This window comes from Streptomyces sp. NEAU-YJ-81, assembly GCF_017592595.1.
GTDB lineage: Bacteria > Actinomycetota > Actinomycetes > Streptomycetales > Streptomycetaceae > Streptomyces > Streptomyces hygroscopicus_B.
Genome location: NZ_JAGFNO010000009.1, coordinates 268,448 through 326,118, shown reverse-complemented (window position 1 = coordinate 326,118; position 57,671 = coordinate 268,448). Strand labels below are relative to the sequence as shown.

At 72.0% G+C, this 57,671-nt stretch carries 39 protein-coding genes (2 of these 39 running past the window's edge); 25 read left to right on the top strand and 14 right to left on the bottom strand.

Features of this window, described 5'->3' with window-relative positions:
* Nucleotides 1–9,147, bottom strand: partial view of a type I polyketide synthase gene (locus tag J5X86_RS22420; protein WP_208518513.1) — the 5' portion only. It extends 1,875 nt beyond the left edge of the window; only the first 9,147 of its 11,022 coding nucleotides appear in the window; the start codon lies at nucleotides 9,145–9,147; its stop codon lies off the left edge, out of view.
* 483 nt (nucleotides 9,148–9,630) lie between these two features.
* Between J5X86_RS22420 and rsgA the strand changes: the two genes are divergently transcribed.
* A complete protein-coding gene (gene rsgA, locus J5X86_RS22415) occupies nucleotides 9,631–10,740 on the top strand; it encodes a ribosome small subunit-dependent GTPase A (RefSeq protein ID WP_208518512.1) in 1,110 nt (369 codons plus the stop codon).
* Between the two features lie 165 nt (nucleotides 10,741–10,905).
* Here rsgA and J5X86_RS22410 read toward each other — a convergent pair whose 3' ends face one another.
* Nucleotides 10,906–11,304 carry a PPOX class F420-dependent oxidoreductase gene (locus J5X86_RS22410; protein WP_208518511.1) on the bottom strand — a complete coding sequence of 133 codons (399 nt, stop codon included), beginning with the start codon at nucleotides 11,302–11,304 and terminating at the stop codon, nucleotides 10,906–10,908.
* A gap of 175 nt (nucleotides 11,305–11,479) precedes the next feature.
* On the opposite strand from J5X86_RS22410, the gene J5X86_RS22405 reads away from it, so the two are divergent.
* The 3 genes from J5X86_RS22405 to J5X86_RS22395 all read left to right on the top strand — a co-directional run bounded on the left by J5X86_RS22405 (nucleotide 11,480) and on the right by J5X86_RS22395 (nucleotide 17,019).
* Nucleotides 11,480–12,931: an NAD(P)/FAD-dependent oxidoreductase gene (locus J5X86_RS22405; RefSeq protein ID WP_208518510.1), complete on the top strand. Its 1,452-nt coding sequence runs from the start codon at nucleotides 11,480–11,482 to the stop codon at nucleotides 12,929–12,931.
* Between the two features lie 1,356 nt (nucleotides 12,932–14,287).
* Complete coding sequence (locus J5X86_RS52500; protein ID WP_308124686.1) at nucleotides 14,288–15,187, top strand: protein phosphatase 2C domain-containing protein; 900 nt, start codon at nucleotides 14,288–14,290, stop codon at nucleotides 15,185–15,187.
* Nucleotides 15,188–15,276: 89 nt separating this feature from the next.
* On the top strand, nucleotides 15,277–17,019 hold the full coding sequence (locus J5X86_RS22395) for a pyruvate dehydrogenase (protein WP_208518508.1): 1,743 nt from the start codon (nucleotides 15,277–15,279) through the stop codon (nucleotides 17,017–17,019).
* Nucleotides 17,020–17,042: 23 nt separating this feature from the next.
* Here the strand turns inward: J5X86_RS22395 and J5X86_RS22390 are convergent, their stop codons facing one another.
* Nucleotides 17,043–18,368, bottom strand: a complete 1,326-nt coding sequence (locus J5X86_RS22390; protein WP_308124685.1) for a tetratricopeptide repeat protein — start codon at nucleotides 18,366–18,368, stop codon at nucleotides 17,043–17,045.
* Nucleotides 18,369–18,695: 327 nt separating this feature from the next.
* Here J5X86_RS22390 and J5X86_RS22385 point away from each other — a divergent pair, with 327 nt between their 5' ends.
* The 5 genes from J5X86_RS22385 (at nucleotide 18,696) to J5X86_RS22365 (ending at nucleotide 23,983) form a co-directional block, all read left to right on the top strand.
* Entirely contained in the window at nucleotides 18,696–19,190 is a 495-nt protein-coding gene (locus J5X86_RS22385; protein WP_208518507.1) for an RpiB/LacA/LacB family sugar-phosphate isomerase, read from the top strand.
* 19 nt (nucleotides 19,191–19,209) lie between these two features.
* The gene (locus tag J5X86_RS22380; RefSeq protein ID WP_208518506.1) at nucleotides 19,210–20,418 is read left to right on the top strand and encodes a DegT/DnrJ/EryC1/StrS family aminotransferase; all 1,209 of its coding nucleotides are present in this window, start codon (nucleotides 19,210–19,212) and stop codon (nucleotides 20,416–20,418) included.
* A 12-nt stretch (nucleotides 20,419–20,430) separates the two neighbouring features.
* Nucleotides 20,431–22,230, top strand: a complete 1,800-nt coding sequence (locus J5X86_RS22375; RefSeq protein WP_208518505.1) for a radical SAM protein — start codon at nucleotides 20,431–20,433, stop codon at nucleotides 22,228–22,230.
* A complete protein-coding gene (locus J5X86_RS22370; RefSeq protein WP_208518504.1) occupies nucleotides 22,227–23,021 on the top strand; it encodes a nucleoside phosphorylase in 795 nt (264 codons plus the stop codon). The genes J5X86_RS22375 and J5X86_RS22370 overlap by 4 nt, the downstream gene beginning before the upstream one ends.
* Nucleotides 23,022–23,098: 77 nt before the next feature.
* On the top strand, nucleotides 23,099–23,983 hold the full coding sequence (locus tag J5X86_RS22365; protein WP_208518503.1) for a glycosyltransferase family 2 protein: 885 nt from the start codon (nucleotides 23,099–23,101) through the stop codon (nucleotides 23,981–23,983).
* A 22-nt stretch (nucleotides 23,984–24,005) separates the two neighbouring features.
* Here J5X86_RS22365 and J5X86_RS22360 read toward each other — a convergent pair whose 3' ends face one another.
* Complete coding sequence (locus J5X86_RS22360) at nucleotides 24,006–27,167, bottom strand: glycoside hydrolase family 38 C-terminal domain-containing protein (RefSeq protein WP_208518502.1); 3,162 nt, start codon at nucleotides 27,165–27,167, stop codon at nucleotides 24,006–24,008.
* A 250-nt stretch (nucleotides 27,168–27,417) separates the two neighbouring features.
* Between J5X86_RS22360 and J5X86_RS22355 the strand changes: the two genes are divergently transcribed.
* The gene (locus J5X86_RS22355; RefSeq protein ID WP_107439166.1) at nucleotides 27,418–27,834 is read left to right on the top strand and encodes an ATP-binding protein; all 417 of its coding nucleotides are present in this window, start codon (nucleotides 27,418–27,420) and stop codon (nucleotides 27,832–27,834) included.
* A gap of 132 nt (nucleotides 27,835–27,966) precedes the next feature.
* Here J5X86_RS22355 and J5X86_RS22350 read toward each other — a convergent pair whose 3' ends face one another.
* Nucleotides 27,967–29,124 carry a DUF2637 domain-containing protein gene (locus J5X86_RS22350; protein WP_208518501.1) on the bottom strand — a complete coding sequence of 386 codons (1,158 nt, stop codon included), beginning with the start codon at nucleotides 29,122–29,124 and terminating at the stop codon, nucleotides 27,967–27,969.
* Nucleotides 29,125–29,496: 372 nt separating this feature from the next.
* On the opposite strand from J5X86_RS22350, the gene J5X86_RS22345 reads away from it, so the two are divergent.
* Complete coding sequence (locus J5X86_RS22345) at nucleotides 29,497–30,159, top strand: GntR family transcriptional regulator (RefSeq protein WP_243981095.1); 663 nt, start codon at nucleotides 29,497–29,499, stop codon at nucleotides 30,157–30,159.
* Between the two features lie 103 nt (nucleotides 30,160–30,262).
* On the opposite strand, the gene J5X86_RS22340 is transcribed toward J5X86_RS22345, so the two are convergent.
* Together J5X86_RS22340 and J5X86_RS22335 are read right to left on the bottom strand one after the other, a co-directional pair.
* The gene (locus J5X86_RS22340) at nucleotides 30,263–31,144 is read right to left on the bottom strand and encodes a hypothetical protein (protein WP_208518500.1); all 882 of its coding nucleotides are present in this window, start codon (nucleotides 31,142–31,144) and stop codon (nucleotides 30,263–30,265) included.
* 120 nt (nucleotides 31,145–31,264) lie between these two features.
* On the bottom strand, nucleotides 31,265–33,073 hold the full coding sequence (locus J5X86_RS22335) for a PucR family transcriptional regulator ligand-binding domain-containing protein (protein ID WP_208518499.1): 1,809 nt from the start codon (nucleotides 33,071–33,073) through the stop codon (nucleotides 31,265–31,267).
* Between the two features lie 234 nt (nucleotides 33,074–33,307).
* Here J5X86_RS22335 and J5X86_RS22330 point away from each other — a divergent pair, with 234 nt between their 5' ends.
* The 5 genes from J5X86_RS22330 to J5X86_RS52925 all read left to right on the top strand — a co-directional run bounded on the left by J5X86_RS22330 (nucleotide 33,308) and on the right by J5X86_RS52925 (nucleotide 40,551).
* Nucleotides 33,308–34,198: a xanthine dehydrogenase family protein subunit M gene (locus tag J5X86_RS22330; protein WP_208518498.1), complete on the top strand. Its 891-nt coding sequence runs from the start codon at nucleotides 33,308–33,310 to the stop codon at nucleotides 34,196–34,198.
* The gene (locus J5X86_RS52930; RefSeq protein ID WP_374229280.1) at nucleotides 34,189–35,082 is read left to right on the top strand and encodes a 2Fe-2S iron-sulfur cluster-binding protein; all 894 of its coding nucleotides are present in this window, start codon (nucleotides 34,189–34,191) and stop codon (nucleotides 35,080–35,082) included. The genes J5X86_RS22330 and J5X86_RS52930 overlap by 10 nt, the downstream gene beginning before the upstream one ends.
* Nucleotides 35,083–35,084: 2 nt before the next feature.
* Nucleotides 35,085–37,481 (top strand): xanthine dehydrogenase subunit D, encoded by a 2,397-nt coding sequence (gene pucD / locus J5X86_RS22315; RefSeq protein ID WP_208518497.1) that lies wholly within the window; start codon nucleotides 35,085–35,087, stop codon nucleotides 37,479–37,481.
* A gap of 81 nt (nucleotides 37,482–37,562) precedes the next feature.
* Entirely contained in the window at nucleotides 37,563–38,714 is a 1,152-nt protein-coding gene (locus J5X86_RS22310; RefSeq protein WP_208518542.1) for an XdhC/CoxI family protein, read from the top strand.
* 166 nt (nucleotides 38,715–38,880) lie between these two features.
* Nucleotides 38,881–40,551 carry a glycoside hydrolase family 6 protein gene (locus J5X86_RS52925; RefSeq protein ID WP_374229279.1) on the top strand — a complete coding sequence of 557 codons (1,671 nt, stop codon included), beginning with the start codon at nucleotides 38,881–38,883 and terminating at the stop codon, nucleotides 40,549–40,551.
* Nucleotides 40,552–40,561: 10 nt separating this feature from the next.
* Here the strand turns inward: J5X86_RS52925 and J5X86_RS22295 are convergent, their stop codons facing one another.
* From J5X86_RS22295 to J5X86_RS22285, 3 genes are all read right to left on the bottom strand, one after another.
* Complete coding sequence (locus J5X86_RS22295; RefSeq protein WP_078644543.1) at nucleotides 40,562–41,455, bottom strand: phosphatidylinositol-specific phospholipase C; 894 nt, start codon at nucleotides 41,453–41,455, stop codon at nucleotides 40,562–40,564.
* Nucleotides 41,456–41,603: 148 nt separating this feature from the next.
* The gene (locus tag J5X86_RS22290; RefSeq protein ID WP_208518496.1) at nucleotides 41,604–42,791 is read right to left on the bottom strand and encodes a magnesium and cobalt transport protein CorA; all 1,188 of its coding nucleotides are present in this window, start codon (nucleotides 42,789–42,791) and stop codon (nucleotides 41,604–41,606) included.
* Between the two features lie 307 nt (nucleotides 42,792–43,098).
* Entirely contained in the window at nucleotides 43,099–44,028 is a 930-nt protein-coding gene (locus tag J5X86_RS22285) for a helix-turn-helix transcriptional regulator (protein WP_208518495.1), read from the bottom strand.
* Nucleotides 44,029–44,122: 94 nt separating this feature from the next.
* Between J5X86_RS22285 and J5X86_RS22280 the strand changes: the two genes are divergently transcribed.
* The gene (locus J5X86_RS22280) at nucleotides 44,123–45,832 is read left to right on the top strand and encodes an AMP-binding protein (protein WP_208518540.1); all 1,710 of its coding nucleotides are present in this window, start codon (nucleotides 44,123–44,125) and stop codon (nucleotides 45,830–45,832) included.
* A gap of 91 nt (nucleotides 45,833–45,923) precedes the next feature.
* The gene (locus tag J5X86_RS22275; protein WP_208518494.1) at nucleotides 45,924–47,648 is read left to right on the top strand and encodes an AMP-binding protein; all 1,725 of its coding nucleotides are present in this window, start codon (nucleotides 45,924–45,926) and stop codon (nucleotides 47,646–47,648) included.
* Between the two features lie 70 nt (nucleotides 47,649–47,718).
* Here the strand turns inward: J5X86_RS22275 and J5X86_RS22270 are convergent, their stop codons facing one another.
* Together J5X86_RS22270 and J5X86_RS22265 are read right to left on the bottom strand one after the other, a co-directional pair.
* Nucleotides 47,719–48,480, bottom strand: a complete 762-nt coding sequence (locus J5X86_RS22270; protein ID WP_208518493.1) for a neutral zinc metallopeptidase — start codon at nucleotides 48,478–48,480, stop codon at nucleotides 47,719–47,721.
* Between the two features lie 103 nt (nucleotides 48,481–48,583).
* Nucleotides 48,584–49,288 carry a hypothetical protein gene (locus J5X86_RS22265; RefSeq protein WP_208518492.1) on the bottom strand — a complete coding sequence of 235 codons (705 nt, stop codon included), beginning with the start codon at nucleotides 49,286–49,288 and terminating at the stop codon, nucleotides 48,584–48,586.
* A gap of 136 nt (nucleotides 49,289–49,424) precedes the next feature.
* Here J5X86_RS22265 and J5X86_RS22260 point away from each other — a divergent pair, with 136 nt between their 5' ends.
* The 7 genes from J5X86_RS22260 to J5X86_RS22230 all read left to right on the top strand — a co-directional run bounded on the left by J5X86_RS22260 (nucleotide 49,425) and on the right by J5X86_RS22230 (nucleotide 55,300).
* The gene (locus tag J5X86_RS22260) at nucleotides 49,425–49,676 is read left to right on the top strand and encodes a hypothetical protein (protein ID WP_208518491.1); all 252 of its coding nucleotides are present in this window, start codon (nucleotides 49,425–49,427) and stop codon (nucleotides 49,674–49,676) included.
* Nucleotides 49,673–50,044 (top strand): helix-turn-helix domain-containing protein, encoded by a 372-nt coding sequence (locus J5X86_RS22255; protein WP_119991890.1) that lies wholly within the window; start codon nucleotides 49,673–49,675, stop codon nucleotides 50,042–50,044. The genes J5X86_RS22260 and J5X86_RS22255 overlap by 4 nt, the downstream gene beginning before the upstream one ends.
* A 72-nt stretch (nucleotides 50,045–50,116) precedes the next feature.
* A complete protein-coding gene (gene uraD / locus J5X86_RS22250) occupies nucleotides 50,117–50,647 on the top strand; it encodes a 2-oxo-4-hydroxy-4-carboxy-5-ureidoimidazoline decarboxylase (protein ID WP_208518490.1) in 531 nt (176 codons plus the stop codon).
* Nucleotides 50,647–50,985, top strand: coding sequence for a hydroxyisourate hydrolase (gene uraH, locus J5X86_RS22245; RefSeq protein ID WP_059141798.1), 339 nt, complete (start codon nucleotides 50,647–50,649; stop codon nucleotides 50,983–50,985). The genes uraD and uraH overlap by 1 nt, the downstream gene beginning before the upstream one ends.
* A gap of 5 nt (nucleotides 50,986–50,990) precedes the next feature.
* Complete coding sequence (pucL, locus tag J5X86_RS22240) at nucleotides 50,991–51,872, top strand: factor-independent urate hydroxylase (protein ID WP_208518489.1); 882 nt, start codon at nucleotides 50,991–50,993, stop codon at nucleotides 51,870–51,872.
* A gap of 40 nt (nucleotides 51,873–51,912) precedes the next feature.
* Nucleotides 51,913–53,283 carry an 8-oxoguanine deaminase gene (locus tag J5X86_RS22235; RefSeq protein WP_208518488.1) on the top strand — a complete coding sequence of 457 codons (1,371 nt, stop codon included), beginning with the start codon at nucleotides 51,913–51,915 and terminating at the stop codon, nucleotides 53,281–53,283.
* Nucleotides 53,284–53,452: 169 nt separating this feature from the next.
* Nucleotides 53,453–55,300, top strand: coding sequence for an alpha-L-fucosidase (locus J5X86_RS22230; protein WP_208518487.1), 1,848 nt, complete (start codon nucleotides 53,453–53,455; stop codon nucleotides 55,298–55,300).
* A 63-nt stretch (nucleotides 55,301–55,363) separates the two neighbouring features.
* Here J5X86_RS22230 and aceB read toward each other — a convergent pair whose 3' ends face one another.
* Nucleotides 55,364–56,983 carry a malate synthase A gene (gene aceB, locus J5X86_RS22225; protein WP_208518486.1) on the bottom strand — a complete coding sequence of 540 codons (1,620 nt, stop codon included), beginning with the start codon at nucleotides 56,981–56,983 and terminating at the stop codon, nucleotides 55,364–55,366.
* Nucleotides 56,984–57,110: 127 nt separating this feature from the next.
* Nucleotides 57,111–57,671 carry the 3' portion of an NTP transferase domain-containing protein gene (locus J5X86_RS22220; RefSeq protein WP_078644568.1) on the bottom strand. It continues 48 nt past the right edge of the window, so 561 of the gene's 609 nt are visible here — the last part of the coding sequence; its start codon lies off the right edge, out of view — the gene reads right to left on this strand; its stop codon occupies nucleotides 57,111–57,113.

Here is a 57,671-nt window from a genome sequence, read left to right as displayed (position 1 = left end):
GTTCAGGGCCGTGGCGACCGCCTCATGCAGCGCCCCGCCCTTCTGCTCGGGCGCGAGGACCACGAGCCACGTGCCGGACAGCGCGGGCGCGGTGGTGTCGGGCAGCGGCCTCCAGTCCTCGCGATACCGCCACGCATCCATCGTGGACGCCGCGCTCTGCCGTCGACGCCACGCCGACAGCGCGGGGAGCAGGGTCGTCAACTCCGCCTGTGACTCCTCCAACCGCAGGGTCCGCGCCAGCCCCTCCAGGTCCTCGCGCTCCACGACCTCCCAGAAACCCGCGTGCGCATCCGGGCCCGCGGTGTCGCGGTGCCGGTGCGGGGCCGCGGTGTCCAGCCAGTAGTGGTGGCGTTGGAAGGGGTAGGTGGGGAGGTTGGTGGGGGTGTGGGGGGTGAGCACCGTTCGCCAGTTGGGTGTGAGGCCGTGGGTCCAGAGGGTGGCGAGGGTGGTGAGGAGTTGCTGGACGCCACCGTGGTTGCGGCGGAGGGTGCCGGTGGCGTGGGTGCCGGTTTCCTGGATGGCGGTGGTGAGGACGGGGTGGGGGCTGGTTTCGAGGTAGAGGGTGTGTCCGTCGGTGGCGAGGGTGTGGACGGTGTCGTGGAAGCGGACGGGTTGGCGGAGGTTGCGGTACCAGTACTCGGCGTTGAGGGTTGCGCCGTCGATGGGGGTGGCGGTGACGGTGGAGTACATGGGGATGTCGCCGGTGCGGGGGGTGATGGGTGCGGCGAGCCGGAGGAGCTGCTCCCGGATGCGTTCGATGTGAGGGGTGTGGGAGGCGTAGTCGACGGCGATCGCTCGGGCCCGGATCCCGGTGGCTTCCGCTTGTGCCATGACGTCGGTGAGTGCGGTGGGGGTTCCGGCGATGACGGTGGAGGTGGGTCCGTTGACGGTGGCGATCCATACGTCGTCGTGGCCGGTCAGTAGCTCGTGTGCCTGGTCGGCGGGGGTGGTCAGGGAGACCATGCCGCCGTGTCCGGCGAGTTCCTCCGCGATGAGGCGGCTGCGGAGGGCGATGAGTCGGGCGCCGTCGTCGAGGGTGAGGGCACCGGCTACGCATGCGGCGGCGATCTCGCCTTGTGAGTGGCCGATGACGGCGGAGGGCTCGATGCCGAGTGAACGCCACACCTGGGCGAGGGAGACCATGACGGCCCAGAGGGCGGGCTGGACCACGTCCACCCGTTCCAGCGCGGTGTCGTCGGAGGTCTCGCGTAGGACGTCGAGGAGGTCCCAGTCGATGTGCGGGGCGAGGGCCTGGGCGCACTGGTCGATGGTTTCGGCGAACGCCGGTGTGGTGGTGAGGAGTTCGGCGGCCATGCCGACCCACTGCGAACCCTGCCCCGGAAAGACGAAGACCGCGCCGGAGGGCGGTTCTGCCGGGGCCACGCCGCTGACTACGTGGGGGGCGGGTTCGCCGGTGGCGATGGCGTCCAGTCCGGCCAGGAAGGTGTCCCGGTCGGCGGCCACGACCACCGCCCGGTGTTCGAGCGCGGCGCGGTGTTGGGCGAGGGTCCAGCCGATGTCGGCGGGATGCCGGTCGCTGGTGGTGGCGAAGGCGCGCAGTTGTGCTGCCTGTGCTCGTAGCGCGGGCTCGGAGCGTGCGGAGATCACCCACGGCAGCGCGCCCTCGGTGGGTGCGGATTCGGTCGTGGTCTCTGCGTGTGGTGCCGCTTCGAGGATGACGTGTGCGTTGGTGCCGCTGACTCCGAACGAGGACACCGCCGCGCGGCGTGCTCGTTCGGCCTCGGGCCAGGGCGTGTTCGCGGTCACCAGCGTCACCGCGCCGGAGGCCCAGTCCACATGCGGGGTCGGCTCGTCCACATGCAGGGTGCGTGGAACGACGCCGTGGCGCAGGGCCAGCACCATCTTGATGATGCCCGCGACCCCGGCCGCCGCGCCGGCGTGGCCGACATGGGCCTTCATCGAGCCCAGCAGCGCGGGCCGGTCGGCGGATCGGGCCTGGCCGTAGGTGGCGAGCAGGGCCTGGGCCTCGATGGGGTCGCCCAGCGCCGTACCGGTCCCGTGTGCCTCGATCACATCCACGTCGGAGGGCGTCAGGCGTGCGTTCGCCAACGCCTGCTGGATGACCGCCTGTTGGGCGGGGCCGTTGGGTGCGGTGAGGCCGTTGGAGGCGCCGTCCTGGTTGACCGCCGAGCCACGGATGACGGCCAGCACCTGGTGGCCGTTGCGGCGGGCCTCCGACAGCCGTTCGACCAGCAGTACGCCCGCGCCCTCCGCCCACGCGGTGCCGTCCGCCGCCGCCGCGAAGGGCTTGCAGCGGCCGTCGGGGGCGAGCCCGCGCTGATGGCTGAACTCGGAGAACACACCCGGTGTGGAGATCACCGAGACGCCGCCCACGAGCGCCATCCCGCAGTCGCCGTTGCGCAGCGCCTGCACGGCCAGATGCAGCGCCACCAGCGAGGACGAACACGCCGTGTCCACCGTGACGGCCGGGCCGGTCAGCCCGAGGCTGTAGGCGACCCGGCCGGATGCCACGCTTCCCGCGGCCCCGGTGAAGAGATAGCCCTCGGCGCCCTTGGTGTCGGCGCCCTCACCGCCATAGCCGTGCGGTACGAGGCCGATGAACACCCCGGTGTGACTGCCGCGCAGCGACAGCGGGTCGATGCCCGCGTGCTCCAGAGCTTCCCAGGAGGTCTCCAGCAGCAGCCGCTGCTGAGGGTCCATCGCCATCGCCTCGCGCGGTGAGATGCCGAAGAAGGCGGCGTCGAAGTCGGCGGCGTCCGGGAGGAATCCGCCCTGGTGGACATAGCTGCTGCCGGGGCGTTCGGGGTCGGGGTGATACAGCGCGTCGAGATCCCAGCCGCGGTCCGCCGGGAAGGGGGAGAGCGTGTCCTGGTCGGACATCAGCAGCCGCCACAGGTCCTCGGGCGACCGTACGCCCGCGGGGAAACGGCAGCTCGTCGCCACGATCGCGATCGGCTCGTCCATGGCGGCGGCCCCCGGCACCACGGCGCCCGTCGCGTACGGGTCCGCTCCGGCGGTGTCCCGGCCCGTGATCCGGTCCAGCACATGTTCGGCCAGCGCCAGGGGCGTCGGATGGTCGAAGACGACGGATGGGGCGAGTGCCGCACCCGTCGCCGTGGCCAGCCGGTTCCGTAGTTCCACGGCGGTCAGTGAGTCGAAGCCGAGCTCCCGGAAGACCTTCCGCGTCTCCACCTCACCCACCGACGACAGCCCCAGCACGGCGGCCGCGTGGCGGCGCACCTCGTCGAGCGCCACCCGCAGCCGCGGCGCGCCCTCGGCCGCGTCGGCCACCCGGCGTGCGAAGCCGTCGAGCGCCTCGGGTCCTTCGGCCGCCTCGGGCCCCTCGGTCCCCACGGCGGACGGCAGATCGACCCGCACGGTGGAGGCGGGGCCGATGGGCGCGAGCCAGTAGCGCTCGCGCTGGAAGGCGTAGGTGGGCAGATCGACGGGTGCGGCGGCGCCGGATGCGAACACCGCCGTCCAGTCGGGGTCCACACCATGGGCCCACAGGGTGGCGAGCGCGCCGAGGAGTTGCCGGACGCCCCCGTGGTCACGGCGCAGGGTGCCGGTGGCGAGGACGGGCCGGTCGGCGGCGTGGCCGGTTTCCTCGACGGCGGTGGTCAGGACCGGATGCGCGCTGGACTCCAGGAAGAGGGTGTGGCCGTCTCCCAGCAGGGCTTGGAGGGTGTGGTGGAGACGGACGGGTTGGCGGAGGTTGAGGTACCAGTACTCGGCGTCGAGGGTTGTGCCGTTGACGGGGGTGGCGGTGACGGTGGAGTACATGGGGATGTCGCCGGTGCGGGGGGTGATGGGTGCGGCGAGCTGGAGGAGCTGTTCCCGGATGCGTTCGACGTGGGGCGTGTGGGAGGCGTAGTCGACGGCGACCGCTCGGGCCCGGACCCCGGTGGCTTCTGCTTGTGCCATGACGTCGGCGAGCCCGGTGGGGCTTCCGGCGACGACGGTGGAGGTGGGCCCGTTGACGGCGGCGATCCATACGTCATCGCGGCCGGTCAGCAGCTCATGCGCCTGGTCGGTGGAGGTGGCGAGGGAGACCATGCCGCCGAGCCCGGCCAGTTCCCGGGCGATGAGGCGGCTGCGCAACGCCACGAGCCGTGCGCCGTCCTCCAGGGAAAGCACACCGGCCACGCACGCGGCCGCGATCTCGCCCTGAGAGTGGCCCACGACGGCGGAGGGCCCGACGCCGAGCGAACGCCACACCTGGGCGAGGGACACCATCACGGCCCAGAGGGCGGGCTGGACCACATCCACCCGTTCCAGCGCCGCGCCATCCCCGGTCTCCCGCAGCACATCGAGCAGATCCCAGCCGATATGCGGGGCCAGGGCCTGAGCACAGCGGTCGATGGATTCGGCGAACACCGGTGAGGCATCCAGCAGTTCAGCGGCCATGCCGACCCACTGCGACCCCTGCCCCGGAAAGACGAACACCGGACCAGCAGCGCCCTCCGACGCACCCTGCACCGCGCCGCCGATCACCTGACCCGCGGGCTCACCGGAGGCGATCGCGTCCAGCCCGGCCAGGAAGTCGTCCCGGTCTCCGGCCACCACCACCGCACGGTGTTCCAGGGCCGCCCGCTGTGTCGCCAGCGCCCACCCGACGTCCGACGGCATGGCGTCGGAGGCGGCGGCAAACTCCCGTAGCCGGGCCGCCTGCGCCCGCAACGCGGCGGGCGTCCGGCCCGACACCACCCATGGCAGCACACCATCCGTCCGCATGGCCGCCGCCGAAGTGGCGGGACGGGCAGCGGGGGAGGGGACGGGGGCCGGTGGGGGCTCTTCCAGGACCACATGGGCGTTGGTCCCGCTGATGCCGAACGACGAGACCCCGGCCCGCCGTGCCCGTCCGGCTTCCGGCCACGGACGCCCCTCGGTCACCAGCTCCACACCGCCGGAGGCCCAGTCGACATGCGGGGTCGGCTCGTCCACATGCAGCGTGGCGGGGACGACCCCGTGCCGCATCGCCATGACCGACTTGATGACGCCCGCGACCCCGGCCGCCGCCTGCGTATGGCCGATGTTGGACTTCACCGAGCCCAGCAGTACGGGCCGATCGGCGGGCCGGTTCTGGCCGTACGTGGCGAGCAGCGCCTGTGCCTCGATCGGATCGCCGAGCGCCGTGCCCGTGCCGTGTGCCTCGATCAGATCCACATCGGAGGGCGACAGGCCCGCGTCCGCCAGCGCCTGCCGGACCACCTGCTCCTGTGAGAGGCCGTTGGGCGCGGTGAGGCCGTTGGAGGCGCCGTCCTGGTTGACCGCCGTGCCACGGATCACCCCGAGCACCCGATGGCCGTTGCGGCGGGCGTCGGACAGCCGCTCCACCAGCAGCATGCCGACGCCCTCCGCCATTCCGGTGCCATCGGCCCCGGCCGCGAACGCCTTGCACCGGCCGTCGCGGGACAGCCCGCCCTGGCGGCTGAACTCGGTGAAGATTCCCGGGGTGTTGAGGACCGTCACCCCGCCGGCCAGGGCCAGTGAGGATTCGCCCCGCCGCAGCGATTGCACCGCGAGATGCAGGGCCACCAGCGAGGACGAGCAGGCGGTGTCCAGGGTGATGGCGGGCCCGGTGAGCCCGAGCAGATAGGCGATGCGGCCTGAGGCGACACTCGCGGTCTTGCCGGTGAGGAGATAGCCGTCCACCGCCTCCGGCGCCTCGTGCAGCCGTGGCCCGTACTCCTGGTCCATGGCGCCGACGAACACACCGGTACGGCTGGCGCGCAGCGCGCCCGGGGTGATGCCCGCGCGCTCCAGCAGCTCCCAGGAGGTCTCCAGCAGCAGCCGTTGCTGAGGGTCCATCGCCAGGGCTTCGCGCGGGGAGATGCCGAAGAAGCGGGCGTCGAAGTCGGTGGCCCCGTCGATGAATCCACCGCTGCGGGCGAAGCTGCTGCCGGCGCCCTCGGTGGCGTGCAGCCGTTCGAGGTCCCAGCCCCGGTCGTCCGGGAACGGCGAGATGGCGTCCCGTCCGTCCGCCACCAGCCGCCACAGGTCCTCCGGGGACCGCACACCACCGGGGAGGCGGCAGCTCATCGCGATGATGGCGATCGGCTCGTCCTCGCCGGTGGCCGCGGCCGGTTCGGAGCGTTCGGAGGGTGCCCCGGAGGGCGCGGGCCCGGCGGCGGACGTGGACGTGGTGGCGGCGAGGTGTTCCGCGAGTCTGGCCGGGGTCGGGTGGCTGAAGAGCGCGGCGGGGGAGAGGCGGGTGCCCAGTGCGGTGTTGATGCGGTTGCACAGATCGCTGAGCGAGATCGAGTCGAAGCCGAGGTCCTTGAAGGTCCGCCCGGTGTCGAGCTCGGCCGCCGTCGTATGTCCGAGGACGGCGGTGGCCTGGGCCCGCACCTGATGGGCCACATCGAGGCCCTGGGCGAGGTCCGGGGCAAGTTCCTGGGCCAGGTCCGTGGCCGCCGTGGCGGCCACGGTGTCGAACCAGTGGCGGCGCCGCTGGAAGGCCCGGCCGGGCAGCTCGGCCCGGCGGGCGCCGGTCCCGGCGAACACCGTCGCCCAGTCGGGGGCGGCCCCGTGCACCCAGAGCTGGGCCAGCGAGAGGAGCAGTCGCCGGGTGTCGCCCTCGCCCCGGCGCAGGGTGCCGACGGCGAGGCCGCCCGTGTCCTGGACGGCGGTGGCGAGGACCGGGTGCGAACTGCTCTCCAGGAAGAGGGAGTTGCCGTCGGTGATCAGGTGCTGGACGGTGTCGTGGAAGCGGACCTGTTCGCGGAGGTTGCGGTACCAGTACGCGGCGTCCAGCGCCTCGCCCGCGATGGGGGCGGCGGTGACGGTCGAGTACATCGGCACGTCCCCGGCGCGCGGGGCGATCGGCGCCGCGAGCCGCAGGAACTCCTCGCGGATCGCCTCGACATGCGGGGTGTGCGAGGCATACGCCGTGGCCACCGCGCGGTGGCGCAGCCCGGCGGCCTCCGCGCTGGCCATGACCTCGGCCAGCCCCTCCAGGCTGCCCCCGACCACCGTCGCGCCGGGGCCGTTGACCGCGGCGATCCATACGTCGTCCCGGCCCGCGAACAGCTCGGCCGCCCGCTCCGCCGACGCGCCGATGGACGCGAGACCGCCCCCGCCGATCAGCGCCCCGGCGAGTCGGCTGCGCACGGCGATCAGCCGGGCGCCGTCCTCCAGCGACAGCGCTCCGGCCGCGCAGGCGGCCGCGATCTCGCCCTGTGAGTGGCCCACCACCGCCGACGGGACGACGCCGAGCGAACGCCACACCCGCGTCAGCGAGACCATCACGGCCCAGAGCGCGGGCTGCAGCACTTCCGCCCGCTCCAGCGCGGCGCCGTCCTCGGTCTCCCGCAGAACGTCGAGGAGGTCCCAGTCGGTGTGCGGGGCCATTGCCCGGGCGCACCGGTCGATGGATGCGGCGAACACGGGCGAGACGTCGAGCAGTTCGGCGGCCATGCCCACCCACTGCGATCCTTGACCCGGAAAGACGAACACCGGACCCGCGGTCGACTCGCTCGCAGCCACCCCATTGACCACATGGGCGGAGGGCTCACCGGAAGCCAGCGCGTCCAGCCCGGCCAGGAACCCGTCGCGGTCCCCGGCCACCACCACGGCACGGTGTTCCAGCGCCGTTCGGTGCTCCGCGAGCGACCAAGCGATGTCGACGGGGGAGACCTCACCGTCCGCCGCGAACTCCCGTAGCCGCGCCGCCTGCGCCCGTACTCCGGCAGCCGACCGACCCGAGACCACCCACGGCAGCACCGCACCGGCCAGGGCACCCGGGACCCGGCCGCGGGCGCCCCCGTCACCGCCCCGCACACCCGGGACACCGCCCCGGACGCCCGCGCCCCCGGCCTCGCCACCCTCCGCGAGCCGCCCCACCGGGGCCCGCTCCACGATCACATGGGCGTTGGTCCCGCCGACGCCGAAGGACGACACCCCGGCGATCAGCGGCGCATCCGGGCGCGGCCACGCCGACAGCGCGGTCTGCACCCGCAGATTCCACTCCTCCAGCGGAATCGCGGGGTTGGGGGTGCGGAAGTTGAGGCTGGGCGGGAGATGCGCCGCCTTGAGGCAGAGCAGGACCTTGATCAGGCCGGTGATCCCCGCGGCCCCTTCCAGATGGCCCACGTTCGTCTTGGCGGACCCCACCAGCAGCGGGCGGTCCTTCGTGCGTGCGGCGCCGACCACCTCGGCCAGCGCCGCCGCCTCGATGGGGTCGCCGACGGCCGTGCCGGTGCCGTGCAGTTCGACGTACTGCACCTCGTCGGGGCCGACCCCGGCCGCGGCGTACGCCCGGCGCAGCACCTCCTCCTGGGCGGTCCGGCTGGGGGTGGTGAGACTGTCCCCGCCGCCGTCGTTGTTGACCGCGCCGCCGCGCAGCACCCCATGGATCCGGTCGCCGTCGGCGAGCGCGCGGGCGAGGGGTTTGAGCAGCACCAGACCGCCGCCCTCGCCTCGGACGAAGCCGTTGGCCCGGGCGTCGAAGGTGAAACACCGGCCGTCCGGGGAGAGCCCACCGAAGCGTGCGGCGCTGAGCGCGCCGTCGTACGCGAGATTGAGGTGGACACCGCCCGCGAGAGCGGTGTCGCATTCGCCGTTGCGCAGGCTCTGGCAGGCCGTGTGCACCGCGACCAGCGAGGACGACTGGCCCGAGTCCACCACCATGCTGGGGCCGCGGGTGCGCAGCAGATAGGAGAGCCGGTTGGCGATCATGCCGCGCTGGAGACCGGTCAGGGTGTGATGGGTGACCGCGGAATCGCCGTGCCGCCGCAGCAACGTGGCGTAGTCGTCGTTGATGGCGCCGACGAACACCCCTGTCCGCCCTTGCGCGATCCGGGCCGGGGTGAGGCCCGCGTCTTCCAGGGTTTCCCAGCCGAGTTCGAGCATCAGCCGCTGCTGGGGGTCCATGGCGGCGGCCTCGCGCGGCGATATACCGAAGAAGTCGGCGTCGAAGTGGTCCGCCCGGTCCAGGAAGGCGCCGAATTCCATCCCCGCTTCGGCTTCGGGCCCGGACCCGCCGCCGGATTGATGTGGCGTCCATCGATCTTCCGGTACGGAAGTCACCGTGTCCGCGCCGTCGCTGAGCAGCCGCCAGAATTCCTCGGGCGTCCGGGCTCCGGGTAAACGACAAGAGAAACCGATGACCGCTACCGAATCATGGACATGGTGATGCCATGGCGAATCGGCGACTGTGGACAACTAGGTACACTCCCCCGTGACCTGGTGACCTGACGTATTTATCGCACCGTGCAATCCGGCCTTGATCGATGACGTGATGACTCGATGGAACGGCGGAACGCGAATAATCCATTGACATGACGGCTGGATGGTGGTCATGGCACGACAAAGATCAACTGTCGTGAAGGTACCTCAGCGTCCGAGAGACGCGCAAGCATGTTCGGGAACCCTGTTGAGGAGCCATGTTCCGCTGCCGATAGGGCCGTTGGTGGCGACCGTTCGCTTTCAACGAAAGAAAATGGATGGCGCCCTCGCGCGGGGATGGGCTACGGTTTCCCCGTTCCGTGTTGGCCCGTGTTGCTACGCGTTGAGGAAAGCAGGAGGTGAGGACATTGATGACGGTCACGGTGGCGAGCGCCGCTCGCGTTCAGGAGTTCCTCGTTTCCACCCCTGCGGCCTCCGGCTGACACCTCTTCGGAGGCCGCTCTTCGAAGGGTTTCCTCCGTGTTCAACACTTCCCCTGACTCCGCGTCTTCGCACGCTCTCACCGCCTATGGCTGGGACGACGGCTGGGCGGACGCGTTCGCCCCGTACGCCGCGCAGGACCTGATGCCCGGGCGGGTGCTCCGCGTGGACCGTGGCCTGTGCGATCTCGTCACGCCCCTGGGCACCGTACGGGCGGACACCGAGCTGGTGACGCCGCGCGATCCGATGCGGATCGTGTGCACCGGCGACTGGGCCGCCGTGGACGCCGAGGGCGATCCGCGCTACGTCCGGACGCTGCTGACGCGCCGTACCGCCCTCGTACGGTCCACCTCGTCGAAGCGCTCGGACGGCCAGGTGCTGGCGGCCAACGCCGACCACGCCGTCATCGCCGTCTCCCTCGCCGCCGAACTCGACCTGGGCCGGGTGGAGCGGTTCACCGCGCTGGCCTGGGAGAGCGGCGCCCAGCCGCTGCTCGTCCTCACCAAGGCCGATCTGGTGCCCGACCCGGACACCCTGGGCCATCTGGTGTCCGACACCGAGACGGCGGCGCCCGGTGTGCGGGTGCTGCCGGTCAGCTCCGCCACGGGGGAGGGGCTGGAGGAGCTCGGCGCCCTGCTCGCCCCCGGCACCTCGGTACTGCTCGGCCAGTCCGGCGCGGGCAAGTCCACGCTGGCGAACGCGCTGGTGGGCGCGGTCGTCCAGGACGTACGCGCCATCCGCGACAGCGACGGCAAGGGGCGGCACACCACGACCACCCGCGATCTGCTGCCCCTGCCCTCGGGCGGGGTGCTGATCGACACCCCGGGGCTGCGCGGGGTGGGGATGTGGGACGCCGAGGGCGGTGTCGCACAGGCGTTCGCCGAGATCGCGGAGCTCGCCGAGCGGTGCCGCTTCCCCGACTGCGCACACGAGGTCGAGCCGGGGTGCGCGGTGCTCGCCGCGATCGACGACGGATCGCTGCCGGAGCGGCGGCTGGAGAGCTACCGCAAGCTGCTGCGGGAGAACGAGCGGCTCGCGGCCCGTACGGACGCGCGGCTGCGAGCCGAGATGCGGCGGGACTGGAAGCAGCGGCAGGCGCTCGGCCGCCACATGATGGAGCGCAAGCGCGGACCGATGCGCAAGCCGTAGCGGTACGCCCTGGGGCGCGCCCCGGGGGGGCCGGGGGCAGGTGCCGTCGGGTTACGTCGGTGGGGTGACGCCGGTCGGGTTACCCCATCTGGTCGGCCCGGGCGTCCGGACGCCCAGGCCGGGCGGCTCATCGGCACCGGTCAGCTCACGGCCCGGGTCGTGGGGTCAGCTCACGGTCCGGCTCGTGGCCCCCGGCACGTCCTCCAGCCCCCAGCTGTACACCCAGCGCGGATGGATCCGGATGACCTCGTCGCTCGCATAGGCGCCGAGGTCATGCGGCCCCACGCGCCGCTCCGCCTCCCCGCGGATCTCCACCCCGCACACCATCCACGGCTGCTCGCTCACCAGGCTGTCGACGACCAGCGCCACCTTCGGATGCGTGCCGGTGTTGCGCCACTTCTTCGTCCTGCCCATGGCGAAGCCGCCGATGTCGACCGTGCCGTCCTCGTTGAGGAAGAACGCCACCGGGTTCGCCTGCGGCTGGCCGTCCGCGTCCACGGTGGCCAACCGGCCGATCCGCTGCGATCTGAGGTAGCCGGCCTCGGGTTCCGTGAAAACAGTCATGCGATCACTGTCACGTGCACTGTCGCGCGTCCGCGACCGGTGCGCATGAGCCGCGGGACCCGCACCACCTGCGCCAAGAGCGCTCGACCGAAACGCCGATTCGGGTGGCTGTGCGCGGTAACTCGACGCCACGATGACCCTGAGACGGTGATACGGAACGAGAGAGCGAGCTGCGATGAACCAGGCCAGGGACGAGTACGACGTCATCGTGCTGGGCGCGGGCCCGGTCGGCGAGAATGTGGCCGACCGGACCCGCGCGGCCGGGCTCTCCACGGCGATCGTGGAGCGTGAGCTGGTCGGCGGTGAGTGTTCGTACTGGGCCTGCGTCCCCAGTAAGGCGCTGCTGCGCCCGGTGCTCGCGCGGGCCGAGGCGCGCCAGGTGCCGGGGCTGCGGCAGGCGGTCGGCGGAGCGCTGGCCGCGGCCGATGTCTTCGCGTACCGCGACAAGCAGGTCGGCAACTGGAAGGACGACGGTGCGCTCCCCTGGCTGGAGTCGGCCGGAATCGACTTGGTGCGCGGCCACGGGCGGCTGGTCGGGCCGCAGCGGGTCGCGGTGATGCCGCCGGACGGATCCGGCGGCGATGAGCGGATCCTCACCGCCCGGCACGCCGTGGCCGTCTGCACCGGAACCCGGGCCTCGCTGCCCGACCTGCCCGGGATCGCCGACGTCCAGCCCTGGACCAGCCGGGAGGCCACCAGCTCCTCCTCGGTGCCGGAGAGGCTGATCATCGTGGGCGGCGGTGTGGTGGCCTGCGAGATGGCCACGGCCTGGAACGGCCTCGGCTCGCGCGTCACCGTGCTGGTGCGCGGCTCCGGGCTGCTGGAGCGGATCGAGCCGTTCGCGGGCGAGCTGGTGGCCGAGACGCTGAGGCAGGCCGGGGCCGAGATCCGCACCGGTACGTCGGTGAAGGGCCTCGCCCGGCCGGGTGGGACGGACGGACCGGTCACGGTGACCCTGGAGAGCGGGGAACGGCTCGAGGCGGACGAGGTGCTGTTCGCCACCGGGCGCACCCCGCACACCGATGACCTGGGCCTGGAGACGGTGGGCCTCGAACCGGGCGGCTGGCTGACGGTCGACGAGACCTGCCGGGTGCGGGACGTACCGGGCGGCTGGCTGTACGGGGTGGGCGACGTCAACCACCAGGCGCTCCTCACCCACCAGGGTAAATACCAGGCGCGGATCGCGGGCGCGGCGATCGGGGCACGCGCGCGGGGCGTCGCGCGGCTGGACACGGACCGCTGGGGCGAGTACGCGACCACCGCGGACGAGGCGGCCGTTCCGCAGGTCGTCTTCACCGACCCGGAGGTCGCCGCGGTCGGGCTGACCGCCGAGCAGGCCGAGGCCGAGGGCCGCAGCATCCGTGTCGTCGACGTCGACATGGGTCAGGTCGAGGGCGCGGTGCTGTACGCGGACGGTTACCGCGGCCAGGCCCGTATGGTCGTCGACCTGGACCGGGGCCATCCGATCGGCATCACGTTCGTCGGGCCCGGGGTCAGCGAACTGCTCCACTCGGCGACGATCGCCATTGCGGGCGAGGTCCCCATCGAGCGGCTGTGGCATGCGGTGCCGTCGTTCCCCACGATCAGCGAGGTCTGGCTGCGGCTCCTGGAGGCGTACCGGGGCTGAGGGCTGAGGGCTGAGGCGTGGGCCGCTTTGGGCCCACTGGGGCCCAGGGCAGGGCACGTGGGCCCGGGTCACACGGGGGTCTCCTTGGGCCTGGGGCGCGAGGGGCCGCATCGCGTTCGGGGTGCGTGGGATCGCCGTGGGCCCGGCCCCTCGCGGGCCGGGCGCGCGGATTGCGTTCCGCCTCCCGCCCCTTCCTGGTCTGTTTTTTGGGCTCCGCCCGATGTCCCCGAGGGCGTGTCCAGCGGGCTTGAGCGGCTCTTGGGCGGGCCTCGTGCCGGTCATCGCGTGGTGTTCCCGTGGAGCCTCCCTGTGGACAATGTGGGGATGAGCCAGCAGGGCGACCGACGCCGTCATGAGGACGACTGGTGGGGCGAGTTGTACGACCCACGGCGTGCCGACGCGGGGCCCGCCGCGGCCTCGGACTCCGTGGACGACCGGTTCGATTCGGCCTCCCGCACGCTCGCCGGCGCCGAGGACGCCGGTAACCAGAGACCGGCCGCGGGCGCCCCCTGGGGCCCGCGGACGGGGGAACCGGGCGACGCCGCCCCGGGCTCCGACGCCGACACGGGAGGTGGCCCGCAGGGGTGGCGATCTCCCGCCGACGAGGAGCCCGGTGCCGCATCGCCTTTCCGGGAAGGGGCGGGGCCTGGCCCCGCGCGCGGGGACGACGCGGGCTCCGGAGCGGCCCCGCCCTCTCGGGGCGGCCCGGGTTCCGGTGACGCAACGCAGGGTGGCAACGCGGGTTCCGGTGCGGTGCCGGGGCGTACGGGCTCGGGTGCCGCTTGGGGTGGCGAGGGCTCGGGTGCGGCATGGGGCGGCGCGGGTTCGGGGTCCGCGCAGGGCGACGAGGGCCCCGGCGCCGCATTGCCCTCCCAGGGCCGTGCTGGGTCCGGTGCAGCAGAGGGCCGCGCGGGAGCCGGTGACCCACAGGGTGACGCGGGTTCAGGGGGCGTACCGGGACGCACCGGTTCAGGGGACGGACCCGGACGCGCGGGCCCGGGGAAGGTACCCGACCGCACGGGCTCAGGGAGCGCACCCGGACGCTCCGGCCCCGGAGCCGCACCCGGCCGCATCGGTTCAGGGGACGCGGCCGGACGCTCCGGTCCGGGGAGTGCACCCGGACGTGCGGGGGCTTCCGTCCCGCCGCCGCCATCGCCGCCATCGCCGCCTCCACCGCCTGCACGTGGCGCCCGGGCGTCCGTTCCGCCCCGGCCCGACATTCACCCCGACCCCTCCCGGCCCTGGCGGTCCGCGGCGGCGTCGTACGTCGGCGACGAGCCGCCCACGTACGAGGCCGAGCCGACCACGCTTCCCGTCGTCGACCCCGAGGAGCTCCGGGACCTGGTCCCCGACACCGTGCTGGAGGGCGCCCGCTACGGCACGCTGACGCTCCGGGCGGCCTCGCTGCGCGGCGACTCGGCCCGTTACCGGGGCGAGCCGCGGCGGGACGCGCTGCTCGCGGTGCGGTTCGGGATCGGGGACAGCGCCCTCGTCCTGGTGGCCATGGCGAGCGGGCAGCCCGCGGCGCCGGGGGCGCACCGGGTGGCACGCGAGCTGTGCGAGTGGATCGCCGCGGCGGTCGGCCGCAATCAGGCCCGGCTGACGGAGGACATCCACACCGCCAACCGCGGCGCCCTCAGCTCCGGGCTGCACCGGCTCACCGACCGTGCCTACGGGCGGCTGCGCGCCGGCGCGACCGTACGCGGCCTCGCTCCCGCCGACCACACCGCGTCGGTGCGCTGTCTGCTGCTTCCGGCGCATCCGGCCTGCCGTACCCGGGTGTTCTTCGGCGTCGGCGACGGCGGGCTGTTCCGGCTGCGGGACGGCGTCTGGCAGGACCTGGAACCGGCCGGGGGCGAGCGGGACACCGTGGACGGCCCCGTCCTCGGCTACGGCAGCGGTCGCCCCACCGCCCAGCAACCGCCCCAACCGCCCCTCCCGCCCCAACCGCCTTATGCGCAGGCCGATCCCTCATCCGCCAACCCCAGCCCCGAGCCCGACCCCAACCCCAACCCCGATCCCGCCCACGAACCCTTCCGTTTCCGCGCCTCCGTCGCCCGACCGGGCGACACCCTTCTGGTGTGCAGCGCGGGCCTCGCCGAACCCCTGCGCGGCGAGGCAGCCCTCGCCGACCGCTTGGCCGAACGCTGGGACACCGCGGAGGCGCCGGGCCTCGCCGCGTTCCTCGCCGACGCCCAGACCGGGGTGAAGGGTTACGCCGACGACCGTACGGCGGCCGCCGTCTGGGAGGCGTAAGCGCGCCGTCCATGGGTTGATGGACGAAAGGTGACCGGACGAGCGTCACCGATCCCGCCGACCCGGGACGAAAGGGATGAGGGCGTGCGATGGCCAAGCAGACCGTGGCGGAGCAATACGTGGACATCCTGGTGCGCGCCGGCGTGCGGCGGATGTACGGGGTGGTCGGCGACAGCCTCAACCCCGTGGTGGACGCGATCCGCCGCAACGCCGCGATCGAGTGGATCCAGGTGCGGCACGAGGAGACCGCCGCCTTCGCCGCCGGTGCCGAGGCGCAGCTCACCGGGTCCCTCGCCGCCTGCGCGGGCTCCTGCGGCCCCGGGCATGTCCATCTGCTCAACGGGCTCTACGACGCCCACCGCTCCATGGCCCCGGTCATCGCCCTCGCCTCGCACATCCCCAGCAGCGAGATCGGCACCAGCTACTTCCAGGAGACCCACCCCGAGCGGCTGTTCCAGGAGTGCAGCCACTACTGCGAGATGATCTCCAACCCCCAGCAGATGCCGCGTGTGCTGCAGACCGCCGTCCAGCACGCGATCGGCCGCAGCGGGGTCAGCGTGGTCGCCCTCCCCGGCGACATCGCCGCCCGCCCGGCGCCCGAGCGCGCCGAGGAGCACGCCCTGGTGACCTCCCGGCCCACCGTTCGCCCGGGCGACGCGGAGATCGACCGGCTGGCCCGTATGGTCAACGAGGCGGAGCGGGTGACGCTCTTCTGCGGCCGGGGCTGCGCCGGGGCGCATGACGAGGTGATGGCCTTCGCCGAGCTGGTGAAGGCTCCGGTGGGGCACGCCCTGCGCGGCAAGGAATGGATCCAGTACGACAATCCGTACGACGTCGGCATGAGCGGTCTGCTCGGCTACGGCGCGGCGTACGAGGCCACCCACGAATGCGATCTGCTGATCCTGCTGGGCACCGACTTCCCGTACGGCGCCTTCCTGCCCGACGATGTGCGGACCGTGCAGGTGGACGTCCGCGCCGAACATCTGGGCCGCCGCTCCAAGCTGGACCTGGCCGTCTGGGGCGATGTCCGCGAGACGCTGAGCTGTCTGACGCCGAAGGTGCGCCCGAAGACCGACCGCCGCTTCCTGGACCGCATGCTGAAGAAGCACGCCGACGCGCTGGACGGCGTGGTCAAGGCGTACACCCGCAGGGTGGACAAGCACATCCCGATCCACCCGGAGTACGTGGCCTCGGTGCTGGACGAGGAGGCCGCCGACGACGCGATCTTCACCGTGGACACGGGGATGTGCAATGTGTGGGCGGCGCGCTATCTGTCCCCCAACGGCCGCCGCCGGGTGATCGGCTCCTTCACCCATGGCTCGATGGCCAACGCGCTGCCGCAGGCGATCGGCGCCCAGTTCCTGGACCGCCGCCGCCAGGTGGTCTCGATGTCCGGCGACGGCGGATTCACCATGCTGATGGGCGACTTCCTCACCCTCGTCCAGTACGACCTGCCGGTGAAGGTGATCCTCTTCAACAACTCCGCGCTGGGCATGGTCGAGTTGGAGATGCTGGTCTCGGGCCTGCCCGCGCACGGCACCGGCTACCGCAACCCCGACTTCGCCCAGATCGCCCGCGCCGCCGGGGCGTACGGCGAGCGGGTGGAGAAGCCCAAACACCTGCGGTCCGCGCTGCGCGCCGCACTGCGCCACAAGGGGCCCGCGCTCCTGGACATCGTCACGGACCCCAACGCGCTGTCCATCCCGCCCAAGATCAAGGCGGAGATGGTGACCGGCTTCGCGCTCTCGGCCAGCAAGATGGTGCTGGAAGGGGGCGTCGGCAGGATGGTCCAGATGGCCCGCTCGAACCTCCGCAACGTGCCGCGCCCGTGACGCACACCAGGCTCCGGAGGCTGTCAGGTCTCGAGCGCTGGGAGGAGCGGCTCCGCCCGTCGCCGGATTTCCTCCGCCTCCGGGACGTGCCGGTAGCGCTCCAGGCGGGCGCACATGTCCTGTGCGGCTTCGCTGACCTTGACCGACCGGATCCCGTCCGCGCAGTCCAGGAATACCGTCCAGGTGGACAAGGCGGCGTCGAGATCGCCTTGCCGAAGGTGGACCTGCCCAAGGTCGGCCAGGACGATCGCACGGCTGCGGCGGCGATCGAGCCCGTGGATTTCCAGGGACTGGTGCAGGTGATCGGTCCCGCCGTCGAGGTCACCGAGCCGGGCGAGGATCATGCCGGAGTGGTGGGCCCAGCGGCCGATGCTGAAATGTGAGGCCCACGACTCGCCGGGCGGTACACCCGGGGTCTTCTCGATCGCGGTCTGGGAAGCCGCGAGCGCCCTGACAGCCAAGCGGCGGTCGCCGTCCAGCGCGGCGGCTTCCGCCAGAGTGGTCTGGTAGTACGACACCGCGCGCGGGTCGTCCAGCGACTTGGCCTGCTCGACGCACGTTTCTGACAGGCGCAGGGCCACGGCCCCGAACTTCGGGCCGAGACCGATGGCTTGTACGGCCAACCCGCGGAGGGCGGTCGCTGACAGCTCTGGGTCGCCGGCCTCGGCCGCGAGCGCATAGGCGTGTGCGTAGTAACGCTGGGCTGCGCCCTGGTTTCCTTCGTCCTGGGCCATCCATCCGGCCAGGTGCACGAGCTGTGAGGTCGCGGCGAACAGAGCCCGGCCGGTTGGCTCCGTGTAGGTGCCGTTCAGCCATGGGCCGACGTCTTCTGTCAGGTAGCGCACGGCCAGATGCCGGGCATGGCCGCCGCCGAGCTCGGCCGCCGTGTCGCCCAGAGCCTTGGTCACCTGCCGGACCGCGGTGACTTCGCCACTGCCGACCCGCACGCCACCCGCGCGGTTGATCCGGCGTGTGATGCTCTCCGGGTCCGGGAGGTTCAGAGCGCCCAGGGCGTATGCGCTCGTAGCGGCCAGGAAGTTCCGCCGAAACACGTCGCTCCTTCCCAACTCGATGACTGACGCCACGGTATCCGTGCGTACCTGGCCAGTACCGGCACATTCGGCGGTCTGCAGCAAGTCTGCGTCCAGATCGAGTACTTGAACAATGTACGGCCACCAGTAGGTCGGTCGCCGTTGGCCGGCGATCCATCGCCGCACCGACTGCCGGTCGAGACCCGTTGAGCCCCGCTCCTCGGCGATCCCTAACTCACGAGCGAGTTTGGCCGGGCCCCACCCGCGCATCCGGCACGCCTCGCGGATCAGTTCGCCAATCTCCAGTGCGCCGAGCACTACGCCCTCCCTGGCCCCCTGATGCGGCCTGCCTGGCCTACACCGGCCTACACCTGGCCTACAGCCTGGCACCTCCTCGCGCTGTGTATCTGCTCGTTTACTGAACATCACCAAAATGATGACAAGGCGTCAGAAGGGTCGGTGACCGCTCCTTGCCTGGAAGACACCGCGCCGACGTGCGCTCACGCCCCGGAGTCGCCGTGGCCGTCCTCGGATTGCTCGGCCTCACGCCACCGGCCGTAATCCTCGCTCCTCAGACGGTCGTCACCGCCGTTCGGCCGCCTGCGGCGGTTACGCCCGACACGCCAGACCCAAGGGAAGCCCACCATGAGTGATGCGACCGTGCCGCCCCGTCTCCGCGTCGTCATCGGCGCCGACAAGGCCGGCCATCCGTATATGAGCGTCCTCGCCAACGACCTGCGCGAAAACGCACTTGTTGCATCTGTCATCGACACCAGTAGGGACCGCCCCGACGCCGCAACCTACCCGGACATCGCCCGCGCGGCGGCGCAACTGGTGGCCGACGGCAGCGCCGACCGGGCGCTCCTGGTGTGCCATACCGGCCTGGGTATGGCCATCGCCGCGAACAAGGTTCCGGGCATTCGGGCTGTCACCGCCCACGATTCGCTGTCCGTGCGGGCCTCCGTGGAGTCCAACAACGCCCAGGTCCTCGCTCTCGGTCAGGGCGTCATCGGCCTCGCGGCCGCGCGCCGACTGGTGGCCGCATGGCTGACCTATCGGTTCGCGGCCACCTCCACGGCCGCCGCGAAGGTCGACGCGATCACCGTGTATGAGAACCGCACCCGCCGCCATCTGCTCTGACGACCGAGAGACGCAACGAATGCCCACCAATCCCACCACCGTCCCCCGTTCCACTGCCGCCTTGCGTTGGCCGGTCGAGCCGGCCATGGGTGGTTGGTACACGGCCGCCGAGCGCATGGCCGTCGAGTTCGTGTTCGACGATGCCGCCGACTGGCGCATGGGGTGGAAGTCCGCCCCGTACACCCAGCGCTTCGAGGACGCCTTCAGCGCCCATACCGGCGCCGACCACGCCGTGGCGTTCAACTCCGGCGGCACCGCGCTGGAAATGGTCTTGCACTACCTTGATCTCGAGCCTGGGGATGAGGTGATCTCTTGCGCTATCAACTTCGTCGGCCCGCATATCGCTGTCATCGGCCAGGGCGGGCGCCTGGTCCTCGCTGAGCCCGACCCGATCACTCTCAACCTGGACCCGGCCGATACCGAACGCGTCATCACGTCACAGACGCGGGCGATTGTGGTCACGCACTGGAACGGCGCCGCCGCTGACCTGCGGCCCTTCCTGGATCTCGCCGACCGGCATCCTCACCCGGTCCATGGGCCGCCGGTCGTGATCGTGGATGCGGCGCGCGCCTGTGGCGGCCGTACCCCGTCGGGCGCGGTCGTGGGCGCCGAGGGCTGGGCCACGGTCTTCAGCTTCGAGTCGAAGAAGTTGATGACCACCTTGGGTCAGGGCGGCATGGTCACCACCAACGACCCCGCGCTGGCCGAGCGGCTGCGCTGGCTCCGCACCTACGGCGGGCGGGAGCACTGGGGCACCAACCAGATGATGACCAAGGCCCAGGCTGCGGTGGGCCTGGTCCAGCTCTCCCGACTGGACGAGATGAATTACGCACGTATCCGCCGCGCCCACCAGCGCACCCGGCACCTGGCCGACGTCGAGGAGCTGACTCTGCCCCCGACCCTCAACGGACGCACGCACCTGTACTACCGGCACAACCTGCTCGTGCCCGACGCCTGGGCCGGTGAGGGCCGCGACCTGCTCATGAACGCCCTGGCCGACCGGTACGGGATCGGCAGCGTCATCAGCGATCCGCCGACCTACCTCGGACACCGCCTCATCAGCGAGCACATCGGCGCACAGCGCTGCCCCCGCGCGGAACAGCTCGCGGCCCGGCTGCTGTGCCCTTGCCTGCACCCTCGCATGAGCGAAGCCGACGAGACGGCCATCTGCGACGCCATCCGCCAGGCGACTGTGCACACCGCCCGCGCCCACGGCGCATCCCACTGAGAGGAGAGCTCCATGACACTGCTGAGCAAGGAGATCGACGCCATCCATGAGGGTGAAACGCAACTGTCCGGCCCGTACCCGCCCAAGAACCCGCACGAGCTGTTGCGGATGGTGTTCCTCTTCCCCTTCAGCCACGCCTACAGCCTGATGTGCGGCGGTCCGATGGGCCTGTACGACCTGGTCAATCGCAGCCCGGGCATCCCCGCCGTGGCCGAGCGCGCCCCCCAATACGACTGCCTCGTCCGTGACGGGAACCGGCTCACCACGCCCGACGGCGAGCCGTACCGCAGCATCGAATCCCCGCTGCCGGTCAGCGAAGCCGACGTGGTGGGCCTGTCCATGGTCAACTCCGGAGATCTCCACAGTGCCCTGCGCCTGCTGGACCTGGCAGGGATCCCCCGCCGCGCAGTGGAGCGGATCCCCGGCGTGCACCCCCTCGTCGTCGGCGGCAACATTGGCCTGGCGAACCCTGAGCCGATGGCCGACTTCGTTGATGTCATCGCGCTCGGCGAAGCCGAGCGCTCCCTGCCCGCACTGCTGCGCATCGTCCACGCCCATGACAGCAAGCCGACTGAGCGGGCAGGTCTGCTGGAGCAGCTCGCCCGCGTCCCTGGCCTGTACGTGCCGTCCCTGTACGAGCCCTCATTCCTGCCCGGTGGCGGCATCAGCGGCATCACCCCCAGGACACCGGCAGTCCCGGGACGCGTGCAAAGGCAGTACCTCACTCTCGCGGAGCTGCACAACGCGCACTTCACCTACCCGATCACCGACGGCACCGCCGCGGGGATTCATCCGGTTGTCGGCTGCCGACACAGCTGCGCGTTCTGCAACCTCGGCATTCCCCCGTTTCGGCAGGCCCCGCTCGGCATGCTCACCGACTACATTGACCGGCTCGAGCAGCTCAAGGTCCGAACGATCATCATCAGTGCTCCGACCTTCACCCAGTACAAGCACCGCCGTGAATTGCTGGAGCACATCCGCGCCTACGCCGACCGCGCCGCCGCCGAGGGGGACAAGGTCACCACGATCATCGGCTCCATCCGGGCCGACGAGATCAGCGCCGACTACCTGGACGCCGTGACCGAACTCGGCGACTTCGGACACCTGTTCACCGAGCTGAACCTCTCCCAAGCGCGCGGCATCATCACCATCGCACCCGAGTGGGCCGCCCCCGACCTCGTGGCCCTCTATGGCAAGACGCAGACACCCGAACGCGTCGACAAGGCCATCGAGCTGTGCAGCGCCAACCGGAGCATCAACACGGTCATGCTGTATTTCATCATCGGGGCTCCTGGCGAACGCGAAGACGACCGGCTCGCTGTTGCCGACTACGCCCACCGCATTCGTCGGCTCCTCGGCCGCCCCGACGGCACCGTGATCGTCAAGCTGCACCAGTTCATGCCCAAGCCAGGCACACCGACCCAGCGTCTGCGTATGACCGACCCTGACGCCGTGAAGGCATACGGCGACCAGATCAGCGACCGACTGCGCACTCTGGTCGGGAACGAGGACTTCGAGCGGTACTACCGGGTGGTGTACGGCGAGACCAGCCGCATGCGCCTGGAAGTCGTCTGCTCGCGTGGGGACCGCCGCGTCGGCCACGTCCTCGAAGACCTCTACGACGCAGGCACTGACCTGAAGACCCTCACCAAAGCCCAGCTCACCGAGGCCATGACCCGCCACGGCCTCGACTACGACCGGCACCTGCGGCACATGGACGACGCCGTGCTCCCCTGGCAGCTCCTCGACCACGTCGACCGCCAGGCCGAACGACTGCTCACCAACGTCCTCACGACCAGGGAAGCCCAGTGAGCCCGACAGCCTTCCCGCTCCATCCTGGCAAGCACGAGCTTCCGGCCGTGCTGGATCCGGCCGAGCACGCCGCCCGCGTGCGGGCCCGGCACCCCGGCGCCACACTCAAGCACTTTGTCGGCATCGTCATCGTCTACCAGACCCAGGTCATGGAGTACGCGCACAAGCGCTACCGCCCCCGCCCGCTCAACCGGTGGATCCGCGGCGACCTTCGCATGTTCGACCACCACGGCCACACGTTCGGGCTCTGTGGCGGTTTCGGCGTCGGCGCCCCGGCTGCCGCCCTCATCCTCGAACAACTCATCACACTCGGCGCCACCCGCTTCGTCACCGTCGGCACCGCTGCCGCGCTCAGTCCCGACTTACTGCCGGGGACTCTCGTGGTCTGCCGGGAAGCCCTCCGCGACGAGGGCGTGTCCCGCCACTACCTCCCTCCGACGGCTTCCATCCGGCCCTCGTCGAGCCTCACCGACCACCTGGTCCGCACGATTCGCACCCCGGCCCGCAGCGGACCGACATGGACCACCGACGCCCCCTACCGGGAGACGGAAGCCGAAGTCGCCCAATACGGTGCCTTGGGGGTGCTTACCGCCGACATGGAAGCCGCCGCCGTCTTCGCCGTTGCCGCGTACCGTGCGGTCCACGCGGCGGCCGTCTTCGCCGTCGCGGACACGCTCGTCAACCGGCGCCCCCACGACACGCAGGCCACTCAAGGAGCCCTCCGCGCCGCTCTCCCAGCAGCCTTCACCGCCCTACTCGCCGCGTCCACGGCACCGCGCCGGGCACAGTAGGCTACGCGAGCAGACAGTGACGACATGATGACGGTCACCTGAATAGGAGGTGACCCGTATGCAGTGAGGACCCTTCTGTGACCGCTGGTGCCCCGCGCCCCAAGGTCGGCGCGGTGGTGCTGACCATGAACGACCGGCCCGAGGAGTTCCCTCGGGCCATGGCCTCCCTGCTGGCCCAGCAGGGCGTCGATCTCGACGTGGTGGTCGTCGGCAACGGCTGCCGCCCTGCCCAGGTCCCCGCCGGGGTGCGCACCGTCGAACTGCTGGAGAACGTCGGGATCCCCGAGGGCCGCAACGTCGGCGCCGCCGCAGTCACCGACGACCGCGACTACCTGTTCTTCTTCGACAACGACGCGGTCCTCCCGTCCACCGACGCGCTGGCCCGGCTCGCCGCCGAACTCGACCGCGACGCCCGGATCGCGTACGTACAGCCCCGCATCACCGACCCCGACAACGGCGTCACCCAGCGCCGCTGGGTGCCCCGATTGCGGGCCTCCGACCCCGCTCGGCCCGGCACAGTGACCGTCATGGCCGAAGGCGTCGTCCTCATCCGACGCTCCGCCTTCCAGACCGCCGGGGGATGGCCCGGCCACTTCTTCCTCTTCCATGAAGGCATCGACCTGGCCTGGCGACTGTGGAACCGCGGCTACACCGGCCGGTACCTGCCTGCCGTCACCGTCCACCACCCGGCGACCAACCCGGCCCGCCATGCCACCTTCTACCGGCTCAACGCCCGCAACCGTGTCTGGCTCGCCCGGCGGAACCTCCCCCGCGTCCTCATTCCCCTGAACCTGACCACCTGGCTTGCCTTGACCCTGTGGCGATTCCGGGACCGCGCAGCCCTGCGCGCCTCCCTGAGTGGGTTACGCGAAGGGCTGCGCGGTGGCCACGGCACCCGGGCGCCCATGAGCTGGCGGACGGTCGCCGAGCTGACTCGCTCCGGACGACCGCCCGTCGTGTAGCCGTCAGGCCACCGCTCCTTTCTCAGCCGCTCACCGGCCGCAGCCGCAGCGTGAGGATCTGGTGCGGGCGCAGGGCCAGGGTCAGCCCGCCCGGGCCCGTGGCCGCCTCGTGCAGCGGACGCTCCAGCAGATCCGTCACATCCGCCCCGAGCACCGGGAAGCCGGTGACCAGCGTGCCCGCCGCCCGGCCGCCGTGGGACTCGTACAGCCGCACCACCACATCCCCGCTGCGGTCCTCGGCGAGCTTGACCGACTCGACCGTGATCGCGGGGTTGTCCACCGACACCAGCGGCGCCCGCTCGGCCGGTCCGGCGGGCAGGGCGCGCAGCGGCAGGTTGAGGGCGAGCCCCTCGGAGACCGCCTCGGCGACGCCCGCGCCCGGCAGCAGGGCGTAGCGGAAGCGGTGGACGCCCAGGTCGGTCTCCGGGTCGGGGCTGTGCGGGGCGCGCAGCAGGGTGAGCCGCACGGTGGTGCCCAGTACCTCGCCGTCGTCCGTGTCGTGCGCCGTACGGGTCACATCGTGGCCGTACGTGGAGTCGTTGAGCACCGCCGCCCCGTAGCCGGGCTCGGCGACCCGCAGCCAGCGGTGCGCGCAGATCTCGAACCGGGCCGCGTCCCAACTGGTGTTGGTGTGGGTGGCGCGGTCCACATGGCCGAACTGGATCTCCGCGGTGGACACCTGGGCGTGGATGTCCAGCGGGAACGCCGCCTTGAGGACCTTCTCGGACTCCTGCCAGTCCACCTCCGTGGCGATGTCGAGGCGCCGGTCGCCCGCGGCCAGCGTCAGTTCCTGGGTGATGCGCGAGGCGCCGAAGGACCGTATGACCCGGACCGTGGCGCGCAGCGGACCGGACTCGATCAGCTCGACGGACTCGGCGTCGGTCAGATCGGTGTGGCTGCGGCGGTAGTGCCGGTCGATGTCCCAGGCGTCCCAGTGGTTGGGGTGGTCGGGGTGGAGCTGGAGGAGGTTGCCGCGGGCGCCGGGGGCCAGCACCTCACGGCTCGCGTCCAGGTCCAGCACCGAGGTGAGCAGCCCCTCGGCGTCGATGGTCACCCGCAGCCGGTCGTTGTCGAGGACGATGGACTGACCGTCGCTCAGCGCGGTCACCGGCGGTGCCCCATGGGGTGCGCCGGTGGTGGTGGCCGCCGCCTGCGGGGCGGCGCCCAGCGGTGCCGCGCCCAGCCCGGCGACCCGCACCGCGACCGCCGTACGGCCGTCGCCCAGCGGCTGGACCGGGGCCCCGGACGGCAGGGCGGCCGCCGTCTCCGCGTCCAGGACGGCGATCTCCTCGCGCTCGTACGGCGAGGCGTTGAGCACGGCGGGCCCGTCACCGCCCAGCGCCGCAACCGCCTCCGCGACGATCCCCGCCAGCTCGGCGCGCACCTGCTCATAGCTGTCCCGCGCCTCGCGGTGCACCCAGGCGATCGACGAGCCGGGCAGGATGTCGTGGAACTGGTGCAGCAGCACCGTCTTCCAGATCCGGTCCAGGTCGTCGTACGGATAGGCGTAGCCGGGCGCGTGCAGCGCGGCGGCCGTGGCCCACAGCTCGGCCTCCCGCAGCAGATGCTCACTGCGCCGGTTGCCCTGCTTGGTCTTGGCCTGGGTGGTGTACGTGGCCCGGTGCAGCTCCAGATACAGCTCGCCCGACCACACCGGCGCCTTGGCCCCGTACTCCCGCTCGGCCTCCGTGAAGAACGCCGAAGGTGGCTGGATCTCGACGGTCGGCGAGCCCTCCAGGGAGGCGAGCCGCCGCGCCTTTTCCATCATCTCGCGGGTCGGGCCGCCACCGCCGTCGCCGAAGCCGAAGGGCACCAGCGAGCGGGTCGCCAGCCCCTTGTCGGCGAAGTTCCGCTCGGCGTGGGCGAGTTCGGAGGCGCTGAACTGGGCGTTGTAGGTGTCCACCGGCGGGAAGTGGGTGAAGACCCGGGTGCCGTCGATGCCCTCCCACCAGAAGGTGTGGTGCGGCATCTTGTTGACCTGGTTCCACGACAGCTTCTGGGTGAGGAACCACTTCACTCCCGCCAGCTTGGCGAGCTGCGGGAAGGCGGCCGTGTAGCCGAAGGAGTCCGGCAGCCAGATCTCCTCGGTGTCCACCCCCAGCTCCTCCAGGAAGAACCGCTTGCCGTGCACGATCTGCCGGGCCAGCGCCTCGCCGCCGGGCATATTGGCGTCCGACTCGACCCACATCGAGCCCACCGGCGCCCAGGTGCCGTCCGCCACCGCCTTCTTGATCCGCTCCCAGATATGCGGCTGATGCTCCTTGACCCAGGCGTACTGCTGCGCCTGTGAGCAGGCGAAGACCAGCTCCGGGTACTCGCCCGCGAGCGCGGTGACATTGGCGAAGGTGCGGGACGCCTTGCGCACCGTCTCGCGCAGCGGCCACAGCCACGCCGAGTCGATATGGGCGTGCCCGGCGGCCGAGACCCGGTGCGCGCTGGAGTGCGCGGGACGGCTGAGCGCGTCGGTCAGCTCGGCGCGGGCGGCGGCCGCGGTGCCGGGGACATCGTGCAGATCGAGCGCGTCCAGCGCGTTCTCCAGGGCGCGCAGGATCTCATGGCGGCGCGGCCGGTCCGCCGGCAGCTCGCCCATCAGCTCCGACAGCACCTCGATGTCCAGGATCAGATGCCAGACGGTCTCGTCGAGGACCGCCAGCTCCGCCGAGGCGAAGCGGTACAGCGGCTCGTCCCCGGCGGTCAGCACATCGCCGAGCCGGGTCGGGATGAAGCCGTCGCGCAGCACGGACGGGTTGGCGGCGGCCTCCAGCAGCAGCCGTACGGGCTCGCCGCCGGCCGCGGGGGCCGCGACCGGGATATGGCGGTTACGCGGATGGATGCCCTTGATCGGCACGCCCTCCGCGTCGTACACCAGCCCCTCGGCCTGGAACCCCGGGGCGTCGTCGGTGAAGCCCGGGTCGATGACGGCCTCCACCCGCCGCCCCGCCCACTCCTGGGGCACGCTGCCCTCCAGCCGGAACCACCAGGTCGACCACGGACTGCCCCAGTCCGTGCCGGTGGTGAACGGCTCGTACGTGCCGGCCAGCGCCTCCGCGACCGGCACCGGCTCACCGGGGGTGCGCCACGCGGAGAGGGTCAGCGGCACCCGGGCCGTGTACTGGGCGGGCCTGATGAACTGGCGCAGCGCGCGGTCCAGGCGGCCCTCCACCAATGGTCGGTCGTCGTGCATCACGGCTCCTCGGCTCGAGCTCGGTGGATCACTCAGCGGATCACTCCCAGCATTTCCCTCGGTGTGTGGATGGCAACACCCGGGCATGCATTTCCGTGAGCGTGTTCGACGACATTCGACGCTGGCCGCCGCCTCGGGGCGGCCGGGGCGGGGGAGGATGAAGCGTCAGCCTGTACGGCCGGGCCGGATGCCCGGGCACGGTCGGCCGGATGCGAGGCCGAAGGCCGCGGAGGCTGCGGAGGCTGTTCCGGTGGAGCGTGGCCCGGTCCTGACCAAACGATTGGCGCACGACGACCTGGCGGTGGTGGCGCAGGTCCGCGCGGAGCTGCGCGAGCTGCTGCGGCACTGGGGCGGGCCCGGCCGGGCCGACCTCGCCGAGCTGCTCACCAGCGAGCTGGTGACCAACGCACTGGTGCACACCGGCCATGGCGCACAGATCACGGCCTCGCTGGGGGACGGGCCGGGCGCGCGCGTCACCGGACGATTACGGGTGGAGGTGCGGGATTTCGTGTCCCGGCACCCGACGCTGCGCGACCGGCCCGCGGAGGACAGCACATCCGGGCGCGGACTGCTGCTGGTGCATACGCTCGCGGACGCCTGGGGCGTGCGGGCGCACGGGGTGGGCAAGGTCTTGTGGTTCGAACTCGAAGCGGAAGGCGTTCCGTAGCCGCGCTCCACGGCGGGTGGCCCGTTGGGCGGGCGCCGTGTTGGGGACGTGCGACGCGTGGCGCGTAGGCCGTGTGGTTACGGAGCCGCCGCGCGGCGGGCGGGGACACCTGTCCCCGCCCCGGCCGCCCGCTCAGCCGAAGGCGCGCTCGATCTGCGCCAGCTTCTCCTCAAGGGAGTCCAGCCGCGGGATCGTGAGCGTGTCGTCCTCGGCCGTGAGGTCGATGGTGTGGGGACGGTCGGCCTCGGAGTCCTTGTCCTTCTCACCGAAGCCGAAGCTGAAATCCCGGTCGCGATCCCGGTTCCGGTCGCGGTCCAGGTCGCCGAGCCCGGCCTCGGCGCCACCCGCGGACCGCAGGGCGGGCCGGGCGGAGGCCGCGGAGAGCTGACCCTGGTCCGGGGCCCCGGCGGTCTCCAGCACCTTCTCGCCTATGGCAGGCTCCGAACTGAGCTGCGCGGGCTGCGCGGCGGCGGTGACCTCCACCTGACGGCCGCCACGACGGCCCCACATCCGGTGCTGCCGGTTGATCGCCCGGATCCGGGCCCGGTCCAGCTTCTCCTGATCGCGCCGGCGGGTGCGGTTGTTCTCCTTCTCGCGCCGGTCCTCGCGGACCTCCTCGACCGCCTCGTCCAGCGTCCGCACGCCCTCGAGCAGCATCAGCGACCATGCGGCGAAGGTCTCGCGCGGAGCACGCAGCCAGCGGACGACGCGGATCTGCGGCAGCGGCCGCGGCACCAGGCCCTGCTCGCGCAGCGCCGCCCGGCGGGTCTGCTTCAGGGCCCGGTCGAAGAGGACCGCCGCCGAGAGCGACATGCCCGCGAAGAACTGCGGGGCGCCCGCGTGGCCCATGCCGCGCGGCGCGTGCACCCAGTTGAACCAGGCCGCCGCACCCGCGAACAGCCACACCAGCATCCGCGAGCCGAGCGCCGCGTCACCGTGGCTGGCCTCCCGCACCGCCAGCACCGAGCAGAACATCGCCGCGCCGTCGAGACCGAACGGCACCAGGTACTCCCAGCCGTTGGTCAGCGCGAGGTTCTCCCGCCCGAAGCCCACCAGGCCCTGGAAGGAGAGCGCTGCGGCCACCCCGGCGCAGCAGAACAGCAGGATATAGGCGGCCATCCCGTAGATGGCCTCCTTACGGCGCCGACGCTCTTCGCTGCGCTCCCAGGAGTCGGTGATGACGCTCTCGTCCTTCTTCCGTCGGCCGCGCGCGAGGACAACCGCCGCCCCCACGACGCCGGCGAGCGCCACGACGACTGGCAGAACCAGCGATATGTCGGTCAGTCTCATCCGGTGCCCCTTGATTGGCTTCCATGAAGTTCTGGCCGCAGTGCGGCCTACCGCGCGCGACATCCTGGCGGAGTCCTGCCGGGCCTCGAGCGGTTTTGGGACAAGAGGCCGCCAAGTAGGCGGGGGGACACGCGAATAGGTGCGATGCGATCCGAACACTCGCGCTGTGCAAGCGGCTTGATTCTATTCACGGAACCCGATCGCGGGTAATCCGACCGATCGGCTTGCCGTCGGCGTACGGTCCGTGTACGCGGCGTAACGTTACTGCGACCTTAAATGATGTTTACGGGCTTTGCCCGGGAGCGGCCTCCGCATATCGTTCGATGGGATGTCAGGAGGACCGGAGTGGAGCAGTCCGAAGCACAGGTGGCGATGGAGCCGCCGCCCTCCTGCGGCGCGCCCGCGGCACGCAGGTCTCCGCGCCGCCACTCGGTGCGCGGCCAGATCCTGGACGCCCTGCGGGAGGCGCTGGCCGGCGGTGAGCTGATCCCGGGCGAGGTGTACTCGGCCCCGGTCCTCGCCGAGCGCTTCGGCGTCTCTCCCACCCCCGTACGGGAGGCCATGCAGCAGCTCGCGGGCGAGGGCGCCGTCGAGGTGGTGCCGAACCGGGGCTTCCGGGTCTCCCGCCGCAGCGAGCGCGATCTGGCCGAGCTCGCCGAGGTGCGGGCGCTGCTGGAGGTCCCGGTGATGCTCAGCCTGGCGGAGGCGATCGCGCCCGAGCGCTGGGCCGGGCTGCGGCCCTTCGCGGAGGCGACGGCGGCTGCCGCCATGACGGGCGACCGCGCCGCCTATCTGGAGTCGGACCGCACCTTCCACCAGACCGTGCTCGGGTTGGCCGGAAACCAGCAGCTCGTGATCGTCGCCGACGACCTGCACCGCCGTGCCCAGTGGCCCCTGGCCTGCGGCCGGGCGACCCGCACCGCCGACCTCGTCGCCGACGCGGAGGAGCATATGGCCCTCCTCGACGCCCTGGCCGCCCGCGACCTCGACACGGTCGAATCCCTCACCCGCGCCCACTTCGTCCCGACGGTCTGAGGGCTGTGGGAGCGTAGGCCCCCACACCCCGGCCCGTGGCCACCGTTGCCTTCGCGCCGGGCCGCCCGCCCCAGGGCGCATGCCCCGGGGCGGCCGGTGCGGATCAGTCGGTGGTGTCCGCCGGGGTGAGCTGTTCCGCGAGCCAGACGGGGACGCCGCCCAGGAGGCGGACCAGGCGGGCCGCTTCGGTGCGCAGGCGGGTGGCCTCGTCGGGGTCGGGTTCGACATCGGCCAGGGCGGCCAGGGCCGGGGCGATGCCGACCAGATAGCCCAGCTCCTCACGGATCCGCAGCGACTCGGCGAAGCCGTGGCGCGCTTCCGCCAGATCGCCGTCCGCCTCCGCCATGGCGGCCAGATGGCGCCAGGTGAACGAGCGCAGCAGGGTGTCGCCGTGGGCCGCCGCTCCCGCGTGGGCGCGCTGGAAGGCGGCCAGGGCGCCGGTCGGGTTGTGGGCGAGGTGCTGGGAGATCAGCCCGCGCCGGAAGTCCAGCAACGGCCGGATCGGGGAGCCCGGTGAGAGCAGCGCGGCGGCGCGGCCGAGTGCGGTCCGCGCCTCGTCGGCCCGGTCCCGCACCCCGACCAGCGTGGACGCGTACGCCAGATAGCCGCGTTCGCACGCGGTCGCGCCCCGCTCGGTGTCGGTGAGCGCGAGCGCCTCCGCCGTCCGCAGGGCGTCATCGGCCGCGTCCCAGCCCGCGGAGGTGTACATGCACCGTTCGATCAGGACGGCGCTGCGCTTGAGCGCGGCGGCGGCGTCGTCCACCGCATGCGGGGTGAGCAGTTCGGCGGCGTCTTTCCAGCAGCCGCGCGAACGCAGCCGCCACACCGCCGTGTCGAGTGGGTCGTCCACGAGCGGGTCGAACCCGCGCCCCGCCTGTACCTCGGAATGAGGATCGGACGATCCAGGTGGTGACATGGCGGTGTCCGCCACATTGCCCTCCCCAAGCGCGCCATCGAGCCGGAAGCTGTGGGCGAATCTCAGCATGAATGCGCGCGCCCGGCCAAGAGGTTGGTGTGAATCAATTCACAAACCCCTGGCAAGAGTGATGGCGCGTTGTCACGCGCCCGGGCGTGTCCCCGGGCCACGGCCACGCCCCGCCGGGCGTCAGCTCATGCGCAGCGCCAGGAAGAAGTCCAGCTTGTCCTCCAGGCGTGACAGCTCGCGCCCGGTCAGCTGCTCGATCCGGCCGATCCGGTAGCGCAGCGTGTTGACGTGCAGATGCAGCCGGGAGGCGCAGCGCGTCCAGGAGCCGTCGCAGTCCAGGAACGCCTCCAGGGTCGGGATCAGCTCGGCCCGGTGGCGCCGGTCGTACTCGCGCAGCGGGTCCAGCAGCCGGGCGGTGAAGGCGCGCCGCACATCGTCCGGGACGAAGGGGAGCAGCAGTACGTGCGAGGCCAGCTCCTGGTGCCCGGCCGCGCAGACCCGCCCGGGGCGTGCGGCGGCGACGCGCCGGGCGTGCCGGGCCTCCTCCAGGGCGCCGCGCAGCCCGTCGGCGGAGTGGACGGCGGCGCTGACGCCGAGGGTCAGCCGACCGTCGCCGTCCAGACCGCGGGAGAGCGGCTCCCGGACGGCGGTGAGCAGCGCGTCGGCCTGCAGCCCCTCCGTGGCGTGGTCCATGCCGCCGCCCTCCGACGGGCCGTCGGTGAGCGCCGGGAGGGGGACGAGTGCCACCGCCTCGTCCCCGGTGTGGGCCACGGCGATCCGGTCCGACAGCTCCGGCCCGGGCGCGGCCGGATCGACCAGGATCTCCTCCAGCAGCGACTGGGCGGCCCGGGCGCCGAGGACGGCCCCGCCCTCACGCGTGAAGCCGTCTCGCGTGGCGCCGTCCCGCATGGAGCCGTCCCGCATGGAGCCCTCTCGCGCGGTGCCCTCGCGCGCCCCGCCGTCCGCGCCGTGCTCCGCCTCCGCCGTGACGCCCCACTCCACCCGGGCCACCACCACCTGCCAGTGCGGCGCCGTGCCGAGCCCCGGCACCAGCACCGGGGCGGCCACCCGCAGCCGGGCCGCGATCTCGGCGGGGGGCGCGCCCGTCTGGACCAGCTCCAGCACCTCCTGGGCGAGCCTGCGCCGCACGGTGCGCGACGCGTTCCGCCGGTCGCGCTCGACCGCGATCAGCTGGGTGACCCCATAGAGCAGATCCAGCCGTTCCTCCGGCCATTCGTCGGCGTCCGCGCCGACCACCAGCAGCCAGTCGGAAAGCACGGTTTCGCGCACCGCCTCGCCCGTGTCACCGCTGCGGATGGGGAAGAGGGAGTACGTCATGCCGTCCGCGGCGGTCATCCGGTGCGGGCCGCGCCGCCCGTGGCGCCGGGCGGCCAGATGCTCGCCCGCAAGCTGGGCGCGAACCGCCGCGGGCGGCTCCGCTGCCGCTCCGGCGGCGGTGGGTCCGGCGATCCGGCGGCCGGTGGGGGAGAGCACCCACGCGGTCAGGTCCAGGTCCGAGCGGAGCAGGTCAAGGGCCACCTCGGGGCCGCCGCCCGCGGGCCCGGACGTCATCAGCCGGCGGTGCCGGTCGACGACCGCCGCCAGATCCCCGGCCCGCTCACCGGAGACCTGGCGCACCACATGCTCGGTGATCGTGGCGAACGCGACGTCCTCGACCACGGAGAACAGCGGCAGCCCATGCCGTCCGCAGGCCAGCACCAGATCCTCGGGCACGGCACCCAGCTCCGCCTCGCCCGCCGCCAGCCCCGCCACCCCGGCCGCCGCGAGGATGCGGACGAACCGCTCGGAGTCCTCCGGCTCACGCCGCCACGCGAGCCCGGTCAGCACGAGTTCACCGCCCGAGAGATAGCGGCTGGGGTCGCGCAGATCGGTGGTCATGACGCCGCGTACGGTACGGTCCAGCTCGCTCTCGCCACCGAGTAGGCGCAGGCCCAGGGTGTCGTTCTCCAGCAGTGCGCGCAGCCGCATGGGATGCCAGCCGATCTTGTTCCGTGTTGCCGGTCGAATACCGCGAGGTTTCGGGGCCCCGCCGTTCGTTCGAATCTACAAGACCCGCCCCCTGGCCAGCCAATTGCTTCATGTCTTCGGTGACTGCACCATGTGGCCCACACCTCGGTCTACTGGCGTTGAGTCGCGTGCAGAGTTCTGGGAGGGGGCTCCCGCCTGCCGACGGCGACGCCGACGATTCGAGAAGAGAGACCCATGGACTTCCTGCGCCCCGCCGGCTGGGAGGAGGCGCTCGCCGCGAAGGCCGAGCACCCCACCGCCGTGCCCATCGCGGGCGGCACCGATGTGATGGTCGAGATCAACTTCGATCACCGGCGGCCCGAGTATCTGCTCGACCTGACCCGCGTCGCCGAACTGGCCGAGTGGGAGGCCACCGACCGTACGGTCCGGCTGGGCGCGGGCGTCCCCTACACCCGGATCATCGAGGAGCTCCGGACCGAGCTGCCGGGGCTGGCGCTCGCCGCGCACACCGTCGGCTCACCGCAGATCCGCAACCGCGGCACCGTCGGCGGCAACCTCGGCGCCGCCTCGCCCGCCGGGGACGCGCATCCCGCGCTGCTGGCGGCCGGGGCCGAGGTGGAGGCGGCCTCGGTGCGCGGCACCCGGCACATCCCCGTCGAGGAGTTCTTCACCGGGGTCAAGCGCCATGCCCTGGAGCCCGATGAGCTGATCCGGGCGGTGCACATCCAGAAGGCGGACGGTCCGCAGCAGTTCTCCAAGGTCGGCACCCGGAACGCCATGGTGATCGCGGTCTGCGCCTTCGCCGTCGCGCTCCATCCGCGCACCCGCACCGTGCGCACCGGCATCGGATCGGCCGCGCCCACGCCCGTACGGGCCCATGAGGCCGAGGAGTTCCTGGGCGCGGCGCTCGAGGAGGGCGGCTTCTGGGACAGCGGCGAGCCCCTCGACCCGTCGATGGCCCGGCGGTTCGCCGAGCTGTGCGCCGGGGCGTGCCGCCCGATCGACGACGTACGCGGCAGCGCCGCCTACCGCCGTCACGCGGTGGGGGTCATGGCGCGCCGCACGCTCGGCTGGACCTGGGAGGCGTATCGCGAGGGAGACGGGAGGGCCGCACAGTGCGTGTGAACATCACGGTCAACGGGCGGCCGTACGAGGCCGATGACGTCTGGGAGGGCGAGTCCCTGCTGTACGTGCTGCGCGAGCGGATGGGGCTTCCCGGTTCGAAGAACGCCTGTGAGCAGGGCGAATGCGGTTCCTGCACGGTCCGCCTCGACGGGGTGCCGGTATGTGCCTGTCTGGTGGCGGCGGGGCAGGCCGAGGGCCGCGAAGTGGTCACCGTCGAGGGACTCGCGGACCACGCCCGGCAGCGGTCGGCGCATGCCGCCGAGGCGGCTGGAGCCGTCTGCCCCGGTGAGCCCGAGGCGGGTCACCCGGGGGCGCCGGGGACGACCCGCCCCGCGAAGCCCGAGGTCGGCCGCGCCGGTGAGCCCGATGCGGCCCGCCGCGCGGGGCCTGATGCGGGTCGTCCCGTGGGGCCTGATGTGACACGTCCCGCGGAGCCCGAGGTCGGTCGCCCCGTGGGGCCCGAGGTCGGTCGCCCCGTGGGGCCCGAGGCCGTCCGCCCCGTGGGGCCCGAGGCCGTCCGCCCCGCGAAGCCCGAGACGGGCCGCGCCGGCGAGCCCGATGCGGCCCGCCGCGCGGGGCCTGATGCGGGCCACCCCGTAGAGCCTGGGGCCGTCCGTCCCAGGCGGCCCGAGCCATCCCGCCCCGGGCAGGTCGCCCCGCTGGCCCCCGTTCAGCAGGCGTTCATCGACGCCGGCGCCGTCCAGTGCGGCTTCTGCACCCCCGGCCTGCTCGTGGCCGCCGATGAGCTGCTGGAGCGCACCCCCGACCCCTCCGACGCCGATATCCGCGAGGCGCTCTCCGGCAACCTCTGCCGCTGCACCGGCTACGAGAAGATCCTCGACGCGGTCCGGCTCGCGGCCGCCCGCACCGGGAAGGCGGTCTGACCATGGCAGCCGACCGCACCGCCAGTGCCCCCACCGCCCTCACCCAGGCCACCGGCGCCACCAGGGGGACGATCGGCGAGTCCACCCTGCGCCCCGACGGCACCCTCAAGGTGACCGGCGAGTTCGCGTACTCCTCCGATCTGTGGCACGAGGACATGCTGTGGGGCTTCACCCTCCGCAGCCCGTACGCCCACGCCGCGATCAGGTCCATCGACACCGCCGAGGCGCTCGCCCTGCCCGGGGTGTACGCCGTCATGACCCATGACGATCTGCCCGCCGAGACCCACTACGGCCTGGAGATCCACGACCAGCCCGTGCTCGCGAAGGACCGGGTCCGCTACCACGGCGAGCCCGTCGCGATCGTCGCCGCCGACCACCCCGAGACCGCCCGCCGCGCCGCCGCCCGGATCGCGGTGGAGTACGAGGAGCTGCCGCTGGTCGTCGACGAGGCCACCGCCACCGCACCGGGCGCGCCGCTGCTCCACCCCGGCCGCCGGGACCACCACGCCGCCCACGCCCCGCACCCGAACATCGTGCACCGCCAGCCCGTCCTGCGCGGCGATGTCGCCGCCGCCCGGGCCCGCGCCGATGTGGTGGTCCGCCGGGACTACGAGGTGGGCATGCAGGACCAGGCGTTCCTCGGCCCGGAGTCGGGGCTCGCGGTGCCCGCCGAGGACGGCGGTGTGGACCTCTACATCGCCACCCAGTGGCTGCATGTCGACCGCGATCAGCTCGCCCCGGTCCTCGGGCTGCCCGCCGGCAAGGTGCGGCTGACGCTGTCGGGGGTGGGCGGGGCGTTCGGCGCGCGCGAGGACCTGTCCATGCAGGCGCACGCCTGTCTGCTGGCGCTGCGCACCGGAAAGCCCGTCAAGATCGTCTACAACCGGTACGAATCCTTTTTCGGCCATGTCCACCGCCACCCCGCCAAGCTCACCTATGAACACGGCGCGAGCCGCGACGGCACGCTGCTCTACGTCCAGTGCCGCATCGTCCTGGACGGCGGGGCGTACGCCTCCTCCTCCCCGGCGGTCGTCGGCAACGCCGCCTCCCTGTCGATCGGCCCCTACGTCGTCGAGAACGTCGACGTCGAGGCCATCGCGCTCTACTCCAACAACCCGCCCTGCGGGGCGATGCGCGGCTTCGGCGCCGTCCAGGCGTGCTTCGCCTACGAGGCGCAGATGGACGCGGTGGCGGCCGAACTCGGCCTGGACCCGGTGGAGTTCCGGCAGCGCAACGCCATGTCCCAGGGGGCCACCATGCCCACAGGACAGCTCGTCGACTCCCCGGCCCCGGTCGCCGAGTTGCTGCGCCGGGTCAAGGCGCTGCCGATGCCGCCCGAGCGCGGGTGGGAGGCGGCGGGCGGCCCCGTGGACGTACGGGCCCTGCCGGGCGGGCTGTCCAACACCACCCACGGCGAGGCCGTGGTGCGCGGGGTGGGCTATGCGGTCGGCATCAAGAACGTCGGCTTCTCCGAGGGCTTCGACGACTACTCCACCGCCCGGATCCGGCTGGAAGTGATCGGTGGCGAGCCGGTCGCCCTGGTGCACACCGCGATGGCCGAGGTCGGCCAGGGCGGCGTCACCGTGCACGCCCAGATCGCCCGCACCGAGCTGGGCGTCGACCGCGTCACCATTCACCCGGCCGACACCCGGGTCGGCTCGGCGGGCTCCACCTCCGCCTCCCGCCAGACGTATATGACGGGCGGCGCCGTCAAGCACACCTGTGAGGCGGTCCGGGAGGAGGTGCTGCGGCGCGGCCGGGAGCGGTTCGGCGCCTCCCACCCCGCCTGGGCGGAGCCCGCCCGGCTGCGGCTGGCGGACGGCAAGGTGGTCACCGACGGCGGTGAGGTGATCGGCGACCTCGCCGGGATCCTGGGCGACGAGGCGATCGACCTGGAGCGGGAGTTCCGGCACCGGCCGACCGAGCCGTTCGACCTACGCACCGGCCAGGGCTTCGGCCATGTGCAGTACTCCTTCTGCGCCCATCGCGCGGTCGTCGAGGTCGACACCGAGCTGGGGCTGGTCAAGGTGGTCGAGCTGGCGGCCGCGCAGGACGTGGGCAAGGCGATCAACCCGCTGTCGGTGGTCGGGCAGATCCAGGGCGGTTCCACGCAGGGGCTCGGGCTCGCGGTGATGGAGGAGATCGTCGTCTCGGCGGACGGGGCGCGGGTCCGCAATCCGTCCTTCACGGACTATCTGATCCCCACCATCCTGGACACCCCCGCCATGCCGGTGGACGTGCTGGAGCTGGCCGACGACAACGCCCCGTACGGGCTGCGCGGCGTCGGCGAGGCGCCCACGCTCTCCTCGACCCCGGCCGTCGTCGCCGCCATCCGCGCGGCGACGGGCCTGCCGCTGAAGCGCGTGCCCGTGCGCCCGGAGCACCTGACGGGTACCTGAGGGCAGATATCGGGAGCCGAGTGTGTTGTTCCGGATATCGATGTGCCGCGTATCGATGCGCCGGCCAAGGAGCTGATCACCATGCTGGACATCGCCGCCGAGCTGCACCGCTGGTGCGAGGAGGGCCGGGACTTCGCCGTCGCCACCGTGGTCTCCGTGGGCGGCAGCGCGCCCCGGCAGCCCGGGGCCGCCCTCGCCGTGGACGCCGAGGGCACGGCGATCGGCAGCGTGTCCGGCGGCTGTGTCGAGGGCGCGGTGTACGAGCTGTGCCAGGAGGCGCTGCGCACCGGCGAGACCGTACGGGAGACCTTCGGTTACTCCGACGAGGACGCCTTCGCGGTCGGCCTGACCTGCGGCGGGGTCATCGATGTCCTGGTCACCCCGGCCCCGGCGGCCGACCGCCGGGTGCGCCCGGTGCTGGCCGCCGCCGCGTCCGCCGCCGTCGACGGCCGGACGACGGCGCTGGCCCGGATCGTGGACGGCCCGCCCGAGCTGCTGGGCCGCGCCCTGCTCGTCCGCCCGGACGACGGCTGGGACGGCACCCTGGGCGGCCACCCCGAGCTGGACCGTACGGCGGCCGCGGAGGCCCGCGCCCTGCTGGACGCCGGGCGCACCGCGACCGTGGTCATCGGCGCAGAGGGAAGCCGCTGCGGGCGGCCCGTCACCCTGCTCGCCGAGGCCAGCGTCCCGCCGCCGCGCATGATCGTCTTCGGGGCGGTCGACTTCGCGAGCGCGCTCGTACGGATCGGGAAGTTCCTGAACTACCACGTCACGGTCTGCGACGCCCGTCCGGTCTTCGCGACCGCGCTCCGCTTCCCGGACGCCGACGAGGTGGTCGTCGACTGGCCGCACCGCTATCTGGAGAAGACCGAGGTGGACGCCCGCACGGTGCTGTGCGTGCTCACCCACGACCCGAAGTTCGACGTGCCGCTGCTGGAGCGGGCGCTGCGGCTGCCCGTGGCGTACGTCGGCGCGATGGGCTCCGCCCGCACCCACCGGGACCGGCTGCGGCGGCTGCGCGAGGCCGGGGTGGGCGAGCCGGAGCTGGCCCTGCTGCGCTCCCCGATCGGGCTCGACCTCGGCGCCCGTACGCCCGAGGAGACCGCGCTGTCCATCGCGGGCGAGATCGTCGCGAACCGGCGGGGCGGCAGCGGAACGCCGCTGACGGGTGCCCGGACCCCGATCCACCACGACACCCGGGCGGCCTCGGACCGGATCGACTCGGTCGCCTGACATCACCTGAGATCACATCAGATCACAGAAGGATCGTCTGACATTAGGCCACTCCTGAGCGGGAAAAACCCTCCGCCACCTGGCGGAGGCTTCCTTTGCCGGGCGCCGGTTTCTGAGTGAGAGTCAGGAATCGACCTTGGTTCTGCCGCCCCCCTGGAGTGCGCACGTGCGTAAGAGACGCAAGATTCTCACTGTGTCGACGGCCGTCGTGGCCGCGGCCACCCTGCCCCTGCTGATCAGCCCCGTGGTGAGCGCGGCCGCGCGGGAGGACGACGACGATTCCTCCCGCATCGCCCGCCTCTACGCCCCGCCCCCCGACCGGGACTCCTACCGCCAGGTGGCCCGGCTCGCCTGGCGGGGCGACTTCCGCGACTCCGCCGGGCTCCTCGCCATGGTGCGGACGCCGCAGGCGGTCTGGTACGGCGACGAGACCCCGGAGCAGATCGAGCGGCTGGTCCGCAGGACGACGCGGAGCGCCGACGTGCGGGGGAAGCTGCCGGTCCTCGCCCTCTACAACATCCCGGGCCGTGACTGCGGCAGCTACTCGAGCGGGGGAGCGGACGGACTCGCCGCGTACGAGGCGTGGATCGACGCCGTCGCCGAGGGCATCGGCGGCCGTAAGGTGCTCATCGTCCTCGAACCCGATTCGCTGGCGCTGCTGCCCTCCGACTGCGCCGACGAATCCAACACCGATCAGACCGCCGTCGAGGAGCAGCCCGCCGAGGAACAACTCGCCGGCGAGCAGCAGACGGCCGTCGAGCAGCAGCCCGCCGCCGAGGCACCGCCCACCGATCTGCCCCCGCTGCCCGACCCCGGCGCGTCAACGGCCCCGCCCGCCGCATCGGACGCCCAGGGCACCGGCCAGGACGCCGCGCAGTCCCCGGACGCCCAGTCCCCCGACCCGCGACTCCCCGCCTCCGAGAGCCCGGCCCCCAAGCCTGCCGAGGCCCAGGAGCCCTCCGGCCTCCTGCCCTCCGCATCTCAGAGCCCCGCCCCCGAGCCCTCCGCCGAGCAGCCGAGCACCCTCCCCGAGCTGCCCCCGCTCCCCACGCCCGACCCCATGACCCCAGGCCCGATGACCCCCGACCCCATGACCCCCGACCTCGAGGACGTGGGCGACCTGGACACCCCGGTGGTGGAGGACCAGGAGACCGCCGCCCGTTATTCCGAGATCAACTACGCGGTCGACGCCCTTACCGCGCTCGGCAATACCTCGGTCTACCTGGACGCAGGCCACGCCGGCTGGCACTCCGTCAGGAGCATCGTGCCCCGTCTCATCAAGGCCGGGATCGACCGCGCCACCGGCTTCGCCCTCAACGTCTCCCACTACCAGACCGACCCCGACAGCGCCTGGTACGGCCGGCTGATCTCCTCCTGCCTCGCCTACGCCGACGAGGGCGGAGACCCCGAGGACTGCGCCGACCAGAGCTGGTCACGGCGGCACGCCCGCCGCTGGCTGCACGCCCACGTACCGGACGACCCGGGCCGCATGAAGCACTTCGTCACCGACACCAGCCGCAACGGCCAGGGCCCTTGGACCCCGAGGGCCGCGACGCATCAGCACAACGACGTGCAGTCATGGTGCAACCCCCCGGCGCGGGGCCTGGGCAGGCGCCCCACCACCCGCACGGGCGACGCACTGCTGGATGCCGCGCTGTGGGTGAAGACGCCGGGCGAGTCGGACGGGCGGTGCCTGCGCGGCACCGACGGGCCCCTGGACCCGGTGCGCGGGAGCGTCAACCCCGACGCGGGGGAGTGGTTCCCCGAGCAGGCGCTGGAACTGGTCCGCTACGCGGAACCGTCGGTCAAGGTCTTCCGCCGGTTCCCCGGTCGCTGACGCTCCGCGGTCAGCCCGCCGGATTGTGCCGGACGAGGGCGTCGACCAGGCCGGACGCGGTGTTCGGGAAGTCCATCGGAACGATCCCGAGCCCGGTCCAGCCCTGAGCCTCGGCGCCCTCCAGGAACGACTTCACCTGCGGGTTGAGCCGGTCCGCGTTGGAGCGGGGCGGCAGCAGGGCGGCGGTGGAGACATAGTTCATGAAGAGCTTGCCGGGCTGAGCCGCCGCCTTGCGGAACTGCGCCTCGATCTTCGGGTACTTGCCGAACGGCTCCGCCATGTAGTCGTCCTGGATGTCGAAGAGCCCCCCGTCGCCGTACCGCACCCCCGGCATGTTGTCCGAGTCGGCGAGCAGCACCACCCTGCCCCGGGCCTGGCCCAGGGTGGGGAGGGTGTTGTCCAGGCGGAACAGCGAGCGCCAGCCCTTGTCGTCCAGATAGATGTCGAAGATCCGGCGGAACTCCGCGGCGCTCTCCTCCGAGTACTCCTGCTTGACCCGCATCAGCACGGTCTCCGACGGATGCGCGGAGAGGAAGGAGCGGCAGGCGCCGAGCACATCGTCGAAGTTGAGGTTCTGGTAGAAGGCGCCGTGGTGGATGGGGAAGGCGTTCTCGAAGGCGCGGCAGCGGACGTCCAGGAAGCGGATGCCGCTGCCGAGCTGGTCGGCGATGGTGGTGTTCTGGCACTCGGTCCACGGGCCGCCGAAACGGGCGCCGGAGTCGTGGGTGCCGGGCAGGGTCAGCCGCTGGACCGGAGTGGCGTCGGCGATGGCCGACAGCCAGTCCTGGGCGGCCGACAGCCGGGGCGGCGCGGCGGCCGTGGCCGTCGCGGTACCGCCGACCGCGGTGACCAGCCCCGCGGTGGACAGCGCGGCCGCGCCCCTGAGGAACCCTCGCCGGTCCATACGCGTACTCCCGTCGCTCGCCTGCCCGTGCCGTGCCGCACGGCATCGAAGCACAAACGAGGGGGAGGGGCTACGGAAAGCGGCTGAATCAGCGATTCATCGAGGAAATCCCTTGAATCGCCGATCCAGCCGGAGAGTTGTGGCGCCGTCAGAGCCAGCCGCGGCGCTTGAAGATGACGTACAGGCTGACGCAGACCACCGCCATCAGCACGACCGCGAACGGGTATCCCCACACCCAGTCCAGCTCGGGCATATGGGTGAAGTTCATCCCGTAAATGGTGCCGACCAGTGTGGGGGCGAACAGAATCGCCGCCCATGCGGAGATCTTCTTGACCTCCTCGTTCTGCTCGAAACCCGCCTCGGCCAGCGCGCGCATCTCGGCGTTCTGCTGCTGGGTCACCAGGGTGGCGTTGACGGCGAGGATGTCGGTGAGGGCCGAGCGGAAGCCGTCCACGCGCTCGCTGGTGTGGGTGACGTGGTCGGCGACGTCCCGCAGATAGCGCTGCAGCTCCTCATCGGTGCCGTATTTGTCGAAACCCGCCATCAGCCCGTGCAACATCCCGACCAGGGGACGGGTGGCGCGCTGGAACTCGACCATTTCGCGGGAGAGTTCATAGATGCGCCGCGACACCTCGGGGTCGCCGCGGAAGACCTCGGTCTCGATCTCGTCGATGTCGTTCTGCACCCCCGCCACCACCGGGGCATAGCCGTCCACGGCCGCGTCGAGGATCGCGTACAGCACCGCCTCGGGGCCCAGCGCCAGCAGCTCGGGGGTGGACTCCATCCGGCCGCGCACCGCGGACAGGTCAGGGGCGGCGCCGTGCCGGACGGTGATGACGAAGTCGGGGCCCACGAAGACATGCAGCTCGCCGAAGTCGACCTCCTCCGGCGCGTCGAGATAGCGGGCGGCGCGCAGCACCACGAAGAGCGTCTCGCCGTAGCGCTCCAGCTTGGGCCGCTGATGGGCCTCCAGCGCGTCCTCGATGGCCAGCTTGTGCAGATCGAACTCCTCGGCGAGTGAGAGCAGCTCCGCCTCGCTCGGCCGGTACAGCCCGATCCACGCCATCGCGCCCGTCTCCTCGCGCAGCCGCCGGTAGGTGGCGGCCAGGGTGCCGGGGGTGCCGACGCGGCGGCCGTCGCGGTACACGGCGGCTTCCACCACGCTGCGCTCGTCCGGCTCACGCGGGGTTCCATCGGCGGCGGTCCGCTGCTCGTCGCGCGGCGGGCCCGGGGGTGCCGGGGCGGGGCGCGGGGCGGCGTCGGCCCGGTTCGCCCCGCCGGGGCGCAGCCAGGGGTACCGCCTCGTGGGGCGGGGGGTGCGGCGGCGCTCGGACATAGGGGGTCCTTTACGGCTAGCGGGCTCGGGCTCGGAGGGGCGCCACCTCCGGGCCGAGCCGGGTGTCGCGCTCAGCGCGTCCGGGCCGGAGCGGCGCCTCGCGGCATACGACTGGGAGGCTCACTGTCCATGGACCTCTCCTCCTGTCGCGAGCACTGACCTCAGTGCAGGATATCGCCCCATATGACCGTGGTGCGTCCCGGGGGAGCGGTGGGCGAGGCAATAGTTGCTTCAGATCAAGCGTTTTTGGCGGGAGCATCGGCCCCGGGCCACGGAAGCCGCCACCGGCGCCCGCACCCGCCGTCTGTTACGGCAAGAGCCCCGCACGGCGAGCCTCGACCACCGCGTGGAGGCGGGTGTTGGCCCCCAACTTCCGCATGGACGACCGCAGATAGCTCTTGACCGTCTCCGGCCGCAACCCCAGCCGCTCCGCCGCCGTCGAATTCGTCGCCCCCGAGGCCACACATGCCAGCACGTCCACCTCGCGCGGCGACAGCTCCACCCCGCTCCCTCCGTTCCGGTGCTCCCGCTGCCTGCCGCGCCCCGACGAGGCCCTGGCCAGCCGGGAGCAGGCGGTGAGTATCTCCTCGCGAAGCTGGGGGTCGGGCACCCGGTGCGCCAGGGCCCGCAGATCGCCGTGGGCCTCGCGCACCTCCTCCCACACCGCCGGGTCGGTCTCCTCCGCCGACGGCTCCCACCGCGGTCCCGGCGGCTGCCCCCGCCGCTGGCGCGCCTCCGTCAGCAGCCGCTGCGCCTCCTCCCGCACCGCCAGCTCCTGCGCCAGTTCGCTCTCCAGTACGCGTTCCAGTTCGCGCGCCGACTCCACGGCCGCGCTCAGCGCCCGGTCGCCGAGCACCAGCGGCTGGCGCAGCGCGCCGTACAGCACCCCGCGCACCCGCCCGCGCACCACCACCGGCACCGCGAGCATCGAGCGCAGCCCCTCCGCGCCCACCGCCGCGTCGTACTCATGGCTGATCGCCCGTGAAGTGGGGTAGTCCGCCACCGAGATCGGCCGGGACATGGTGAGGACCTTGCCGCCGAGGCCGTTGCCGGGTGTGATGGCCAGACCCCGCAGGGAGTTGGTCGTGGTGCCGGCGAGTTCCGAGATCCGGAACTGCCGTGAGCCCGAGAACAGCCCGCCGAACGCGACGGGCAGGCCACCACGCCGGCGCATCCGCTGCAGCGTGCTCCGTACGTCGACGGCCCCGTCCGATCCCGTCACGGCCACCTCCCGCATCCAGCGCCACCCCCGTCCGGGGGTAGTGAGACTCAGATCACCCGTCGCACGATGCTAGCGAGCGGTACGCCATTCAGGAGGACAAGTGACAGCAATGAATCCGGCTCACGACTTCCGCGAGGCACGGGACTTCCTGCTCGACCACCGGGAGGACTACGCGGCGGCGTACCAAGGGTTCGGCTGGCCACGCCCGGAGCGGTTCAACTGGGCCCTGGACTGGTTCGACGGGATCGCCGGACGAAGCGGCGACCGTACCGCCCTGCACATCGTCGAGGAGGACGGCAGCGAGATCCGGCTGACCTTCGAGGAGCTGCGCCGCCGCTCCGACCGGGCCGCGAACTGGCTGCGCGACCGCGGCGTCCGGGCCGGTGACCGCATCGTGGTCATGCTCGGCAACCAGGTCGAGCTGTGGGAGACCGCGCTGGCCGCGATGAAGCTGCGCGCCGTCGTCATCCCCGCCACCCCGCTGCTCGGCCCGCTCGACCTCGCCGACCGCATCGAGCGCGGCCGGGCGGCGCATGTGGTCGTGCGGGGCGCGGACACGGAGAAGTTCGCGGAGGTGCCGGGCGACTACACCCGGATCGCGGTCGGCGGCGCGCCCGAGGGCTGGCTGGCCTACGAGGACGCCGGGACCGCGGGCATCACGGTGGACACCACGGCGGACGGCGCGGGGGACGACGAGCCCTTCGTCCCCGACGGGCCGACCCTCGCCACCGACCCCCTGATGCTGTACTTCACCTCCGGCACCACCGCCCGCCCCAAGCTGGTCGAGCACACCCACATCTCGTATCCCATCGGGCATCTGGCGACGATGTACTGGATCGGGGTCAGGCCGGGCGATGTCCACCTCAACATCTCCTCGCCCGGATGGGCCAAGCACGCCTGGTCCAATCTCTTCGCCCCCTGGAACGCCGAGGCCACCGTCTTCGTCCACAACTACACGCGCTTCGACGCCACCCGCCTGATGGCCGAGATGGACCGCTGCTCCATCACCACCTTCTGCGCCCCGCCCACCGTCTGGCGGATGCTCATCCAGGCCGATCTCACCCAGCTTCGCACCCCGCCCCGGGAGGCCCTTGCCGCGGGCGAGCCGCTCAACCCCGAGGTGATCGAGCATGTGCGGCGCGCCTGGGGGGTGACCATCCGGGACGGCTTCGGCCAGACCGAGACCGCCGTTCAGGTGGCCAACACCCCCGGACAGCCGCTCAAGCCCGGCTCGATGGGACGGCCGACCCCCGGGTTCCGGGTCGTCCTGCTGGATCCGGTGACCGGCCGGCCCGGTGAGGAGGGCGAGATCTGCCTCGACCTCACCGGTCCCGAGGGCCGTCCCGTCGGTCTGATGACCGGCTACGAGGGCGACGGGGAGCGCACCGCCGAGGCCACCGCGGGCGGTTACTACCGCACCGGAGACATCGGATCGCGCGACGCGGACGGCTACATCACCTACATCGGCCGCGCCGACGACGTCTTCAAGGCGTCCGACTACAAGATCTCGCCGTTCGAGCTGGAGAGCGCGCTGCTGGAGCACGAGGCGGTCGCCGAGGCCGCCGTCGTACCGGCCCCCGACCCGGTGCGGCTGGCCGTGCCGAAGGCGTACATCGTGCTGGCGGAGGGCTGGGAGCCCGGCGCGGACACCGCGAAGGCGCTGTTCGCGCACTCCCGGGCGGTGCTCGCGCCGTACAAGCGGATCCGCCGATTGGAGTTCGCCGACCTCCCCAAGACGGTTTCCGGAAAGATTCGCCGGATCGAGCTACGTGAACGCACGGCACAGGGTGGCGGTATCGAGTTTTATGAGGAGATCTGATGACTGACGCTCATATGATGACCCACCCGCACGAACGTGAAGGCGTACGTGACCGTGAAGGCGTACGTGCCCATGAACCCAAGGAGCTCCCATGACCGACCTCACGTCTGACCCACCAAGCCCAGCGGGGCTCTCCTACACCAGCGGAGCCGGGGACCTCCCGCTGCTCGGCGACACCATCGGCGCCAATCTGGCCCGTGCCGTCGAGCTGTACGGCGACCGCGAGGCGCTCGTCGACGTCCCCTCCGGCCGCCGCTGGACCTACGCCGAGTTCGGCAGGTCGGTCGAGGAGGTCGCGCTCGGGCTGATGGCCATGGGGGTCGCCAAGGGCGACCGGGTCGGCATCTGGGCCATCAACTGCCCCGAATGGGTGCTGTTGCAGTACGCCACCGCCCGCATCGGCGCCATCATGGTCAATATCAACCCCGCGTACCGCGTCCACGAGTTGCGGTACGTACTCCAGCAGGCCGGAATCTCGGTCCTGGTCTCCTCCATCGAGCACAAGACCAGCGACTACCGGCGGATGGTCGAGCAGGTGCGATCGGCCTGCTCCTCGCTGCGCGATGTCATCTACATCGGCGACCGGACCTGGGACGGGCTGGTGCGCGCCGGGGGCGGTGTGGCCCCCGAGCGGCTCGCCGAGCGCGAGGCCCGGATCAGCTGCGACGACGCGGTCAACATCCAGTACACCTCCGGCACCACCGGCTTCCCCAAGGGCGCCACCCTCTCCCACCACAACATCCTCAACAACGGCTTCTTCGTGGGGGAGACGGTCCGCTACACCGCCGAGGACCGGATCTGCGTGCCGGTGCCCTTCTACCACTGCTTCGGCATGGTGATGGGCAACCTCGCGGCCACCAGCCACGGCGCCTGCGTGGTCATCCCCGCCCCCACCTTCGACCCCGTCGCCACTCTGGCCGCCGTCGAACGGGAGCGCTGCACCTCGCTGTACGGCGTCCCCACCATGTTCATCGCCGAGCTGGCCCTGCCGGACTTCGCCACCTTCGACCTCAGCTCGCTGCGCACCGGGATCATGGCCGGATCGCCCTGCCCGGTGGAGGTGATGCGGCGGGTGGTCGCCGAGATGCATATGGCGGAGGTGTCCATCTGCTACGGCATGACCGAGACCTCACCGGTCTCCGCCCAGACCCGGCCCGACGACGACCTCGTCCGCCGCACCTCGACGGTCGGCCGGGTGCTGCCGCATGTCGAGGTCAAGATCGTCGACCCGGTGACCGGGGCGACCGTGCCCCGCGGCACCCGCGGCGAACTGTGCACCCGCGGCTACTCGGTGATGCTCGGCTACTGGCAGGAGCCCGAGCGGACCGCCGAGGCGATCGACTCGGCGCGCTGGATGCACACCGGCGACCTCGCGGTGATGGACGGCGAGGGATACATCCAGATCGTCGGCCGGATCAAGGACATGATCGTCCGCGGTGGGGAGAACGTCTATCCGCGGGAGATCGAGGAGTTTCTGCACACCCACCCCAAGGTGGCGGATGTGCAGGTCGTCGGCGTACCGGACGAGAAGTACGGCGAGGAGGTCCTGGCCTGCGTCATCCTGCGCGAGGGCGCCAAGACCCTCACCCGCGATGAGCTCGCCCGCTTCTGCCGGGGCCGCCTCGCCCACTACAAGGTCCCCCGCTATCTGCGTCTCATGGACGGCTTCCCGATGACGGTCAGCGGCAAGGTCCGCAAGGTCGAGCTGCGCGAGGCGGCTGCCCGGGAGCTGCTGGCCGAGACCCGGTCGGAGGCCGGTCCGGCCAGATCCGAAGTGCTGGTCGAGCGGGCCGAGCCGCAGACCGCGCCGAGCTGATGAGTTGCGGGCCCCTCTACTACAGCGGGGGCCCACACCCCCGCCACAGCGGGGGCCCACACCCCGCCCGTCACTGGACGACGTTCGGCAGGCACGACTTCACCCCGGATCGCGCGCCGCGGCTGAAGTAGGAGACCCGCTGGGAGGCGTCGCCGTGGTCGGAGATGTCGGTCCACGGGGTCCTGTCGGCGAGTGCGGTCAGGGCGTCCGCCAGCTCCTCGGTATCACCCTCCTCGAAGGTCAGCGTCCCGTCCTGGGCGGCGCCGAAGAGGACCGCCCCGGCCAGGCAGTCGGCCTGCAGCTCACGGGCGAGGTCGACCAGGCCCGCGTCCAGACGATTCTGGACGGCGTGGCCCCACTCATGGGCGATCACCAGATAGACCCAGGCGTCGCCCCGCGCATGGCCCCAGCGCATCAGGTCCATGTCCCACGCTATGTAGTCGCCGTCCGGGCAGTAGACGGCGTTGTCGTCGGGGAGTGGTTCACTGCCGCACGCCGGCGTACCGGGGGTGTCGCCGTCGTAGGCCCCCAGGATTCTGGGCGGGTTGTAGCCGCCGGTGAACAGCTCGGGCCAGTGGGTCTGCCAGTAGGTGGTGGTGACGGAGACCGCCGCGTCGATGTCCTCCTCCACACCTTTTCCGTCGTCGGTGCCATCAGGGCTGGTGAGGGGGGTGGGCGTGCCCGGTGTGGCGCCGGATGGGGGCCCGGGTGCGGCCGAGGAGCTCTCCACCGTGGGCGGCGGCGCATCGCCGCCCCCGCAGCCGGTCACCAGAAGCAGGGTCAGGGCGGCGACGAGCGGAGCCCATGACCTCGGGTACCACGGAGCAGCCATCGTTTCGGCCTCCGGCCGGTCGAGCGGATGGGACGGGTGAACGGTGGAGGGCGGTGCCTCAACGGAAGCGTTCCCCGGCCCTGAGCGCAAGAGCCGACCGGGGTCAGCCGTCCGGCGGACCCATCCGGATCAGTACGTCCGCCGGGTCGTTGACGGGCTGCGGGGTGCCGGTGAGGTCCATGATGAACAGCGGCAGATGGAGCGCGTCGGCGCGCGCCCGCGCCTCCCGCGCATAGCCCGCGAGCGAGAAGAAGACGCTCATGGCCGACTTCTGGAGCCCGTTCAGCCACAGGCATTCGATGTCCCGCAGCCCGGTCGGGCGGGTGGTCGGATCGACCTGGGCGACGACGCCCGTCCCGTAGAGGTCCACCCCGGACGCGGCCCGGTCCTCCGAGGGCCGCAGGCTGTGGAAGCCGAGCCACTTCAGATACAGCGCGGCGGCGGTGACCGCGTCCCGCGCCGTACGGATCGTCACCGGCCGGAAGGCGGGGCGCCGTACGACCGGGCCGCCGTGCCCGGCCACCGCGCCCGGGCCGGCCCAGGGCGGCGCGGCGGCGACGGGGACGCGGACCACCGCGCCGCAGTCGCAGCCCAGTTCCGGCTGCGGCCAGTGGCCCTGGTGGCCGCAGGACGGGCAGTTCACCGCCACCCAGAGGTTCTCCCAGGTGCGGTGGCCGACCTCCTCCGGAGCCCCGTCGCGGAGGACGGGCAGGGTGACCGGCGCGCCGCACGAACAGGGGAAGGTGGGCGGCGTGAACGACTGCTCGCGACGGCACGCGGGACAACGCACCGGCACGTTGTCTGTCATCGGGGCGCTCCGTGGACGGGGGCGGATGCGGTATGCGTCCATGGTCCCCGAAGCGGGCGGCCGCGGCGAGGTACTTGGGCGTTCTGTCCCCCGCGATGGGGGCGCCGTGTTACGGCTGACGCAGTAGGTTTGCGGCGTGAGATTGAGGGTTGAGTTCACCACCGAACCGTTCGACCTCGACGAGGTGCCGCCGCACGCCGTCGTGGCCCGCGAGACCGTCCAGGCCGCCCCGCTGGACGCCGTCGACGTCGGCCCCTTCGGCAACACCGCGGAAGGCGGGGCGGAGGCGGTGCTGGCGGCCGTCGACCGGCTCCTGCGCAGCTCCCTCGAAGCCGGTGCCACCCGGATTTCGCTCCAGGTCAACGTGGTCGGGGAGGGCGAGGCGTGAGCGTACCCGCCGACCACCCCTTCGCCGCCGCAGTGCAACCGCTCGTGGACGCCATGGGCGGCGAGATGATCGCCCCGGACCGGGCCCGGGGCGACGATGTGGTGCTCTCCTGGGAGGGCCGCCCGGTGGTCGCCGTAAGGCTGCCGCATATCTCGGACTCGCTCGACCACATCCTCGCCGACCTCCAGCGCCGCCATGGCGTGCCGCTCTCGGCCCTCGACCGCAAGACCAAGCAGTCCGTCGTCCGCCACCTCGAACAGCGCGGCGCCTTCTCGGTGCGCCACGGCGTCGAAACGGTCGCCGGAGCCCTCGGCGTGAGCCGCTTCACCGTTTACAACTACCTCAACCGAGAGAAGAGCGGGGACTGACCGCGCCCGCCGTTACGCGCATTTTTCAACAAAGTGTTGACGCCCGGCGAGGGTGCCTTCTAGCTTGCGAGAGTGACTTCCAGTGCTCCGCCGGGGCTGGCCCGGTTCAACGCGGTGGACGACCGCGACGCCGCCGGGCTGCTGCACGAGGTGTGCGCCAGCCGGGCCTGGGGCGCGGCGGTCGCGGGCGGGCGGCCGTACGCCACGGTCGGGGAGCTGCTCGCCGCCGCCGACGCGGCCATGGCCGGGCTGACCGCCGCCGACCTGGCCGAGGCGATGGCCGCGCATCCGCCCATCGGGCGGCCGGCGCCGGGCGACGCCGCCTCGGCCCGCGAGCAGAGCGGGGTACGGGACGCGGAGCGCGCGGAGCTGCTGGAGCTGAACCTCGCGTACCAGGAGCGCCACGGCCATGTCTTCCTGATCTGTGCCACCGGCCGCACCGGCGAGGAGATGCTGGCGGCCCTGCGCGAGCGGATCCGCCATGACACCGACACCGAGCGCGAGATCGTCCGTACCGAACTGGGAAAGATCAACCGGATCCGGCTGACCCGGCTGACGGAAACCCTTCGGGCCCCGCGGGCCCCGGCGGAAGGAGAGCGGTGATGGCGAGCGGCGCCACCTCCGTGTCCACGCACATCCTGGACACCAGCATCGGCCGCCCCGCCGTGGGCGTGGTCGTCGAGCTGTCCGTCCGCTCGGGGCCCGGCGCGCAGTGGACGGCGCACGCCGACTCCCTGACCGACGCCGACGGGCGCTGCAAGGATCTGCCCGACCTCCCCGAGGGCACCACCCACGCACGGCTGCGCTTCGAGACCGGGCCGTATCTGACCCACGCCTTCTTCCCGGAGGTCGCGGTCGCCTTCGCCGTCGAGCCGGGCGAGCACTACCACGTACCGCTGCTGCTCACCCCGTTCGGCTACTCCGTCTACCGAGGGAGCTAGCACCCATGCCCACGCTCGGCCCGAACAGTTACGGCAAAGCCGAAACCCGCGTCGTGCGGGTGGTGCGCGACGGCGCCGTGCACCACCTCAAGGACCTCAATGTCTCGGTGGCGCTGTCCGGAGAGATGGACGCGGTCCACCTCTCCGGCAGCAACGCCAACGTCCTGACGACCGACGCCACCAAGAACACCGTGTACGCCTTCGCCAAGGAGCACGGCATCGACACGGCCGAGGAGTTCGGCATCCGGCTGGCCCGCCACTTCGTCACCAGCCAGGAGCCGATCCACCGCGCCCGCATCCGCGTCGAGGAGTACGCCTGGGAGCGGATCGAGACGGCCGGGAGCGCCGCGCACTCCTTCGTCCGCCGCGGCCAGGAGGTCCGTACCGCCCAGATCGCCTACGACGGCGAGCGCTGGGAGGTGGTCTCCGGGCTCACCGGCCTCACCGTCCTGAACACCACGGACTCCGAGTTCTGGGGCTATGTCAAGGACCGGTACACCACGCTCGAGGAGACCCGCGACCGCGTCCTGGCCACCGATGTGCACGCCCGCTGGCGCTACGGCTGGAGCGATGACACCCGGCCCATGCCCGACTGGGACCACGGCCACGAGGAGGCGCGCGGTCATCTGCTGAGCGCCTTCGCCGAGACCTACTCCCTCTCGCTCCAGCAGACGCTCTACGAGATGGGCGCGCGCGTCATCGAGCGGCGCCCCGAGGTCGAGGAGATACGGCTCTCGCTGCCCAACAAGCACCACTTCCTGGTCGATCTGGAACCCTTCGGCCTCACCAACGACAACGAGGTCTACTTCGCCGCCGACCGGCCGTACGGGCTCATCGAGGCCACCGTGCTGCGGGACGGCGCCGAGCCCCGGCTCCCCGCCGGCTGACCGGCTCCCATTGACTCATCTGACGGAAGGGCCACGCTCCGTGCACCGCATCGTCATCGAGAACTGCGCCGTCGCCACCGTGGACGCGCGGGACACCGAGTACGCGTCCGGCCATGTCGTCGTCGCCGGCAACCGCATCGAGTCGGTGGGCGAGGGGCGCGCGCCGCAGGGGCTGGAGGGCGTCGTCCGCCGGGTCGACGGTACGGGGCATCTGGTCACCCCGGGCCTGGTCAACACCCATCACCACTTCTACCAGTGGCTCACCCGCGGCCTGGCCCAGGACAGCAACCTCTTCGACTGGCTGGTCGCGCTCTACCCCATCTGGGCGCGGATCGACGAGCCGATGGTCCACGCGGCGGCCCGCGGCTCGCTCGCGATGATGGTGCGCGGCGGGGTCACCACCGCCATGGATCATCACTACGTCTTTCCGCGCGGCAGCGGCGATCTGCTGGACGCCGAGATCCGCGCGGCGCGCGAGCTGGGCGTGCGGTTCACCGCCGCCCGCGGCTCCATGGACCTCGGCACCTCCGACGGCGGGCTGCCGCCGGACTTCGCCGTGGAGTCCACCGAGGACGCGCTGGCCGCCACCGAGAAGGCCATCGACACCCACCACGACCCGGGGTTCGACGCCATGCTGCGGATCGCGGTCGCGCCCTGCTCGCCGTTCTCCGTCTCCACCGAACTGCTCCGCGAGGCCGCGGTGCTGGCCCGCCGCAAGGGCGTACGGCTGCACACCCACGGCTCGGAGACGGTGGAGGAGGAGAAGTTCTGCCAGGAGCGGTTCGGGATGGGGCCGACCGACTACTTCGAGTCCACCGGCTGGCTGGGCGAGGACGTGTGGATGGCCCACTGCGTCCACATGAGCGACACCGACATCCAGGCGTTCGCCCGGACCGGCACCGGTGTGGCCCACTGCCCCTCGTCCAACGCCCGGCTCGCCGCCGGGATCGCCCGCGTCCCCGATCTGCTCGCCGTGGACGTACCGGTCGGCCTCGGCGTGGACGGCACCGCCTCCAACGAATCCGGTGAGCTGCACACCGAACTGCGCAACGCGCTGCTGGTCAACCGGCTCGGCGGCCACCGCGAGAAGGCGCTGAACGTCCGTCAGGCGCTGCGACTCGGCACCTACGGCGGTGCGCGGGTGCTCGGCCGCCAGGACCAGATCGGCTCGCTGGAGCCGGGCAAACTGGCCGACCTGGTGCTCTGGAAGCTGGATGGCCTCGGCCATTCGTCGATCGCCGACCCGGTCGCGGCCCTCGTCCTGGGCGCCCCGGCCCCGGTGACCCTGTCGCTGGTGAACGGCGCCGCGGTGGTGGAGTCGGGCCGGCTGCTCACCGTGGACGAGGACGAGATCGCGCGGGAGGCGCGCACCGAGGCGCGACGCCTGGCCCGTATCGCGGCGGACGACTGAACACCGCGCCGATTCATCGGATGGGTCGCCGTGGCGAGCCGCTTCTCGCGGCCACCGGCTGCCCATCGGTGCGTTCGGGCCCCGTTGACATCCCATCTTTACGGTTCTAGGTTCCCGTACGCGGCTGGCCAGCCCTCCTGTCCGACCACCCATGAGCACAGGAGCCGCCATGCGCACGTCCAGACGACGAGCCGTCATCCCTCTCCGAGCGCTCAGCCTGCTGCTCGGCATGGTGCTGGCGACGATCCTCAGCGGCCCTTCCGCCGCCACCGCGGCGCCGGCGACGGCGACGGCGCGGGAGCCCGGACCCGGCACCGACTACGCGACCGACGATCCGTTCACCTCCGACCGCACCGGCTGGTGGCGGCAGGACCGCTTCGGGATGTTCATCCACTTCGGCGCCTACTCCCAGCTCGAGGGCGAATATCAGCGGGCGGACGGGACCGTCTGCCGCGACGCGGAGTGGATCAAGCGAAGCTGCCAGATCCCGATGAGCGAGTACGAGGACGCCGCCCGGGACTTCAACCCCGCGTCCTTCGACGCCAAGGCCGTCGTGAAGGCGGCCAAGGACGCCGGGCAGCGCTACATCGTCATCACCTCCAAGCACCACGACGGATATGCGATGTGGCCGACCAAGCAGAACACCTGGAATCTGCGTGACCACTCCTCCTTCGACCAACGGCGGGACATCCTGGCCGAGTTGAAGTCCGCCGCAGACGCCGCCGGGATCAAACTCGGCTTCTATTACTCGATCTGGGACTGGCACGACAACGACTTCGCCGACCCCGCCACCTTCCCCCGCTATGAGAAGCGGATGTACGCCCAGCTCAAGGAGCTGGTCGACAGTTACCATCCGGCGCTGCTCTGGTTCGACGGGGAATGGGACGCGGACAACCCCACCAACACCTGGTCGGCGCGGGACGGCGAGCGGCTGCAGACGTATCTGCACGGGCTCGACCCCGATCTGATCACCAACAACCGGGTCGGCAAGCGGCGCGTCGTCGACGGCGACTACGGAACGCCGGAGCAGGAAATCCCGGACGCGCCCGTGGCCGGGCAGTTGTGGGAGAGCTGCATGACCCTCAACGGCCACTGGGGCTTCGCCAAATACGACCAGGACTGGAAGTCGCCCGCCACCCTCACCCGCAATCTCCTCGATATCGCGAGCCGTGGCGGCAATTACCTCCTCAATGTGGGCCCCGACAAACTGGGCCGCGTTCCCCAGCCCTCCGTCGACCGGCTGCGCGAGATCGGCTCCTGGCTGCGGACCTCCGGCCAGGGCCGCGCGGTGTACGGGGCCGGGGCCACCGGGCTGGTCGACGAGCCGTCCTGGGGCGCGGTCAGCCGGTCGGGCGACCGGCTGTACGCGTCCGTCACCTCCTGGCCCGCCGCGGGGCAGCCCCTCCACCTCACCGCCAGGGCGCCGTTCACGGTGACCGGCGCCCGGGTGCTGGGCAGCGGACAGCGGGTCGAGGTGGCCAAGGCGGGCGACGGCTTCGATCTCACCCCCTCCGGCGGCCCGGCCGACCCCACCGCCTCGGTGATCGAGCTGACGGTGAAACCGGCCCCGGCCGCGCCCCAGGGCCGGGGCCAGGGGCTGCGGGAGGAGGTCTTCGCCAATGAGACCTTCACCGGGCCCCCGGCCGTCACCCGGACCGACCCGGCCGTCAACCACATCTGGAGGTTTGCCGGCTCCCCGGCCGCCGATGTCCCCGCCGACCACTTCGGCGTCCGCTGGACCGGCTTCCTCCAGCCCCGCCACAGCGAGACCTACACGCTCACGACCGTCTCCGACGACACCGCGCGGGTGTGGATCGACGGCCGTCTGGTCATCGACAACACCACCCCGCATGAACCACAGGTCGACAAGGCGGCCGTCGCGCTGCGCGCCGGAACCAAGCACGCCATCAGGATCGAGTACACCGAGCAGACCGGAGAGGCCCACATGAAGCTGCTGTGGTCCAGCCCCAGCGTGCCCCAGCAGATCGTGCCGCGCTCCCAGCTCTATACGCCGTAAGGGCGACCGGGGCCCCGGACCGTATCCGTACGGTCCGGGGCTCTCGCGGCCGAACGGAGCGGCTCAGCCCAGCAGTTCGTACGCGGGCAGCGTCAGGAACTCCGTGTAGTCCGCGTCCAGCGCGACCCTCAGCAGCAGATCGTGCGCCTGGCTCCACTTGCCCGCGGCGAAGGCGTCCTCGCCGACCTCCTCGCGGATCGCCGCCAGCTCCTCGGCGGCGACCTTACGGACAAGATCGGCGGTGGCCTTCTCGCCGTTCTCGAAGACCACCCCCGCGTTGACCCACTGCCAGATCTGGGAGCGGGAGATCTCGGCGGTGGCCGCGTCCTCCATCAGGTTGAAGATCGCGACGGCGCCGAGGCCGCGCAGCCACGCCTCGATATAGCGGGTGCCGACCTGCACGGCGTTGCGCAGGCCGTCATGCGTGGGCTTGGCGTCGAGCGACGCGACGTCGATCAGCTCGGCCGCGGTGACCCGGACGTCCTCGCGCAGCCGGTCCTTCTGGTGCGGCCGGTCGCCGAGGACCGCGTCGAAGGAGGCGCGGGCGACCGGGACCAGATCCGGGTGGGCGACCCAGGAGCCGTCGAAGCCGTCGTTCGCCTCACGGTCCTTGTCGGCCTTGACCTTGTCGAACGCGACCGCGTTGACCTCGGGGTCGCGGCGCGAGGGGATGAAGGCCGCCATGCCGCCGATCGCGTGCGCGCCGCGCTTGTGGCAGGTGCGGACGAGCAGTTCGGTGTAGGCGCGCATGAACGGGGCGGTCATCGTGACCGCGTTGCGGTCCGGGAGGACGAAACCGGGGCCGCCGTCGCGGAAGTTCTTGACGATGGAGAAGAGATAGTCCCAGCGGCCCGCGTTGAGCCCGGAGGCGTGGTCGCGGAGCTCGTAGAGGATCTCGTCCATCTCGTACGCCGCCGTGATCGTCTCGATCAGAACGGTGGCGCGGATTGTCCCTTGCGGAAGCGAGAGATGGTCCTGCGCGAAGACGAAGACGTCGTTCCAGAGGCGGGCCTCGAGATGCGACTCGGTCTTGGGGAGGTAGAAGTACGGCCCCTTGCCCTGGGCGATCAGCCGGCGGGCGTTGTGGAAGAAGTACAGCCCGAAGTCGACCAGGGCGCCGGGGACGGGGCGGTCGTCGGCGGCCCGCAGATGGCGCTCGTCGAGATGCCAGCCGCGCGGCCGGGTGACGACGGTGGCCAGCACATCGTCGGGCCGCAGTGCGTAGCTCTTGCCCTCGGGGGAGGTGAAGTCGATCCGGCGCTCATAGGCGTCGATCAGATTGAGCTGGCCGCCGATCACATTCGCCCAGGTGGGGGCGGAGGCGTCCTCGAAGTCGGCGAGCCAGACCTTGGCGCCCGAGTTGAGGGCGTTGATGGTCATCTTGCGGTCGGTGGGGCCGGTGATCTCCACCCGGCGGTCCTCGAGGGCGGGCGGGGCGGGGGCGACGCGCCAGTCGGGGTCGTCGCGGATGTGGGCGGTCTCCGGGAGGAAGTCCAGGGTGCTGGTGCGGGCGATCTCGGCGCGGCGCTCCGCGCGGCGCGCGAGCAGCTCGTCCCGGCGCGGGGTGAAGCGGTGGTGGAGCTCGGCCAGGAAGGCCAGGGCCGCGTCGGTCAGCACTTCCCCCTGACGCTCCAGCGGTTCGGCGTCGACGATGGCCAGCGGGGAAGGCGCTGGTGCGGACATGGGCTGTCACTCCTTAGACGAGTCTCAGCTGGACGCTCGCAGTGATTTTGTCTTGTGGATAATAAGTTTCTCATGGTGGAAGTTCAATCTTCTGTTGAACGCCGGGTCCGTTGCCCCCCTCGACGTCTCATTCCAGCAGCGTCAAGTCCTCGGGGGTGTCGATGTCGTCCGTACGGGCGATATCCGAGCAGTCGACGAGCGTGATCGCGGACTGATGCGCCCGCAGATAGGCGCGTGCCCCCCGGTCGCCCTCCGCACTCGCCGTGATATCCGCCCACCGGTCCGCGCCGAACAGCACCGGATGCCCCCGCTCCCCGCCGTACGCGGCGGCCGCCAGGGTCGACGGCGAGCGATACGCGGCCACCACCCGCGCCACGGCCTCGGCGCCGATCCCCGGCTGGTCCACCAGCGCGATCAGCGCCGCCCGCGCCCCCGTACCGGCCAGTGAGCCGAGCCCGGCCCGCAGCGAGGAGCCCATGCCCTGCTCCCAGTCGGGGTTGTCGACCAGGACGTACCCGGGCAGCCGGGCCCGTGCCCGTACGGTCTCGGCCGCGGCGCCCAGCACGATGTGTACGGGCGCGCAGCCGCCCTCGCGCAGCGCCCGCGCGGCGTGCTCCACCAGCGGCCGCCCCCGATGCGTCAAAAGGGCTTTGGGGCGCCCGCCCAGCCGCCGGCCGCCCCCGGCCGC

What these genes read in the sequence shown, in the direction of transcription:
- J5X86_RS22410 (WP_208518511.1), bottom strand. Translation starts at nt 11,304, where the DNA reads ATGACTGTTTTCACGGAACCCGAGGCCGGCTACCTCAGATCGCAGCGG.
- J5X86_RS22405 (WP_208518510.1), top strand. Translation starts at nt 11,480, where the DNA reads ATGAACCAGGCCAGGGACGAGTACGACGTCATCGTGCTGGGCGCGGGC.
- J5X86_RS22395 (WP_208518508.1), top strand. Translation starts at nt 15,277, where the DNA reads ATGGCCAAGCAGACCGTGGCGGAGCAATACGTGGACATCCTGGTGCGC.
- J5X86_RS22385 (WP_208518507.1), top strand. Translation starts at nt 18,696, where the DNA reads ATGAGTGATGCGACCGTGCCGCCCCGTCTCCGCGTCGTCATCGGCGCC.
- J5X86_RS22380 (WP_208518506.1), top strand. Translation starts at nt 19,210, where the DNA reads ATGCCCACCAATCCCACCACCGTCCCCCGTTCCACTGCCGCCTTGCGT.
- J5X86_RS22375 (WP_208518505.1), top strand. Translation starts at nt 20,431, where the DNA reads ATGACACTGCTGAGCAAGGAGATCGACGCCATCCATGAGGGTGAAACG.
- J5X86_RS22360 (WP_208518502.1), bottom strand. Translation starts at nt 27,167, where the DNA reads ATGCACGACGACCGACCATTGGTGGAGGGCCGCCTGGACCGCGCGCTG.
- J5X86_RS22350 (WP_208518501.1), bottom strand. Translation starts at nt 29,124, where the DNA reads ATGAGACTGACCGACATATCGCTGGTTCTGCCAGTCGTCGTGGCGCTC.
- J5X86_RS22345 (WP_243981095.1), top strand. Translation starts at nt 29,497, where the DNA reads ATGGAGCCGCCGCCCTCCTGCGGCGCGCCCGCGGCACGCAGGTCTCCG.
- J5X86_RS22340 (WP_208518500.1), bottom strand. Translation starts at nt 31,144, where the DNA reads ATGCTGAGATTCGCCCACAGCTTCCGGCTCGATGGCGCGCTTGGGGAG.
- J5X86_RS22335 (WP_208518499.1), bottom strand. Translation starts at nt 33,073, where the DNA reads ATGCGGCTGCGCGCACTGCTGGAGAACGACACCCTGGGCCTGCGCCTA.
- J5X86_RS22330 (WP_208518498.1), top strand. Translation starts at nt 33,308, where the DNA reads ATGGACTTCCTGCGCCCCGCCGGCTGGGAGGAGGCGCTCGCCGCGAAG.
- pucD (WP_208518497.1), top strand. Translation starts at nt 35,085, where the DNA reads ATGGCAGCCGACCGCACCGCCAGTGCCCCCACCGCCCTCACCCAGGCC.
- J5X86_RS22310 (WP_208518542.1), top strand. Translation starts at nt 37,563, where the DNA reads ATGCTGGACATCGCCGCCGAGCTGCACCGCTGGTGCGAGGAGGGCCGG.
- J5X86_RS22295 (WP_078644543.1), bottom strand. Translation starts at nt 41,455, where the DNA reads ATGGACCGGCGAGGGTTCCTCAGGGGCGCGGCCGCGCTGTCCACCGCG.
- J5X86_RS22290 (WP_208518496.1), bottom strand. Translation starts at nt 42,791, where the DNA reads ATGTCCGAGCGCCGCCGCACCCCCCGCCCCACGAGGCGGTACCCCTGG.
- J5X86_RS22285 (WP_208518495.1), bottom strand. Translation starts at nt 44,028, where the DNA reads ATGCGGGAGGTGGCCGTGACGGGATCGGACGGGGCCGTCGACGTACGG.
- J5X86_RS22280 (WP_208518540.1), top strand. Translation starts at nt 44,123, where the DNA reads ATGAATCCGGCTCACGACTTCCGCGAGGCACGGGACTTCCTGCTCGAC.
- J5X86_RS22275 (WP_208518494.1), top strand. Translation starts at nt 45,924, where the DNA reads ATGACCGACCTCACGTCTGACCCACCAAGCCCAGCGGGGCTCTCCTAC.
- J5X86_RS22270 (WP_208518493.1), bottom strand. Translation starts at nt 48,480, where the DNA reads ATGGCTGCTCCGTGGTACCCGAGGTCATGGGCTCCGCTCGTCGCCGCC.
- J5X86_RS22265 (WP_208518492.1), bottom strand. Translation starts at nt 49,288, where the DNA reads ATGACAGACAACGTGCCGGTGCGTTGTCCCGCGTGCCGTCGCGAGCAG.
- uraH (WP_059141798.1), top strand. Translation starts at nt 50,647, where the DNA reads ATGGCGAGCGGCGCCACCTCCGTGTCCACGCACATCCTGGACACCAGC.
- pucL (WP_208518489.1), top strand. Translation starts at nt 50,991, where the DNA reads ATGCCCACGCTCGGCCCGAACAGTTACGGCAAAGCCGAAACCCGCGTC.
- J5X86_RS22230 (WP_208518487.1), top strand. Translation starts at nt 53,453, where the DNA reads ATGCGCACGTCCAGACGACGAGCCGTCATCCCTCTCCGAGCGCTCAGC.
- aceB (WP_208518486.1), bottom strand. Translation starts at nt 56,983, where the DNA reads ATGTCCGCACCAGCGCCTTCCCCGCTGGCCATCGTCGACGCCGAACCG.